The sequence below is a fragment of the Algoriphagus oliviformis genome (assembly GCF_017254915.1).
GTDB classification, from domain to species: domain Bacteria; phylum Bacteroidota; class Bacteroidia; order Cytophagales; family Cyclobacteriaceae; genus Algoriphagus; species Algoriphagus oliviformis.
In genome coordinates this window covers 115,343-173,013 of sequence record NZ_JAFKCT010000006.1, presented here as the reverse complement: position 1 = coordinate 173,013, position 57,671 = coordinate 115,343, and the positions used below count along the sequence as shown (strand labels likewise).

Sequence of the window (57,671 nt, the reverse complement as noted above, 5' to 3'; positions counted from 1 at the left end):
TCAGAATGCTTCGGAAGGGGAGTGCTGCTGCCCCCGCCGTAAAAGTCGGGCACCAGGAGGGTGAGTGTTTCCAGGATGCCGTTGGACCAGCCAAAGGCATAGTCTCTGTCCAAACCTGCCGACTCGGTCTCCAGCGTAGCCTTGCCTCGCGTGGAGTAGGGGCTGTATTCCAACGCCGTCGCGAGTCGGCCGATATTGCCGCCCACGGCCAGAAGCGCCCCGATCACCAGGAAGCCCAGCGACTTGGAGAGGCTGGGGAGCCCTTCTTTTTTCCAGTCAAAGACCAGACGTACCCCCACATAGACTACCGAGATGATCAGCGTGTAGTAGGTGATCTGGAGGTGGTTAAACTTCAGCTGGAGCAAAAGGCCCAAGGCCAGCAGCGCCGCACCGAGGATCCTTTTCCGCTCAAAGGCGAGGTGGATACCGGCCAGGATCAAGGGAATGAGGCAAACCGCCCAGATTTTGGCGTTGTGACCGGCCTCCAGGGAGAGCAGGTTGTAGGTATTGAAGGAAAAGGCTATCGCTCCGGCGACGGAGAAAATGGGCCTTACTTTGAAGCTAAGCAACAAAATATACATGCCCACCATCCCAAAAAACAGCCCGCTGATCGGGTGGGGAAGTCCCAAGGTCAAGACTTTGATCAGGCCGTTGGTCAGGTCGCCCGGAAACTCCAAACTGACGAAGTAGGAAGGCATGCCGCCAAACATGCTGTTGGTCCAGAGCGCCTGTTCGCCGGTTTGTTCGCGGTAGTCGAGGACGGCCTTGGCCGAACCCTCCCACTGGAGGATGTCGCCCTGGAAGATGATTTTGCCGTCGAAGACCATGGGCGAGAAATACAGCACGACGATGAGGTAGAAAAGCAGGACGCCCAGCAGGTGGGGCAGGAGGTCTTTCTGAAAATTGAGCTTCATGAAGCGGGTTCGAAAATTTGCCTGCAAAATAGGTATTTCGGGGGAAAGGATGGGCGGAGAGGAGGGGAAGTTTGGAGGTGGGAGGTCGGGAAGTGGGAAGTCGGGAGCCGCTCAGGGTCGAATATTGTTCAGTCGGTAAGACGTAAGTTGTAAGCAGTGAGTCGTGGGGGTATCGTCCCTACGGGACTCGGGAGAGCGTGATGGATATTGAATCTACCGAGCTGTCGCCCCGCTGGGGCTGGAGAGCGGTCGCTGGCTGGCAGCCGTGCCGCTAGGCACGAAAGCTGGGTAGAATGACGCGATGTAAGTTGCAAGGGACTGCGGTAGGCAGGGTACGATATCCAACAATCCGACCCAGAATGGGTATGTTTATAGCATCGGCAGGTGGAGGGTAGGTACGACCCCTTCGGGGTCGAATGTGCTTTGCTAGATGTTTTCTATAAATATACCATCCCCTCGGGATGAAAATTCCGCTCTTCGGAATTTGTAATTCCGAAGTCCTAGCGTAGGATCTGTGATCCGGGCAGTGAAATCGGATTGCAAATCCTGCGTTAACAACCTCGGGATTGCAAATCCCGAGGAACCACGGCTCGTCGCGACCGAAACATCCGACATCGGTCATCGGTCATCGGGCATCCCTGCCTCCAAACTTCCTGCCTCCTACGCTTCGACCCTTCGACTTCCTTCCTACCGGCAGGCAAGCGCTCAGGGTGAAACTCCTCACCTTCCCACTCCCAAACCTTCCGACTTCCAGCCTCCAAACTTCCCTGCTTTTATTTCTCTCCAAACCCCCAAAATCATTACTTTTGCAGCAAAGTAGACGCAGAGCCGAATGTTTGACAATTTAAGTTTGAAGCTGGACCGGGCTTTCAAAACCCTCAAGGGAACCGGCAAAATCACCGAAATCAACGTAGCATCCACCGTCAAGGAAATCAGACGTGCGCTGATCGATGCCGACGTCAACTATAAAGTAGCCAAGGAAGTCACCGACAAGATCAAGGACGAGGCCATGGGCCGCGACGTGTTGATCTCCGTTTCCCCCGGCCAACTCCTCGTCAAGATCACCCAAGAGGAGCTCACCAAGCTCATGGGCGGTTCCAAGGTGGACATCAAGCTTAGCGGCGATCCGGCCGTGATCCTGATCTCGGGTTTGCAGGGTTCGGGTAAGACGACCTTCACCGGTAAACTGGGTAGCTTGCTCAAGAAGCAGGGACGCCAAGTCCTGCTCGTGGCCTGCGATATCTACCGTCCGGCGGCGATTGACCAGCTGAAGGTATTGGGCGAGCAAATCGGCGTGGAGGTCTATGCCGAGCCGGAAAACAAAAACGCGCTCCAGATCGCCAACAACGCGATTGCTTATGCGAAAAAGACCGGCAAAAAGACCGTCGTGGTCGATACCGCGGGTCGCTTGGCCGTGGACGAGCAGATGATGGCCGAGATCGAGGAGCTGAAAAAAGCCCTCAATCCTTCCGAAACGCTCTTCGTGGTGGACTCCATGACCGGTCAGGATGCGGTGAACACCGCAAGGACTTTCGACGAGCGGCTGAATTTTGACGGTGTCGTCCTGACCAAGTTGGACGGTGACACCCGGGGTGGTGCTGCGATTTCTATTCGCCACGTAGTCAACAAGCCGATCAAATTCATCTCCACCGGGGAGAAGATGGAAAATCTGGACATTTTCCACCCGGATCGTATGGCTCAGCGAATCCTCGGTATGGGTGACGTCATCTCCCTCGTGGAGCGCGCCCAGCAGTCCTTTGACGAGGACGAGGCCAAGCGAATCAACGCCAAGATCCGTCAGAACAACTTCAACTTTGACGACTTTCTTTCCCAGCTGGATCAGGTCAAAAAGATGGGCAACATCAAGGATCTGATCGGTATGATCCCAGGCATGGGCAAGGCGATGAAAGGCCTGGATATCGACGACGACAGCTTCAAACCAATCGAGGCGATCATCCGAAGCATGACTCCGAAAGAGCGTCAGCAGCCGGATATCATCGACGGAAGAAGAAGAAAGCGCATTGCTGACGGATCGGGTAGATCCATCACGGAGGTGAACAATCTCATGAAGCAGTTTGACGACATGAGAAAGCTCATGAAGCAGATGAACAAGATGGGCGGTGCCAAGCAGGCGATGAGCCGAATGATGCCTCCAGGAATGGGAAAAAGATAAAAACGAAGAGCGGAAGAAATTCCGCTCTTTTTTGTTTGGGGCTGTTCTGAAAACAGCTTTCCTCGGTTAAGCTCTGCCACGCAGCATCAGGTTCCAATACATGAAGGGAAGCCCGTATTTTTTGAGTAGCCACATGCTGTATTGCTCTTTGGTAGTGTCGACAAATTTGGAGATCAGTGGGTCGCTGTCCCGCACATTGTCGTATTTAAACTCGGCGAGGAGCATTCTGCCGTATCTGGTGACGATAGGGCAGGAAGAGTAGCCCTCGTAGGATTCCTGGCCTACTTTTCCGGTTTTGATCATGGAGAGCATGTTTTCCACCAAGACCGGAGCCTGCTTGCGGATAGCCGCGCCAGTCTTGGCCGTAGGAAGGTGGGCCACATCTCCCAGGGAGAACACGTTGGGGTAGCGCTTGTGCTGCATGGTATGGATGTCCACGTCGATCCAGCCTTTTCCCGGACCATCCTGAATCGAAAGTTTGGACTCCTGGATAAACTTGGGGGCGGTCTGTGGAGGTGCCAGATGCAGCATGTCGTAGTGTACCTTGATTTCCATGGCGCCTATCAGCTCCTCACCAAGGGGATTGCCCTCCATGATGGTGCAATTGCTCTCTCCCGGCTTGGAATACCGGAAGGTGATCTCCTGCTTTTCAGCATCGATTTTTTCCGGGGCATAAAAGGGCTTGAAGAGGATATTTCGATCGTGGATGATCTTGTTCAGGGTCTTGGCAAAGTCAGGTACGCCAAAGATGATCGTGCCCGGCGTCGCATAGAGTACATTGGTTTGGTCTCGTATTCCTTTTTTTCGAAAGTAATCCTCCGCCAAATACATGATTTTCTGGGGCGCTCCCCCGCATTTGATGGGGGTGGTGGGTTGGGTGAAAACCGCGTTGCCGCCTTTGAAGTTTTGCAGTACTTTCCAAGTGTGCTCGGGATCGGTATAGTTGGAGCAGACCACTCCCTTGTCCAGCGCCTCGGGCAGACCGGGGAGGAGTTCGGGAGCCATCACCAGACCCGGCACGGGAATGAGGAAGTCGTAGGTGAAAGTGCCGGATTGGGCGGTGCTCACCTGGTTTTGCTCGGGGTCTATTCCGGTGGCTTTGTCCTGTATCCAGTACACATCTTTGGGAATGTAATCCGCTTCGTTTCTTTCCGTTTCTTTGAAGTCGTAGGTGCCTGCGCCTACGAGTGTCCAGGCTGGTTGGTAGTAGTGCTTGTCGGAGGGTTCGATCAAGCCGATGTCAAGCGAGGCATCCTTGAGCTTGAGCTGGGCGGCGAGGGTGATGCCGGCGGTTCCTCCGCCGATGATTAGGATCTGGAAATGGCTTTTCACGGTCGGGCTTGTTTAGGTTGAGCTCAAACTGCCCATTTTTCCAGACAATGGCAGTGATTTTAGTCACCTAGATCCTGTAGGGCTTCTCCAGCTTTCTCAGTCTTTGATCTCAAAATGCAGCTGTTTCAGCTCCGTTTCTTTTTCCGTGCGAACGGGGTTGAGCAGGTCGGTTTCAAAAGGGCGATTGAGGTTGTTGCCGGCGAGATCCTCCAAACGGCTTTCGATTTCCAGGAGATGGACGCCCTTTTGCCAGGGCTTTTCCGGCGTGAAGCGGATGCTTTTTTCTTCCGGTCCCAGTGTCCAATTTCCGGGGATAAGCGCTTCTTCCGGCCTTTTGATCGCAAAAACCTCCTGGAGTAGACTGTAGTCCAAGGCCTCTCGGAAGTCAATCGTCAGCGATCCCAAGGTTTCGGCTTTGGGGATATCCAAATTCCAGGTATCGGGCTTGGGAGAAGTGCTGTCCCTGGCGTTGGCCACAAAGTCCTTGACGTGGCGACGGAGGAGATTCCCGCCGTTTTTTCCCGGCCAAGCCTCGGACAAAACCAGCTGATAGGACTGTCCTTCCTGAAGCGGAGCGCCAATTTTTTGGTTGGGGATGAGATCGCGCTTGATCCGGCCTGGGTCCAGCCACAGGGTGAGGAGGGTTTGGTCTTCATTCCAGAGCTCGGGCTGCAAGTCGAGGAAGGCGCCTTTTACCGTGTCCCCTTTGCTGTCCAGGAGCGTCGCCCAGGCGCCGGATTGCCCTTCCCGCATGGGTTTGGAAAATTGGATGTAAAACTTGAGCTGGTTCTCCGGGAGCTGGCCTAGGCTTGGATAGATCGCCAAGACCTCCAGTCCGGCCTCTTCCGCCGACAGGCTCGGGACAACGACGCTGCCTATAGTCAAGCCTTGGTAACGAACCTCGTAGCGCTGTCCCCGGGTGAAGGGGATCAGCGGGGTGAAAAGGTAGCCCTCGTCGGCCAGACTCAGCTCCCCGAGAATGGCCGGACTACTCTCTGCCCCTCCCAGATGAAAGGTGAAATCCGCCATTTCCCGGTTTTCTGCCAGGTCTCCCGACAGGATCAGCCCAACGGCTTTTTCCTCCTCCCAAAGGATGGAAATCTCTGTCGGCGGGCTACCGGAACAGGAGTAGCTCAGCCAAGAGCCAAAAAAAATCAGGCTGCTTGCTAGAAGCAACCTGATCGGAACGTGCCTGAAACCCATTATCTCAACAAGTGCTGGGCTTTTTCCGTGGTCCACAGGTCGAGCGAACCGTTGGATCTGCGCTGTAGGATGACCATGGTGTCGTCGTTCATTTTGTCCAGCTGCAGGACGTTGGTCATGGGCATGGAGACGAAGTCCACGCCGTCTGTCGCAAAGTTGGCGGTGACAGGCTCGGTGAGCGATCCCTCGAAGCTCTCGATGTCGTCAAAGTTTACCCGGAAAACGGGGCGGTTGGAGTTGGACATCACAAGGTAGGACTTGCCGTCTTTTTCCATGCTGACCAAGTCCAGAGGCTGGTTGCCGCTGCCCATTTCGGCTATGGTTCTTCCTTTGACATGCGTTCCGGCTTTCAGTTCATCCAGGGGAAAAAGCACCAAGGGCGTACAGGTGTAGCTTGCGATCAGGTATTCTTTGCCGTTGACCTCGGCGGTGGTGAAGGTCTTGATGGGAGAGGTGGTCTCGTATCGGCCGTGGGCGGCATGGAAGATTTCCAGCGAGGCATAGTCCTGCTTGTCGGTGAATGGAAAAGGAATACTTCGGAAAGTCGAGCTGAATTCCTGGTTGGACAGGCCGCTCACGAGCAGTTTCCCGTCGGCGTAGCCCAAGTCGGAAATCGAAGAAACGCGGAGAGGTCTTCCTCTTCCGTCTTTGGCGTCCTCGGCCGGGGAGTTGTTGAGCACCACGATGTCAAACTCCACGTCTTTGAGGGCTACCGGTTTGATATTTTCCCCCTCCATGCAGAGCAACACCGGCGTGCCATCGCCAGACTGTGCGGCTAGGTAGATTTTCTTGGAAATGGGATTGACGGCGATGTCCAGGATGGAGAGGTTGTCCGCTGTGGTTCCCAGCATGCCGGCGAGTTTTTTGTCAATTCCCTCGATATTGACCGGTTGGATTTCCGCATTTGCCGCATCCTTGGTATTCAGGGCTATGACGGAGGCGCCTTTGGAGTCCCCGATGAACAGGATGCCGTCCGGGCCAAAGGCCAGAGAGGTGATGGACTTGATCTCCGGGGTGCCTAGTTTCAGCTTGTAGGGCGACTCTTCCGCCCGAAAGGTGAAGGCGGCGAGTGCCGCGATCAGCGCACATACTCCAAAAATTACTGCTGGCTTTTTCATGGTAGGTAGGGTTTATGTGTTATCTGGTTGTAGCTAAGGAATTTATGGGAAATAGGCCTCGATTCAAAGTGAATTTAGATAGGCGGGGTTGGAGCGGCCCTCACAAGGGGAAATTAGGCTTTGCGGCAGCGAAGAGGGAGACGGAAGGTCGGGATCCCGAGCGACTACGGTTAGCTTGTTAAGCTAGGTCAAGAAGGGATTTTTGTTTTGGTCTAATTTTTTTGAGTCGTCAAATCTTGCCTCAACCAGTGGGATTTCGCTTCAAGGTTCTTTTTGCTTACATGTTTTCTTTGTTCTTTTTTCTTGATAAAAAAGAACGAAAAAATCAAGACGCAGCAAAGCTTCCACCGCACGAGGCCTGACGCCGGCTCGCTGCTGCGTCAGCCCACCGCGCCTATCCCAACTATAGTTGTTGCTAGATGGGCCAAAGGAAGTGTGGTTTTTCACCCTTACGGTTTGCGGATTTAGATGGATCCCAGAGCTATCTTTCATCGGTAACCTGGGTGAAGGAATGAAAGCCTTACGTTTTGGTCTCGAGTATTTTCGCCAACTCCAAAGCACAGCCCCAAGCGACGGTGAATCCCGCGCCTCCGTGGCCGTAGTTGTGAAAAACGCCAGCGTACACCGGATCAAACTCGAATCGCACCGCGGATCTTCGGGGGCGTAGGCCAACGACTGTTTCCAGGATTCTTGGTTCTTCCGAGACGCCCGTGTCCTTCAATCGTGCCAAGATCAGCTCGGTGTCCGCCGGGTCAGCATTTTCATTCCAGTCGTTTTCATAGTCCGTGCCACCGATGACGCAGTCTTCGCTTCGGTTGATCACATAGCTCAGCGCGCCTTTTTTGGTGGGGTTTGCAAAAGAGGCGACGGGCAGCTTTTCGCAGCGGAGAATCTGGCCCCGCATGGGGTGCAGGTCTTCGTCTTGGCAAAGCTGTTTTGCCCCAAGTCCACTGCAATTGACCACCAGCCGATCCAGGGCGGCGAGCTCTTCCAGTGAAGCAATCTCGACAGCTTCAAAAGAGCCGCCGTTTTCGACAAACCGTTGGAAAAGGTAGGGAAGGTAATGGGTCGGCTCAGCCAAGGGAACGAGTGAAATAAAAGCGGTTTCCATTCCTCTCGGCAGTTCAGAAGGCAAAGCCTTCCGAACCGCTCCTTTTGGCAACAGCTCCGTCCAATCGGAGTTGCTCTCAGCCGTGTAGGCGGTGGTAAATGGAATAAACGAAACGCCACTGTGCGGGCTCAGATCCTGCTGGTAGCGGAGGTAGGCCAAGGATGCCCAAGCGTTTGCTTTCTCTTTGGGTTGAATCTCAAAGGGAAACCAAATCGCCCCAACTTTGGCGGAGAGGGTGTTTCCGTGCTTTTCCCTCGCCACTATTTTCACACGGAAGCCTGCCTCCTGAAGCGCGATGGCAGCGGTCAAACCCACGATGCCACATCCCACGACCGTCGCCGATTTCATTGCCTGCGCCTACTTTTTGGTGGCGGTGAAGGTGCCGTTGGGCTGGATCAAAACCAGGTTGAAGGCCGATTCAGTCTTTTCAAACCGCGCCTTGTAGCCGCTTAGGCCCTTGATGACAAACTCGTCCTCCTTGGTCGGAATCAGGGTGTATTCCGGCTGCCCAGGTACCAAAAGCATCAGCTGCTCGCTTTTGACCGACACCTTCAATTCCATCCCCGAAAGCAGGTAGCTGCCGACGTAGCCTTGGAGCGTTTCTTGGCTTACCGCGGCTTTCTCAGGACTTCTGCCGAAAAAGATAGGATCCAGCGTGGGCTCCACCTTGAGGTCGGCACCGGAGATGTCTCCGAGGTCGTTGGTTTGAAAGTTAACGTTGAAGCCGACGGCCGAGGTGGTGTCCACCTTTCCATTCGTGACCGGATAGAGCGCAAAAACATCGTAATGTGTATGGCTGAGGTAGGTTCTCTCCCGGGTAAACTGCGCCCAAAGCGAATCGTTGGCGAATTCCACTCGGAAGGTCCCGTAGCCGGGATGCTGGTATTTTCCGGTGTACTCCACTAGGCTATGGGATGGCCGGGTGTTGGGAACCTTGCTCGACTTCGCGTCCTCTTTGGACTTCTTTTGTTGCTCTTTGGCCTTTTCCAAGCGCTCTTGGTAGTAGCCCACCCAGTCTGTTTTCTCCAGGGAGAGGAGTTCGTCGGAGATGGCATTTCTCACCAAGTTTGGCAGTGCGGAGCCGTTTTGGTTGCTCAGCACGACGATGCCGAGGCTGTCGCTGGGGAAGAGCGCCACGTTTGCAGAGAAGCCGTCGATGTTGCCGCCGTGCTCCATGCGGTAGTGCCCTTTGTAGGATGAGGTAAACCAGCCATAGCCATAGCTGTTGAGGTGCTGGTCGGGGAATTTGGGATCAGCGATCCCTCCGCCCACGAGCATGAGGGGATTGGCGGCCTTGGCAACGTAGCTTTTGGGAAGTACTTGAGTTTTGCCAAGCTTGCCTTCGTTCAACCAAACCCGCACCCAGTTGCCCATCTCCTTCGCACTGCTGTTGATGCTACCGGCTGGGCTGATCGCGGCGATGTTGTAGTAGGGAGTGACTTTGCTGGTTTTGAAGTTTTCCAGGTTGTAGCCCTTGGAGATGTTTGACTGCCGCTGTAGCTCGGCGATGCTGAGGTTGGAGCGATTCATTTGCAGGGGCTGAAAAAAGCGCTCCCGGATGTTGTCCTCCCAGCTTTTGCCGCTGAGCTTTTCGGTGATCAGGCCCTGGGCGAGATACATGAAATTGTTGTAGTACCACTGTTCCCGGATACCGGTGAAGGGCTCCTGGTATTTGACCCGGGCGAGGAGGCTGTCCTTGTTTTCCGTGGGGAAAAGATACCAGGACAGGTCGTGTCGGGGCAGTCCCGTGCGGTGGCTGACCATGTCCAGGATGGTGACTTGGTCATTGAGTTCGTCGTTGTGGAATTCCAGTTCGGGCAGGTACTTTCTCGGGCTGTCGGTGAATTTTAATCCTTTCTCCTCCTCCATGATGCCCAAGAGCGCCACGGTGAAGGCCTTGGACGAAGAGCCGATGGCATAGAGCGTGTTTTCGTCGGCAGGCACCTTGTTTTCCAAGTCACTGTAGCCAAAACCCTTGGCATAAACCACCTGGTCGCCTTTGACTATCGCCACCGAAAAGCCCACGGTCTTGGTTGCCGCCTGTATGGCTGTCAGCTTTTCTTCCAGGCTTTTGGTGTCGAGTCTTTTTTGGGCGAAGGTCAGCGTGGCGCAAAGGACAAAAAGTAGGGTGAGTAGCGGTTTGTTCATGGGATGTTTCGTTGGAAAGAAGCTTGAAAAAAAGGCAATGAACCGCGTCGTCGGCATTGCTTCTCCAAAATAGGGGAAAATAGAACACGATTAGCCGCAATCTTGCCAGTAAGCGAATTTGCTTCTTCAATCGGGTCTGTGTGCTCAGGCATGTCGGAAGACCCCGACTCGTCGGGCAGGCGATGATCGATGCTTCGGCTATGCTCAGCACAGGCGACCGAAGTAGGGCAAAGCGCCAATTTTAGCGTTCTTTCGGTTTGTCTCGGCTGCCTACTGGCATAAAAGCGGATAATCATAAAATAGGACGCAGCCCTGTCCGCCGTACTTTTCTCAGTGGGGAAAAGCCAAAAAAGCCACCTGCAACTCACCCAGTTTTTTGTAGCCCTCCGCATTCATGTGGATGGGGTCGACGTAGTAGAGGTCCTTGTTGTACACATTGTAGCCGCCGAGGGTGAACTGGTCGAGGTAGGGAATGCCATGAAGCTCGCAGATTTGCTTCTGCATGTCCACGTAGCGCACCATGCCGTCAGGCACGGCAGGGTCGTAGGCTCCACGGTCGTTGAAGGCTTTGCTGGAGGTGAAAAAATAGATCTGTGCCTTGGGATTGAGCTCGTAGATTTTTTTGATGCAGTAGTTGATGCCTCCGGCTTGGGTGGTCAGCTTGCTGCTGTCGTATCCGTCAAACTCCGTGAAGTCGGTGTTGCTGCCGATTTCCCGCTTGTTGGTGTAGTCGTTGGTGGAGGCCCAGAGGATGTAGATGTCAAAGACTCCCGCTTCGTCCACTTGCTTCTGCAGGGATTTTCCCTGAAGCGAGGAGAAGCCAGCCCCAGGCACGCCATAGTTGGTGATGCTCATTCCCAGTCGCTCCTTCCACAGGATCTTGGCACTGTCGCTGGGAGGGATGACCGATACCGAACCCCCAAACACCGCCACCGACTTGCCGTAGTTGAAGGAGGTTTTTATCTCCTGCTGCGCAAAAAGGCTGCTGGAAAGAAAAAGCAGAAATAGGAGAGGGAGGTGTTTGATTGGGTTCATGGGAAATGGGTTTTATTGAAAAAGCAAGGTGCCTAAAAGAAGGCAAAAGCTGGTTTTAGACAGCGTAAATTATCAATCAAAACTCCTCAATACAGCTTTTTATCCCCTTTTTCCTTCCAGAGCTCAAAAGCTTTTTGGCTTTCCTCCCGCATCATCGAGACCATAGGGATTTGCCGATCTGCTGGGCTGACTTCGATTTCCTGATAGATAAAGTCATCGTCGAAACCAGCTTCGGCGGCGTCTTCCTTGGTGCAGGCGTAGTACACTTTGGCCGGTCTGGCCCAAAAAATCGCCCCCAGGCACATGGGGCAGGGCTCACAGGAGGTGTAGACCTCGCAGCCTTCCAATTGAAAGTGGTTGAGGTTTTTGCAGGCGTCTCGGATGGCCACGACCTCCGCGTGGGCAGTGGGGTCATTGGTTGCGAGGACGCTGTTGCAGCCTTGGCCGACGATCTGTCCGTCCTTGACGATCACGCAGCCGAAGGGGCCTCCGTTTCCGGCCAGCATTCCCTCTTTCGCCAGGGCTATGGCTGCGCGCATGTATTTCTTTTGGTCTTCGCTCATACACCAAAAATATGGAAATTGTTTGATGGGGGAGCTGCTTGGCGTTGCTACAACTATGCTCTGAGACTGCTTCGTCGTTCCTCCTCGCAGTGACGATGTTATTGGCTTCGAGACTGCGTCGTCGATCCTTCTCGCAGTGACAGGGCTTGAGGTTTCGAGACTGCTTTGTCATGCCTCCTCGCAGTGACGATACTGTCGACTGCGACTGCGAACTGCGACTGCAAACTGCCGACTGAACTCAGTTCATCCATTTAGCCAAAAACTCGAGGAATTGTTCCTTGTAGTTTTCGCCTACTGTGAGTTGGTGCTCGCCGATCTGGATGACGTTTTTGGACACGGAGTCGATCTGGTCCAGCGCCACGATGAAGGAGCGGTGTACGCGCATGAACTTGTCCGAGGGCAGGAGCTCTTCCATGTTTTTCATGCTGGTGAGGGAGAGCAGGGGGTTGGGCTTGGACCGCAGGTGGACTTTGACGTAGTCCTTGTAGGCTTCCACGTGGGTGATGTCCTTGAGCATCACCTTGACCAGCTGGTATTCGACTTTGAGGAAAATGTAGTCTTGTTGCGGTGCTGCCTCTGCCGCTTTTGCGGCCGGGGCATTGTGGACCCGCTCAAAGTACTGGTAGGCTTTGGTCGCCGCGCTGAGGAAGTCCTCGTAGCTGTAGGGCTTGAGCAGGTAGTCGAGTGCCTCGACTTTGTAGCCCTCGATGGCAAACTGGTGGTAAGCCGTGCAAAAAATAATCCGGGTCTTGTCGGAGTTTTTTTTCCCATCCAGAATCCGCGCCAGCTCCATCCCCGAGAGGTCGGGCATCTGGATGTCCATGAAGATGAGCTGGACCTCGTGGAGGTTGATGTAGCCCAGGGCCTCGATGGCGTTGGAAAACTTCGCCTCCAGCTTCAGAAAGGCCGTCTGGCTGATGAACTTGCTCAGCAGCTCCAGGGCCAGGGGCTCGTCATCGATGGCGACGCATTTGAGGATCATGAGAGGTTGATGGTCAGGTTTACCCAATACTCCTGTTTCGCCTCGTCTTTACCAAATTTGAGGCGGTGTTTTTGGGGATAGATGAGGCTGAGTCGGCGCTGGGTATTGGTCAGACCAATGCCGTTTTCGTGCGCTTCGGGACTGTCCGGGTTGACGGGGAAGATGTGGTTTCGGGTTTCGAAAAAGAGCGTGTCGCCCATGATTTCCACCTTGATCAGGATCTCGCTCTCCTGCTGGGAGCTGATGCCGTGCTTGAAGCAGTTTTCCAAAAAGGGCAGCAGCAGCATGGGGGCGATGATGAGGTCTTCCTTGGGCTCTTCTATCTGGATATTCAGTTTCACCTTGGAGGAAAGGCGCATCTTCATCAGCTCGATGTAGTCCTCGATGAAGCGGACTTCTTTGGAGAGGAGCGTTTCGTTCTTTTGGTTTTCGTAGAGGACGTAGCGCATCATCCGCGACAGCTTCAGGAGCGCTTCCTGGGCCTTGCTCACGTCGAGGTTGGTGAGTGCGTAGATGTTGTTCAGCGTGTTGAAGAAGAAATGCGGGTTGATCTGCGCCTTGAGGTACGATAGCTCGGTGTTGACACGCTGCCGGTCCAGCTCGCGGCGGCGGCTTTCGTCGTGCTGCCATTTCTGCACCAGCGCCACCGAGGTGCTCAGTCCGATGGAGATCACATAGAGCAGGACCTGGAAGACGTCTCCGGGTATCCATCGTTTTTTTGGGTCCCAAGGCCTGTCGGGGTTGAAGGTCTCGTGCATTGCCTTGCCGTACCCGATGAATTGTTCAAAGTAAACAACAAGTCCATAGAAGAACACTGCGCCAACGATGATGCCGAGAAGGTAGAGGTAGTTTTTCCCCTCCAGGAGGACTCTGGGTACCAGAAGGGAGGAATTGGAATAGAAGATCGTGATCAGGATGCCGACCAGAAAAATCTGCTTAGCCCAAAACTGGACGGGCAGCTGGACCTCTCCCATGCGCCAGGAGAGCGGAGACAGCAGGAGCAGCACCACACAGAGCATGATCCACCCGAGGAGGTGTACGATCAGCGAAAGGTTCTTTTTTGGGATGAATAAGGCCATTCCGTTGGTTTTCAGTTTCCAAACTAAGGGATTTTACTTTTCACTCTCAAATCAAATCTACAAACCCGACCATTCTGCCTATGAATCCGCTGATTGGTCGGATGAAGCCGGTTTGTCGGGGTTTTTGGGGCTTTTGTCTCCGTCTTGGGGGGATTTGTCGATAGGATGCACCTGCTGGTCTATTAGATTTTTTGGGGCGAAACTTTGCAGGCAACTTTGGGGTAACAATTGGCAGAAGCCCTCTTTTGAAAACAGACCCATGAAAAACTTACTCAATCTAGCACTTGCTTTTTTCTTGTTAGGAACAAGCTTGGCCTTTGCCCAGCAGCCACAGGCTGGGGCGACAGCAGGCCGAATCCGAGGAATCGCCAAAGACCTCAAGACTGGCGAGGCCGTAGGCTACGCTACCGCCGCATTATATAAGGCGGGTACGGAAGTGAGCACTTCCGGAGCGGTGGCAGACGGAGACGGCGTATTCTACATCACCGGATATGAGGTAGGGGAATACGAACTCCACCTGACCTTCCTTGGCTATGAGACCGCCAAGCGAACCGTCAACATCAACTCCCTGTCCTCCGAAATCAACCTCGGCGAAATCGGCATGACCGACGAAGGCGTGGCGCTGGAAGAGGTGACCGTGCAGGGACAGCGCGAACTCATCGAGGAGCGTGTGGACCGTACGATCTACAAGGCGGAAAACGACAAAACCACCGCTGGTGGTGACGGTACGGACGTGCTCAGAAGAGTGCCGATGCTTTCCGTGGACTTGGACGGAAACGTCTCCATGCGCGGTAGCTCCAATATCCTCGTTCTGATCAACAACCGACCTTCGGCTATCGCCGCTTCCTCCATATCCGATGCGCTGAAGCAGATCCCGGCCGACGAGATCAAAGCCGTGGAGGTGATCACTTCCCCATCCGCGAGATTTGACGCGGAAGGAACCTCCGGGGTCATCAACATCGTGACCAAGAAAAATACGCTGCAAGGCGCTACGCTCAACGTGAACACGGGCTTTGGCCTCAGAGGCTCCAACCTGGGCCTCCAGGGAAGTGCCAGAAAAGGCAAACTTGGATTCTCCCTCGGTGGCTTCGGCAGAGCAGGATACAACATCCTGGGTAGCTTTGACAACAAGCAGGTGACCAACAACGCGGATGGTTCCGTGTCCACCTCCCTCCAGTCGGCAGATACCGAGCGTCGCGACGTCTTTGGCCGCTATAATTTCGGAGTGGACTACGACATCAACCAGTACAACTTCCTGACCGGTGCGGTAAACTTTGGTATCAGAAACTCCAAAAACTGGCAGACTGACTTCCTTACCCAAAACTTCCTGGATGATGTCCTGACAAGGACCCAAAACAGAGAGACCTACACTTTGGACAACTCCAACTCCATCGACGTCAGCGTCAACTATACCCGGACTTTTGAGAAAAAAGGAAGAGAACTCAGCTTATTGACGCTGTACAGCGCCAACGACAGAGAAAACTCCTTCACCAACACGCTGTTTGACAACGACGATTTGGAGGATATTTTCTCCAGAACCCAGAACATCAACCCAAGCAAAAACGAGGAATTCACCGTGCAGCTGGACTACGTGACTCCGGTGGATGAAAAAGGCAACAAGATCCTGGAGTATGGCGCAAAAAATATTCTGAGAAAGGCTTATTCCGACTTTGCCTACTACCTGGCTGAAGGCGAAGACGGCGACTTCGTCGAGATAGAAGATCCCTCGCTGAGCAACGAGTTTAGCTACGACCAAAACGTGACTGCGGGCTACCTGTCCTACACCACTCCTTTGCTGAAAGACTACACGCTGAAGGCAGGTATGAGATACGAGTACACCACGATCAATGCGGATTTCAAAACCGAATTTGAAGCGGACATCCCCTCATACGGAACTTTCGTGCCTAGCTTGAACGCCAGCAGAAAGCTGAAAAACGGCAACCTGATCAAGGCGGCCTACAACAGAAGGATACAGCGTCCATCCCTGAGATACCTGAATCCAAACGTGGACATCTCCAACCCGCAGCAGATTTCCCAGGGTAATCCAGAACTGGATCCGGAAATGACCGACAACTACGAGTTGGGCTACAGTACCTTCATCAAAAGCACTACGCTGAACTTTACCGGCTTCTACCGAAACACGACTGGATCTATCCAGCCACTCAGAACCGTCCAAAACGACGGGGTGATCTTCACCACCTATGAGAACATCGGCCAGGAGCAGGCAGTCGGTGCCAACATCTTCTTCAACATCAACATCAGCAACAAGCTGTCTCTGAACGGCGGTACTGACCTCTACTACGCCATGCTGGACAACGGCTTGACCGATCCCCAGTATGCGGCCAAAAACGACGGTTTTGTCATCAGCGGTAGACTCTTTGGTAACTATACCCTTCCCAAAGATTGGCAGGTACAGGTCTTCTCCTTTGCCAGAGGACGTCAGGTACAGCTGCAGGGCAGCTCAGGAGGATTTGCGATGTACGGTCTGAATTTCAACAAGCAGTTTAACGAGAAGAGAGGCTCAATCGGCTTCGGTGCGGAAAACTTCCTGATGAAGGAGTTTAAGATCAACAACGAGATCATCACGCCTACTATCATGCAGAACAGCACCAACGCCATGCGCAACATGAACTTCAAGGTGAACTTCAGCTATCGCATCGGCAAGATGAGCATGGATCAGCGTCCTCGTCGCAGAAAGTCCATCAACAATGACGACATGAAAGAAGGCGGCGACGGCGGCCAGATGGAAGGCGGACAGACCGGAGGCGGAACGCAAGTGAGAAACAAATAGAAATAAGCGGAGCGCGAGCGGCAAGCCAATCCAGGCTGCTGCTCCGATCCTTTTTATAGAAGATTAAATAGATAGATTGGGTAACAAAAAATCCGGCTCCTTTAGGGCCGGACTTTTTTTGTCCCAAAAGTGGGTTTTCCTTCGTCGAAAGACCTGTCAGGTTTTTAATACCAGACGCATCAATCAGAGCTGGCCGTAGGACAATAAAAAACCCGGCTCAAACGAGTCGGGCTTTCCAGAGTTTCTAGGGTGAATTTAAGCTTTGTATGTTACTTTTTTGATGGCTTCCACGGTACGCTTCACATTGGGAAGGGTAGCCTCGATGTAGCTTGGGCCGTAGCTCAATGGGATATCCATGGAGTTGACGCGGATCACCGGAGAGTCCAAGAAGTCAAAGGCATAGCGCTGGAAGTGGTAAGTCAGTTCGGAGGAGATTCCCGCAATTGGGTTGGCTTCTTCCACGATCACGACGCGGTTGGTCTTTTTCACAGACTCCAGGCAGGTGGCGTAGTCGATAGGGCGGACGGTTCTCAGGTCGATGACCTCGCAGTCGACGCCTTCTTTGGCCATGACTTCCGCAGCTTCCAGAGCTACTTTCATCATCTTGCCAAAAGAAATCAACGTCACGTCTTTGCCTTTTCTCTTGATGTCAGCCACGCCGATAGGAAGTAGGTATTCGCCCTCAGGCACTTCTCCCTTGTCGGAATACATCACTTCGGACTCCATAAAGATCACCGGATCTGGGTCACGGATGGCGGCTTTCATGAGGCCTTTCGCATCATAGGGATTGGATGGTACGATCACTTTCAGGCCTGGAGTATTGGCAAACCAGTTTTCGAAGTTGGAAGAGTGGGTCGCGCCCAGCTGGCCTGCGTTGCCGGTAGGGCCGCGGAAGACGATGGGCACGGAATAAGCTCCGCCAGACATGGAGTACATCTTGGCGGCGGAGTTGATGATCTGGTCTATGGCTACCAGAGAGAAATTGAAGGTCATGAACTCGATGATCGGCTTCAGCCCGTTCATCGCGGCGCCCACGCCCAGGCCAGCAAAGCCCAACTCGGCGATAGGGGTGTCGATCACGCGCTCTGGACCGAATTCGTCGAGCATTCCTTGGGATACTTTGTAGGCACCGTTGTACTCGGCTACTTCTTCACCCATCAAAAAAACGTTCTCATCACGTCTCATTTCCTCGGACATCGCCTCTCTCAAGGCTTCCCGAAATTGTATTTCTCTCATTGGTTAAGACAAAATTTTGGCTCGTAAAAATAGAAAGGAATCGGGCAAAAGCAAAAGCTGCCCCATTCTTTATCCGGCAACGATTTCAGCCGAGATACACGGTCTTGGTGTTGACGAATTCCAGGATGCCATTGCGGCCCAATTCGCGCCCAAAGCCGGATTTTTTGATTCCGCCAAAGGGCAGCGCAGGCTGGGAGGCGACCATGGCGTTGAGAAAAACGGCTCCGCTCTCGACCCGCGCGGCAAGTTTTTCTCCTTTCTTCAAGTCCGATGTCCAAATTGACCCGCCCAAGCCAAACTCCGTCGCGTTGGCTAGGCGGATGGCTTCTTCCGCATTTTTCACTTTGAACACCATCGCCACCGGGCCGAAAAGCTCCTCCTTGAAAGCCGGGGAATCCTCGGGAATATTCGTCAAGATCGTAGGACTGAACTCCGCGCTTCCTTTCCTCGGTTCCTGTCCGCCGAGCAGGACTTTGGCGCCCATGTCCACGGATTTTTTCACTTGGGCAAAAAGCTCCGCCGCCAGATCAGGTCTGGCCATGCAGGCGAAATCCGCACTTTCGTCCAGCGGGTCGGCCATCCGGAGCAGGTTGATCCGCTCGGAAAATGCCTCCAAAAAAGGCTCAAATACCGCTTCCTCCACGATAAATCGCTTGGCTGCGATGCAGCTTTGTCCAAAGTTGACCATGCGGCCCTTGACGGCGGTCTCCGTCGCTTTTTCCAAATCCGCATCGGCGAGAATGATGAAGGGATCGCTGCCACCCAGCTCCAAGAGGGACTTTTTGATGTTTTTGCCAGCGGCTGCGGCCACTGCGGCTCCGGCCTTTTCGCTTCCGGTAAGGGAGACTGCCTTGATCTCTTCTCGGTCCAGCAGTGCCAAAGTAGCCTTGGAATCGATCAGCAAGGTCTGAAAAACGGCCTCAGGAAACCCCGCCTCCAGGAAAACCGACTCAATCGCCAGCGCGCATTGCGGGACGTTGGAGGCGTGCTTCAGCACTCCCGTGTTCCCCGCCATCAGCGTCGGCGCGGCAAAGCGGAAGACCTGCCAAAAAGGGAAATTCCAGGGCATCACGGCCAGGATAGTGCCCAAAGGCTGGTGCAGGAGCTTGGCTTTTTTGCCGTCGGGAAGCGCTAGGTCTTCCGGGGCGAGAAAACTTCCTGCATGGTCTGCGTAGTATTCGCAGGCCCAGGCACACTTCTCGATCTCGGCGCGGGATTCGCGGATGACCTTGCCCATCTCGGTGGTGATGAGGCGAGCGTACCGCTCCTGGTTTTTGCGCAGCACTTCCCCGGCCTTTCGCATCAAAGCGGCCTTTTCAGCGATGGGGACGCTTTTCCAGCTCTCAAAAGCTTGGGCGGCAGCGGCGGTTTTTTGGTCGATCTGCTCCTCGGTCAGGAGTTCGTATTCCCCGAGGAGCTCGGAAGTCCAGGGGTTGAGGGATTTGATTTTGCTCATTTTTCTGTGGGTTTTCCGGCTTCTTTCCAGGCGGTGATCCCGCCTTCCAGCATGTAGACGTGTTTGAATCCCGTTTTCTGCATCAGGTCGGCTGCCTTGCGGCTTTTCACGCCCGTCCTACAGTAGATCAGGTAAGTCGTCTTTTTGTTTAGCACCTCGATCTGCTGGGCAAAATCCTCGCCAAGGAAATTGACGTTGATGGACTGGGCCAGGTGGCCGTCGGATACTTCCTCGGGAGTCCTCACGTCGATGATCAGCGTATTTTTTTTGCTGGACTTCTTTTCAAATTGCTCCACGGAAAGCACATTAACCGAGTCTTTTTTAGCGGATTGGGCAAAAGTAGCGGTACCGATCAGCGAGAGGGCGAAGAGGAAAAGGAGTTTGGTTTTCATAGCGGGAATGTTGGCTAATTGGCGCTTGTCTGCCATATTCAACCCAAAATTTAGCCCCTTTCGTTTCAAAATGCCCAAAAAGATAGGATTGATTTCCGACTCCCACAGCTACATCGACGCCAAGACGCTGGCCCATCTCCAGGACGTGGACGAGATCTGGCATGCGGGCGATATCGGCGTGCATGCGGTGATGGAGGCGCTGCCCGGCGGCAAGCCCGTCCGGGCGGTCTTTGGCAACATTGACGACCTTGAAGCCCAACAAGCCTATCCCGAGTGGCTGGATTTTGAGCTGGAGGGAGTGCGGGTGCTGATGACCCATATCGGGGGAAAACCTCCCCGCTATGCGAAGGGCGTGAAGGAGCGGATCAAAGCTTCGCGCGCGCAGCTTTTCATCTGCGGGCACTCCCATATCTGCAAGGTGGAGTTTGACCCGGCGCTGAATTGCCTCTACATGAACCCGGGGGCGATCGGGCAGCAGGGCTTTCACCAGATGCGGACGATGCTGCTCTTCGAGTTGGAAGCCGGGAAAATCCAGAACCTTAGGGTGGTGGAGCTGGGAAAAAGGGGAGTCTGAGCGGGGCGGCTTTTCCACCAGAAAGCGCCTATTTTAGCCTTAAACCCAAATGTCGGGTAAATGTCGGGCGAAAACCGAGCCGCGTACGCCCTTTGTCAAAAGCCAAAAAGAGAACTTGCCATGGTCAATCAAAATCTATTTCACATGAAGCAACCACAACTGGGCAAGAAGATCTCTGAACTGAGAAAAGCCAAAGGACTGACGCAGGAGGAACTCGTCGAGAAATGCAATCTGAACGTGCGCACGATCCAGCGCATCGAGTCCGGGGAAGTGACCCCGAGGAGCTATACCGTCAAGGCGCTGTTTGAGGCATTGGATTATCATTGGGAGGAAGTGAAAAGCGGCTTTGCCGACGAGGGGCAGAAAGTGCCGACTTTCCTTTATCTGACCTTTGCAGCAGGCTTGTTTTATTTCTTTCTGGCTTTTTTCGAGATAGGAATGGAGTACGAGTGGATAGAGGAGGGGAAAGGCCAGAATGTGAATTCCTTCCTATTGGTGAAAATCGGGACTTTCCTTACCTATGCGGCATTCCTCTACGGCTGGATTCGACTGGAGGCTTTCCTCCCTAATAGAATCTTGAAAATCGCACTTTGGACGATGTTTGGTGCAAACGTCCTCTGGTATGCGGTCGACTGCTTCGGCTTGATCACGGGGCAATGGGAGATAGCAGACTACTACCTGGTCAAGCTAAGTTCCTTTGGACTGTGCTACGCCTTTTTGGGAGTCGGCTATCTGTGCTACAAGAGGCTTTGGTCAAACGTACCGCAGATCATCGGAGCACTGGGGCTGATTGCAGGTGTCCTGATCTTTTCGGGAATCGGTGTGATCTTCGGTTTGATACCCTTGACGCTATTTGAGATCGGCCAGCTTGGCTTGATGATCTGGGCTATAAATAACATCGGGAGAAGCACTTCTCCCGATTCTATTTTTTCTACAGAATTGCAGTCTTAGCACATCTGATTTCAGTTTTTCCCCCACAGATTTTCACGGAAAAAGACACAGATCCTCACGGAATAGTAAGGGATCATTGCAGATCTAGGGGTGTCGGCTTACCGCAACTTTTTACCTGCCGTAGGCTATGGTCAGTCGACCGTCGACGACTTCACCCTCTCCTTCACCAGTTTCAGAATTTCGGCATTCTTAGGGCTGGCCGTCTCGATTTCCAGGATTTTTGGAAAAAGGCTAGGCTCGTAGAAGTCCTTCAGCGCGATTTGGAGTTCTGCTTGATTTTTCGCCAAGCTATATCCAAAACCAAACTCCTGCGCGAGATGGGAGGCGTTGAGCTTTTGGCGGGTTTCGAAAAACTCCTCCAGCTCGGGTTGCTTGGCCGGGCCGTCGATGAGTCGGAAGATGCCGCCTGCGTGGTTGTTGAGCAGGACGATCCGCAGGTTGGGCAGGGCGTAGTTGTGCCAGAAGGCATTGCGGTCGTAGAAAAAAGCCATGTCGCCGGTGAGCAGCGTCACGGGATCTTTGGTGGTAAAGGTGCAGCCGACCGCGGTGCTGTTGGAGCCGTCGATGCCGCTGGTGCCGCGGTTGCAAATGATCTCCTGCGGCCTCATTCCGAGCAGGTTCACGTAGCGCACGGCCATGGAGTTGGCCAAGTGGAGCTTGGATTCGGCGGGGATTTTCTTCAGGAGGAAGTGCAGGGCGGGATACTCGCCAAAGTCCGAGGATTCGAGGACTGTAGGAAGCGCTGCCGCAGTTTTTTGCTCCAGATTTTTCCAGTTCTGGGAAAAATCTTGGTCCTGTTCCCGCAGGTTTTCACCCAGCCAAGCGAGAAATTCAGTCGGATTGGTAGGCAGGATTCGCGTCAAGTGCTGAAAGGTGTCCCGGGACTGCCCATCCGACTGGATGTGCCAGTGGGAGGCAGTTGACTTTCTGAGGAACTGCTTGAGGCTTTTGGAAATCACCGACTGTCCAAAGCTGATGACCATGTCCGGCGCAAGCTCGGCGTGCAGGCTTTCTCTTCCCAACCAATGGTCATGAAGCGTAATGGTGTGCTCGCTCTGGAGGTTGGAGATCGTGTCGCTGACTACGACCACATTTTGCCTGCTGGCGAGCTGGTCGAGCAGCTTTTGGATCTGGGCATTGGGGCGCTGCTGTCCGGGGACGATCAGGAGTCTTTTGACCTCAGACAGGCGGTTTTTGATGTGTTTTAGGCTTTCCTCCGTCAGCTGGCTGTGGCTGGAAACTGGGGTGAATTCGCGAGGATGCTCCGGAAACTCGAACTTTTCCCCCTCAGCGGGATAGAAAGGCTCGCGGAGCGGGATGTTGATGTGGACTGGTCCAGCTGGAAACTGCTTGGCCAGGTTGATGGCTTCGTTGGCGATGCGTCCGGCATGCCAGACTTGCTCCTCGAAGGCGAAGGTGTCGGGAAAGCGGAAGCTTTTCTTCACATGCTTGCCAAAGACATCCTCCTGATAGATCGTCTGCCCGTCCCATTGGTCGATCCACTCGGGTGGGCGATCCGCGGTGAGGATCAATAGGGGCACACGCTGAAAAAAGGCCTCGGCGATGGCCGGATAGTAGTTGAGCGCGGCGGAGCCGGAGGTGCAGACCAAGGCGACGGGCTGGCCGAGCTGCTGGGCCATGCCCAGGGCGATGAAAGCCGCGGAGCGCTCGTCGGAGATCGTCCGCGAGTGGATGTCCGGATGGCGCGCAAAGGCCAAAGTCAGCGGTGCGCAGCGCGAACCCGGTGAGAGGATCACGTTTTCGATTCCCTTTTTGGCACAAATGGCCACTAAGTCGAGTATGGGCTGGATGATCAAGCGCTTGGTTTTTGGATGAATTTACCGATGATCTGACACTTGAGCTCGGTTTCTTCCCATTCTTTTTCGGGGTCGGAGTCCTCGGTCACGCCCGCTCCCGCGTAGAGAATTGCCGTGTCGCCCTTGATAGAGGCGGTGCGGAGGTTGACGTAGATGGAGGTTTCGTCCTGTATGTTGACCGGGCCGATGAAGCCCGCGAAGAAGGAGCGGTCAAAGTCCTCGTTGGCCTGTAAAAACTCGTGGGATTCTTTCCTCGGCATGCCGCAGACGGCGGAGGTCGGGTGGAGGAGATCCAGCATTACCGAGCCCAATTGGGGGAATCCCGTGGCCTGCATGTCCACCCGGAAGTCGGTGCGGAGATGGAGCAGGTTACCTGCCATGACGGTTTTGGGACCGTGCTCCTCGTACTCACGAAGTCGGATTTTCTTAAAGCAATCCACGATATAGCGGCAGACGAGGGCCTGTTCTTCGATTTCTTTTTGCGTCCAGGCGGCGGACTTGAGCGGGTTGTCGCCCTTGGCCGGCTGGGTGCCCGCGAGAGCCATGGTGTAAAAGCGCTCGCCCTTGGTCTCGATCAGGATCTCTGGACTCGCGCCGATCCAAGTGCCGACTTGGGGGATGTGGAAAAAATTGACGAATGAGTTGGGATAGGCCTCCAGCATCTCCAGAAAGGTCTTGCCGAGGTCAAAGTCCTCCGAAATGGGGATACGCTTGGTCCGGGAGGGGACGACTTTTTCCATGACTCCCGCCTCGATGGCGGCGATACCCTGCTGGACAAGTCGGATGAAGTGTTCCTTGCGGTCAGATTCTGCCTCCGCGGCTGCAGTGAACTCAGACTGCCTAACCAGCATTTGCCGAAGCCGGGCTTTGATAGGCTGGTTGGATGGGTCGGTCTGCACTTTTACCCAATCCGGCAGTGTTTGGTTTTCTTGGCTTTGTCCCAGCTCCAGGCTGAAATATTGGCTGGACTTGATGAAAAAGGCCTTTTTGTCCTCCTGGTCGGCGAAGGGGTGAACGATGAAGCCAGCTGGAAGCTCCTCAAAAGCCAAATCGACCCGTTCGGGACTTTCGCTTTCGTCGAGGAGGAATTCCAGTTTTTGGGACTTGGGTTTTCTCCACACTGCGAAAGAGCCTCCGGACTCAAAGCCTTTGAGCAGGAGCAGATCCAGGGACTCCGCTTGGGTGGTGAGGGGGAAAGCTTCGGTGTAATTCATTTTTTCTCCAGAATAGCCATGGTGATCCGGCTGATGCAGCAGAGTTTTTCCGACCCGTCGTAGATCTTGATTTCCCAGATTTGGGTGGATTTTCCGATGTGGACGGGTTTGGCGATGCCTTTGACTTTTCCCTCCCTTACGGCGCGAACATGATTGGCGTTGATTTCCAGTCCCACGCAGGCTTGTTTGGAAAGGTCTAGGGTGAGCGATGCCGCCAGGCTGCCGAGCGTCTCGGCCAATGCTACACTAGCACCGCCATGTAACAAGCCCGTGGGCTGCTTGGTTCGCGCGTCGACGGGCATGGTGGCTTCCAGATAGTCTTCTCCTATGGCCGTAAACTCGATTCCAAGGTGCTGGATCATCGTTTCGTTTCGGCTTTGGTTCAGTTGGTCCAGGGAAGGACTGGAAAGAAAAACCATGAAAATCTGGGTTAAATGAAGTTTATTTGGGCGACGGACAAAAATAGAGAAACTTGAACCGAAAAAAAATTTACCTCGTACGACACGGACAGACGGATTTTAACCTCCAGGGAGTAGTGCAGGGCAGCGGCATCGACGCCCCGATCAACGGAACTGGCCAAGCACAGGCGAACGCATTTTTTGAGGCCTACAAGGATGTCGAGTTTGACCAGGCCTATCACACCGCCCTGATCCGTACCAAGCAGTCTATCCAGCAATTCATAGATCTAGGGATTCCCACCGGGACGCTACCAGAGCTCAACGAGATCTCCTGGGGCGACTACGAGGGCACTCCGATGACCCCGGAGGAGGGGGAGTACTATCGCCACATGCTGCACCAGTGGCAGCAGGGCAACCTCGACTACGCCATCGCAGGAGGGGAGAGCCCCAATGTAGTGGCAGAGCGGATGAGGGTAGGGATAGGAAAGATCCTCGACGGACCCGGCGAGACGATCTTGGTGTGTATGCACGGGCGTGCCATGCGTATTTTCCTCAGCCTAATCCTGGATACAGACCTGAGGGACATGGATCAATACGAACACAATAACCTGTGCCTATATCTGCTGGAGCAGCGGGAAGATGGGGGATTTGAGGTGGGGAGCTTTAATGACCAGAGGCACCTCGCTGCTCTGAGTCAGCTTTAGCGGCCTTTGCGGCTTTTTTCTTGGCTACCTGGCTTTCCTCGTAGAGGGCAAGGTACTGCTGGTGGAGCGCCTTGTTTTCCGTGAGGTCATACAGGCGAAAGGCGATCTGCTGCAGCTGCACGCGCTGGCCATTTTCCAGTTCAATTAGAAATTCCCCCAAAAAGCAGGCGTCAAAGTCGCAGGCTGGAATCTCAATCAGCAAAGCCAACTCGGAATTGCCGGTGTAGTACCTGGTGTCAAAGGCGGTAGAGAAGTGGGACTCGATAGCCCGGATGTTGGTTTTGATCTCCTTGAGCTCTTTCGTTTTGAAGAGCACCAAGAAAGTCTTGGACTCGGGGTCTTTTGCAGACACCGACTGGTAGCCAATCAGAAACAAGAGAAGAAATGCAAACCTTTTCATTGCCAGCAATATAATGTTTTTGCCATCGCCGATGCAAGCGGCATGCCGATAAAAAAACATGATTATCCGCAATCTTGCCAGTAAGCGAATTTGCTTCTTCAATCGGGCCTGTCTGCTCAGGCAGGATGGAAGACCGATGACCGAAGTAGGGCAAAGCCCCAATTTTAGCGTTCTTTCGGGTTGTCACGGCTGCCTACTTGCATAAAAGCGGATAATCATAAAAAAAAATCCCCGAAGCTGGCTTCGGGGATTTTTGCAATGAGTGGGGGATATTAAGCTTTCGCTGTTCTTTTCTTGGTTTTTGTTCCTTCCTCTTCGATCTCGTCTTCCACTCCGGCAAGGATTCTTCCGCAGTGTTCGCATACGATGAGTTTCTTCTTTTCCCGGATATCCGCCTGTCTCTGAGGAGGTACGGTGTTGAAGCATCCGCCGCAGGCGCCTCTCTTTACCATGACTACCGCAAGGCCGTTTTTGGCGTTTGCGCGGATCTTGGTGTAAGATTTGGCCAGTCGGTCTTCTACTTTCTTGATGGCTTTGTCACGCTCAGACTGAAGCTTGGACTCTTCTGACTCGCTTTCTGCCACGATGGTGTCCAATTCTTCTTTTTTCAGGTCCAGATCTTTTTGGCGATCCTTCATTGTGTTGCTCAGCTCGTCGAGATCGGCCTTCTTTTGGTCGATTTTCACGCCGGCTTCCGCGATTTTCTTTTTGGAAACCTGGATTTCAAGATCCTGAAGCTCAAGTTCCTTGGTGATGGCATCGTACTCACGGTTGTTGCGTACGTTCATCTGCTGCTCCTGGTACTTTTTGATCAGCTTTTCGGATTCCTTGATGTTGTCCTTAAACCGTTTGATGTCGTCTTCGAAAGATTCAATGTCGTTCTGGAATTTTTCGAGTCGGGTTTCGTAGCCTGCTATCTCATCTTCGAGGTCTTGGACTTCCTCAGGAAGCGCTCCTCTTACTTTTACGATGGCATCTAGTCTTGAATCTATAAGTTGAAGGTTGTAGATAGCTTCTAGTTTTTGTGCTACTGTACTTTCCATGTACTATCGGTAGGATGTGGGATTAGTAACTACTTTTGTCAAATAGAGTGCAATATTAGGGAAATTTTGTGACAAAAACTCCCCGAGTAATTCTTTTGTGAAAATTTCACTTTCATAATGCCCTATGTCACAAAGTATCAGCTGGCCCTCGGCATCGAAAAACTCATGGTATTTGACGTCAGCGGTCACAAAGGCGTCCGCACCGGCGCGTTTGGCGTCGGACAGGAGGAATATGCCCGCCCCGCCACATACGGCTACTTTGCTGATTTTTCCGCCTTTGGGAGCGGTGTGTTTGATGACGGAGAGGTTCATTTTTTCCTTCAAATAATCCAAAAACTGCAGCTCGTCCATCGGGCGTTCCAGCAGGCCGACCATGCCTGCCCCGACTTCCTGGTTTTCATTTTCCAAGGCAGAAAGGTAATAGGCGACTTCCTCGTAGGGATGCGCTTTTTTCATCGCGGCGATGATCTTGTTGCTTTGGAAAGTCGGTAAAATCACCTCGACCCGGATTTCTTTTTCGGTTTGCGGAATACCCCGCTCGCCCAAGTGTGGATTTGCGGCCTCAGATGGGGTAAAAGTCCCCATCCCCTCGAGCTGGAAGGAGCAGTCCTTGTATTCTCCGATCTGTCCGGCACCTGCGTCAAAGACCGCCTGAAGCACCCCGTCCTTGGCTGTGGGAGGGACGAAGAAGACCAGTTTGTTGAGGATTTGGCGTTTGGGCTGGAGGATCTTGGTTTGGTTGAGGCCGAGTCGGTCGCAGATGCGTTTGTTTACCCCGTTTGCCACATGGTCGAGGTTGGTGTGGATGGCATAGATGGCGATGTCGTTTTTGAGGGCTTTGATCACCGTGCGTTCCACGTAGTTGCGACCGGTGAGGCTTTTCAGGCCTTTGAAGACGATGGGATGATGGGCCACGATGAGGTTGGCTCCCAGTGCGATGGCTTCCTCTACGATGGCCTCCGTGCAGTCGAGGGTACACAAGACCCCGGTGAGGGCAGCGCCTCTTTCCCCGCAGATCAGCGTGGCATTGTCGTAGCTTTCCTGATAGGCCGGAGGGGCGAGCCGCTCCAGGCAAGAAATCACATCCTGAATCCTGTATCCCATAATTTTTCGTTTTCTTTGGTCAAAAATAGCAATTCCTGCCAATGCCCTGGTATGCCTTTCTGCTTGCTCCTTTTGCGCTGATTTTCCGTGTCGTGACTGGCATCCGCAATTGGCTGTATGACCTGGGCCTGCTCAAAAGCTTCCGCTCTCCCGTGCCCACCCTGATCGTCGGCAATCTGAGTGTAGGCGGAACTGGCAAGACTCCCATGGTCGAATTCCTGATCAAAAACCTGAGAGACGGGCTGCGAATTGCATCCCTGAGCAGGGGCTATGGGAGGAAAAGCAAAGGTTTCCTTGCCGCGAATCCGGATAGCACTGCGGAGGAGGTGGGGGACGAGCCCCTGCAGATTTTCAGAAAGTTTGGCGGTGAGGTGCCGGTCTTTGTGGGGGAGGATAGGGTCGCGGCCTTGGAGAGGATCGCCCGAGAAAAAGAACTCGACTTGGTGGTGTTGGACGACGCGTTTCAACACCGCAGACTGAGGGGCGACGCCTATATTCTTTTGACCCCGTTTTCGATGCCTTTCTCGCGGGACTTTATTTTGCCCGTGGGGAGACTGAGAGAAAGCAGGCCTGGCGCCAGACGTGCGGACCTGGTGGTGGTGACCAAATGTCCGCGAGACCTTTCGCCCGCGCAAAAACAAAAGACGGTGCAGGGACTTCGACGGTATCTTTCTCCCGATACAGCGGTGCTTTTCTCCAAAATAGACTACGGAACTCCTTATGCCCTGGGGCATGATGTGGCCTTCTCCGGATCCGTGGTTCTCCTTTCCGGCCTGGCGGATGACCGGCTATTTGTGGAGTATTGCAGGGAGGCGTTTGATGTGCTGGAGGTTTTGGCCTTTCCGGACCATCACGACTACGAGGGACCGGAGCTGGACAAAATAGCAGGCGTCTCGCAAAAACATCCCGGGAAAAGCCCCGTTCTCCTGACTACAGAAAAGGACGCCGTCAAACTTAAATCTCTGGCAAATCGGGGTTTTTTGGGGGAAATTCCGATTTTTGTCCTGCCTGTAGAGGCAAGGTTTGAACCAGAAGACAAGCAAATGCTGCTCAGCTACATCCGGGAAAAATTCAGAAAGAAGTGATCAGAAGAGGTTTAGTCTTTGGATTTTTGTTTGCGATGCTGGCGACTCAGGCTCTTTTTGCCCAGCGTCCCATTCCCCAGTCCAATACCGGGACTGGCCAAGCCAACCGGGAGCAGACTGATCCCGGGGAAGAGGAGCAGTCGGACGGGCGGCGACCCCTGCTGGACGACAGTACCCGCCAGGTGTACGGTCCGAAGACCTCGCTTTTCTACTTCGAAAAAGACCTCAAGCGAAACCGCCTCAAGCTCTACGAGCAGGATACAGCGCTCACAAACTTCCACAACTATGACCCAGTCTCCAAAGGTGGCTGGAAATACCAGGATCTCGGAAACATAGGGAGTGCGGCCAAGCCGGTTTTCTATGAAATCCCGGAGATGATCGGTCTGCGGTCTGGATATCAGGCCTACGACCTGTACTACCACGATCCGGCCAAGCGGCGCTATTTTGACACGAAGTCCCCGTTTACCGAGATGTCGGCTTTTTTCGGAGGCGGCAATAGAAACATGCTCGACATTGCCTTTGCGAGGAATATCAATCCCCGCTGGAACGTAGGGTTTGAGCTCCACACCGAGCGCATCCGCAAGACCCTCAATCCGACGGACAGGGATGACCACATGGCAGAGCAAAACGCCTACACCTTCCACACCAACTACCGCTCCGAAAACGGGAAGTATTGGCTCCTCGGGGCCTTTTCCAGAATGCGGCATGTAGTCAATGAGATCGGGGGCATCATCCCTCCCGAGGTGGACTCCACTTCCCTGTATTTTACCTACGAGGACGCGAAAGTCTGGCTGCACAATTCCCGGGCGAGAGACCTAAGGCAGGACTATCACATCTACCACGAGTACAAGCTGGGCAACGGCCTGCAGATCCACCACACCTTTGACAACCGAAACCAGAATATGGTTTTCGAGACGGATTTGACGACATCGGATTCACTGTTTTTCAATCGGGAAAGACTGAATACGCCGGACACCACCCGCAACGAAAGCGACTTCAAAGAGTGGAGAAACGAGTTTGGGGTCAAGGGATCCTACAAGGGTTTTTACTACAACGCCTTCACGCGCATCCGAAATGGACGTATGGAGAGCCTCTTTTTTCCGGAAAAAAAGGAGGCCTTCAATGAGGTCTATATCGGCGGCGAGCTCATCGGTAAGATTTCCGACAGATGGTCGCTGAGCGCGGACGGGGAGTATCTTATACCGGGAGCGTTCCGCATTCATGGGCTCTTTGTGTCGCCCTGGCTGGAGCTGGAGTATACCAAGGCGCTGTATAAGCCCACTTCCCAGCAGCAGATCTACTACGGCAACCACTACCGTTGGGAAAATGATTTTGACAACATCGGCGTGGACCAGATCAAAGGCCGCATCAAGCTGGACTTTGACAAAATCAGCCTGCGCCCCAACCTGACCATCAACCGGGTGAATAATTATGTCTTTTTCAACGAGGAAAAGATCGCCACGCAAGCCAGCGGCGAGGCCTATATGCTCATGCCGGGACTGATCGCCAATTTCCAGATCGGAAGGAAATTTCGCTGGGATGTGGAGGCGGTGTTCACGGAGATTTCGGGAGAAGGGGCGGACAATTTCCGGGTTCCCCAGCTCTATGCCAACACCCGATTCTACTTTGACAGCCCGATGTTCAACGAAAACGTCTTCGTGCAGCTGGGAGTGGACATCAGGTACAAGTCTTCGTATTATGCAGAGGCCTACAATCCATCCTTTCAGCAGTTTTACCTGCAAAATACCTTCGAGGTCTATGCCTATCCCATAGCGGACTTGTTTCTCGATTTCCGCATCAACCGTACCCGCGTGCTCTTCAAATACAATCACTTAAACGCAGGTCTGATGGACAAGGAAGGCTATTTTGTGACGCCGGACTATACCGGCTACCGCTCTTTCTTGGATTTGGGGATTACTTGGTATTTGTTTGACTAAAGGTCCGGAAGCTGGGGAGTAGGAAGTCGGGAAGTAGGATGTCAGCCTGAGCACTGGAGCTACAGAGTAGCGTATATCGAAGGCACGCAATCGCAGAGGGAAAGTCCGTAAATCGTAAATCAAAAATCCGAAATACCATGTCTTGGGAAGAAAGCACCAGAGAGAAAATGCTTCACCTGAAGCTGCCGACTGATCCACGTTGGGTCGATATCGCGGAGATGCAACTGGAGGATATTCTCGTGGACCATGCCTACTGTGAGCAAAAGGCCGCTTCCTCCTGCATCAGCCTGATCCTCCGATTCAATGACCTGGACGAGATCGTCGATACCCTGACTCCGATCGTGGCCGAGGAGTGGGGGCACTTCGAGCGGGTGCTGGAGCAGCTTCGCAAAAGAGGGATGAAGTTTGGCCCTCCCCGCAAGGACGAGTATGTCATCAAGCTGGCCGAGTTTGTGAAAAAGGGAGGAAGCCGGATGCAGCAGCTTACCGAACAGCTGCTGCTCAACGCGCTGATCGAGGCCAGGAGCTGCGAGCGATTCAAGCTTTTGTCCAAAAACATCGCGGACGAGGAGCTGCAGAAGTTTTATTATGAACTCATGATTTCAGAAGCGGGGCACTATGTGACCTTCATCGAGTTGGCGAGAAAATATCAGGACGCGGACAAGGTCAATAGGCGCTGGCAAGAGTGGCTGGAATACGAGGCGGCGGTGTTGAGGCAGCTTGGCGTGCGAGGCGACCGCATGCACTGAAGCGAAGCTGGAAGACCGGAGACGGAAGACAGGGACATCGTAAATCGTATTTAGGAAATCGTAATTGTGGGATGTCGGATGCTGTAGGAGAAGGAAGGTTGTAAAGTTGGAAGGTTGTAAAGTGGCGTGCAGTGATCGCGAGGAGGTCGTGAATCGTTTGTCGGTTGACCGATGTCGGGTGGTTTGATGGACGGAAGGACGGAGACGGAAGACAGGGACGTCGTAAATCGTACTTCGTAAATCGTAATTGTGGGATGTCGGATGCTGTAGAAGAAGGAAGGTTGTAAAGTGGCGTGCAGTGATCGCGAGGAGGCATGTCGGAGAAGCCGGCCCTCGACGATTCTTTTCCCTGATCATAAAAAATGTCAATCATCCGCCCAATTTTTCGGTATTTGTGTATTATTAATCTGATTTCCTGAGGGATTTTTAAAAAGCTGTTCCAAAACGAACAATCCATGAATTTGATCGAAAATGTCCGCGAGGCACTCAACTCTGTAAAGGTCCATCTGCTCCGTACCGTACTCACCGGGGCCATCATCGCCATCGGCATTTCCTCCCTGGTGGGCATGCTGACGGCCATAGACGGGATCAAAGCGCAGATAGCGGAGAGCTTTGCCGGCCTGGGCGCCAATTCCTTCGATATCAGAAACAAGGGCTTCAACGGGGGCAGGGTGGTGCAAGACGGGAAGACCGAAAAGACCTACCCGTCGATCACCTTTAGGGAAGCGAGAAAGTTCAAGGAGGAATATGCCTCCATCGGCATTTCGACGGTCTTCAACTCGGTGACGGGTATAGCGGAGGTGAAGCGTGGCTCCAAAAAGACCAACCCAAACACGCGCGTCCGCGGAGGAGACGAAAACTACCTCTCCATCAAGGCGATGAAGCTCGCCAAGGGGCGTAACTTCAGCAACATGGAGGTGCGCTATGGCAACTCCGTGGCCCTGATCGGCAAGGAAATAGAGGAGACGCTCTTCAATCCAGGAGAGGATCCCATCAACCAGAAAATCACCCTTTTGGGCCGACCCTACACCGTGGTGGGGGTGCTGGACAAGCAGGGAGGCGTGGGCCAGGACCAAGGCGCTGACCGGCAGATCCTCATTCCTATAGAAAACGCCGCCAGACTTGACAAAAACGGAACCTTCAACTATAGGATCACCGGTGTGGCTTCCGATCCGGGAAAAATCGACTACGAAATGGGGCAGGCCATCGGAATCATGCGCAAGATACGCCAAGACCGGGTGGCGCAGGAGGATTCCTTCGAGCTTACCAAAAGCCAGTCGGTAGCCGAAAGCTTGGAAGAGGTGGCTGGCTATCTCCGGATCGGCGGCTTCGGAATTGGTTTTATCACACTTTTAGGGGCATCAATAGGCTTGATGAACATCATGCTGGTGTCCGTGACAGAGAGAACCCGGGAAATCGGAATCCGCAAGGCCTTGGGTGCCACGCCGCTGAGAATCCGCCAACAGTTTCTCATCGAGGCCATCGTGATCTGTATCCTTGGGGGCATCTTCGGCATGCTGCTGGGGCTGGGCATAGGCAATGTGATCGCCAATTTTATCGGGCCAGGTGGATTTTTAGTGCCTTGGGTCTGGATGTTTATCTCTTTCGTGATCTGTATCGTTGTGGGCCTGATCGCGGGCTATATACCGGCATTCAAGGCCAGCAAGCTGGATCCCATCGAGTCGCTGAGATACGAGTAGATTTTTGTGGGATGGCCGGCAGTCTGTCTAAACTGAGGTCAGTAGGGCTTGGTTCTGGTATGAGAATGCAAAAACGGGATTTTTCAGGTTTAATTAGAGCAATATCTATTTCGCTGTTTTTTTAGCTATCGGAAGTTGCGATGAGAGCCTTAGGCGCAGTTTTCTGGGTATGTGGTCATTCCATTTCCTGATCTGTATGTGAGTCGGAAAAGAAATCTGTAGTAATCAACTTGTAAAGGCTGATTTTTTGTAATTTTGTATCCAATTGAATACAGTCTTGTGAATGTACTTTATTGAAAAGACCAGTGAATTTGACAAGTGGTTTAGGAGGCTGGACGACTTGAGGGCAAAGGCGAAAATTTTGTTCCGAATTCAGAAATTGGAAAATGATGGGCATTTCGGAGAGTGTAAATCTGTTGGGAATGGAATAAGTGAATTGAAGATCAACTATGCGAAAGGCTATCGGATTTATTTCAAAGAGGTCGATGGGAGAATTATCATTCTCTTGATTGGTGGAGACAAATCAAGTCAGCGGAGAGATGTTCAGAAGGCACTAGAAATTTGGGATAAATTGAAAAGGTAAAAAAATGGAGACGTCAAAATTTGATATAGCAGACTATTTGGACAGCAATGAAATGATTGCTGAATATCTAAACGCTGTCTTGGAAGATGGGAATGATACAGAAATAATCACTGCAATTGGATATGTTGCCAAAGCTATCGGCATGACTAAGATTGCCGAGGAAACAGGAATGAGTAGGCCGAGTTTGTACAAAGCACTGTCCGAGGGCGCTAAACCCCAATTCTCAACCATAATGAAAGTGTTAAAGGCCGTTGGCGGCCAAATAAAAATAGATCCCCTTCCTGCATAATAAGACGGGCGCAAGATGCGCCTTTTCGAAACGACGAATAAGTGTTTCGTTGATGTTTTTGTACGGTTCATCTTTGGTCCTTAGATTGAACTTTAGTAATAAGCCACCCGTCTGCGAAGGGCCTGAATTCTTTGCCCACCACCATCTTTTTCCCTACCTTCGGCTTTCATCTAAGGGGTGCCCAAAAAATGCAGGGCTGAGATCATACCCATCGGCAGCGCGCTGCCGTGCACCTGATCCGGGTAATGCCGGCGTAGGGATCGATAATCAAGCTTACCCTTATTTGAATAATGGCTAAAAATTATTCAAATGGAATTTTCATTCGACGCGGGTTTGCTCCTCGAGCAAATCCAAAACACCCGCCTGCTGGAGTGGATCGCCGTAGCATTTGGCGTTTCCGAAGTGCTTTTGGCTCGTAAAAACAGCATCTGGCTCTATCCCACCGGGATCATCGGCATCCTCTGCGGCACCTACCTGCTGCTGGACTCCAAACTCTATGCGGAGACGCTGCTTCATGGCTACTACCTCGTGATGAGCATCTACGGCTGGGCAAATTGGAAAAACCGATCCAAGTCTGGTGCTTCCCAAATCTCAAGAAGTGATTCACGGGACTTTGCGGTCACCCTCGGAATAGCCGGAATAGGCTGGGTTTTCCTCTACTTTATGCTCACCACTTTCACCGACTCCGACGTGCCGGTGATCGACGCCTTCGTGTCCTCAACGGCTTGGGCGGGAATGTGGCTTTTGGCCAAGCGCAAGTTGGAAAACTGGATTTGGCTCAACATTTCCAACCTGGTAGCCATCCCCCTGCTGTACTCCAAGCAGCTGTACATGATGTCCTTTTTGACCCTTTTCCTCTTCGTCGTCGCCATCTTTGGTTACCTGGAATGGAGAAAAGAACTGACCCAACGCGATGAAGCACTCCAAACTGTTTGACTCCGCCCATGCAGCAGCCTCCGAAGCGCTGGGCCGACTTTCTGATGAATGGCTGGAAGTCGTTTATGCCGAAAAATGGTTTAAGCTCTTCGTGCCCAAAGACTTGGGTGGACTCGGGCTGAATCTGGCCGAAGGACTGCGGGTGGAGGAGAAGCTCTCCCGCTTGGACGGAAGTCTGGGTTGGACGGTCACTCTCTGTGCAGGTGCGGCTTGGTTTGTGGGCTTTTTAGAAAAAGAACTTGCGCAGGAGGTCTTTTCAGACCCAAGGGTTTGCTTGGCGGGAAGTGGTTTTGTGGGAGGAAAGGCCGACTGGGTGGATGGGCGATGGCTCGTCTCCGGCAGTTGGACCTATGCTTCCGGAGCTTTGCACGGCACACACTTCACCGCCAACTGTGAGATCCTGGAGCGGGGAGAACCGCTTTTGGACAAAAAGGGCAATCCCGTAGTCAAGGCTTTTATCCTCAAAAGGGACGAAATCGAGATCCTCGACGGCTGGAACTACATGGGCATGATCGCCACGGGAAGCCATGCTTTCAAGGCCGAAGGTGTCTCCGTTCCCGGAAATCGGGTTTTCGAGATCCTGCCGGAAAAGGCGACGCTACCGGATCCCGTTTTTCGCTATCCTTTTTTGCAGCTGGCCGAGGCAACGCTCGCGGTGAACATCCTCGGGATCAGCCAGCACTTGATCGCCCTGATCGAGGCCTCTTTTTGGAAAAGGCACGAGTACCGCAACTACGACAGGAAGCATCAGAAGTATTTCCAAAAGCTTCTGGAGAAGCAGTCCAGAAAGCTGGAAAGGCTTCGAACGAAGTTTTACGGGTTGATCGAGGAATCCTGCCAGGAGTTGGAGCAAAAGGGCAAGATTTCAAAATCTCTGCTGAAAGAGATAAGCAAAATCAGCCGAAAGCTCACCCAAGCCTGTCGAGAAAGCAATGGGAAGCTTTATCCTTTCGCAGGTTTGGAGGCTGCGAAAACCCACACCGAGCTCAATCGCGTTTGGCGGGATTTCAACACGGTGAGCCAGCACGCGCTGTTGATTTTTCCCTTTTGAAGTTTTTTTCACCACAGAGGCCACGGAGGGAGAGGAGATTTTCTTCGTGTGGAGATTACCTAGCTTAGCGCCTCTGCGTCTTAGCGAGAGAAAATATCTCGCTGAGACGGAAAGCCGCAAAGAAGTGGGAAATGTCCAGCTTATGGAGAAAAATATCCTCTGCGAAACCTTCGTGTTCTCAGAATCTTTGCGGTGTAGCAAGCGCGAAGCGCAAAAAACAGGATTCAATCCCCCATTGGTTTTGGCGAAGCCTGATGGGTACCATTGACCTTTTGTCGGCCAAAACTTCCGAAATAGCATTAAACACGGTAACCTAGGGTTAAAACTAGGCTATGCATGTGCCGCCCCGATGGGGCTCATGTTTTTCCACCACAGAGATCACGGAGAAAAGAGGGAGAGACTTTAGCGTCTTGCCGCTTTAGCGAGCCATTTCCCTCTCGAAAAGGTGCGAAGCTATTCTCTCACCCCTCCGTGCGCTCCGTGGTCAAAAACTTTACGTCTGCGCACAGAGAGCCAGCCTTTGGAGATGAAGTCTACCAATTTTTCGATAGGTTATCCGCCACTACTTACCACTTACTTCCCTTACAACTTACTCTCGATCATCACTGCTTCCAGACAATTCCCGTCTCATACTTTCGATTTTCGAATGAAGGCTCTATACTAAGAGGAGCAGTTTTGACAATCTGATTGACATGGAAGGGGAGTATTTCAAAGGACGGGGAGCGCAGATCCAGTCGGGCAACCGATTCCTGGAGCGGCGTGTCGTGACAGAGCACATCGAGGGATTGGACGAGGAGCTTTTGCTTTCGCCCAAGACCGAGGTTCGAGTCGAGCACGCCAAATCCATCGTCAATGCCGTCAAAAGTCCGGATCTCGGACTGATGTTTTCCCTCAATCCCTACCAGGGCTGCGAGCACGGCTGCATCTATTGCTACGCCCGCAACTCCCACGAATACTACGGCTACACCGCTGGCTTGGACTTTGAGACCAAGCTGATGGTAAAGCCAGACGCGCCCAAGCTGCTCGAAAAACAAATTCTGAATCCGAAATGGAAGGTGGCTCCGATCTCCGTTTCTGGGAATACGGACTGCTATCAGCCCTTGGAGCGGGAAAAGGGTGTCACGCGGGAGCTGCTGAAGGTGTTTGCCCGCTATCGCCATCCGGTGGGTATGATTACCAAAAACAGCCTGATCCTGCGCGATCTGGATCTGCTGCAGGACTTGGCGCAGGATAGGCTGGTGCAGGTGTACATCTCGATCACGACGCTGAATGAAGACCTGCGCAGAAAAATGGAACCCCGGACGGCCAGCGCGGCCAAGCGACTGAAGACCATCGAGGCCCTTGCCAAGGCCGGAGTTCCTGTCGCGGTGATGAGTGCGCCGATCATCCCGGGGCTGAACAACCAGGAAATACCCGCCATCCTCAAGGCCGCGGCCGATCATGGTGCGCTCAGTGCGGGCATGACCGTCGTCCGGCTCAACGGCAAGCTGGAGGAGATTTTTTCGGATTGGCTGGAAAAGAACTTTCCAGACCGCTACCAAAAGATCATGCACCAAATCGCCGAGGTGCATGGCGGACAGGTGAACGACAGCGAGTTTGGAAGGCGGATGAAAGGTGCCGGCGTGCTGGCGGAGAGCATACAAAACCTCTTTCGCTTTGCGCGCAAGACCTATTTTGCGGAAAGGACTATGCCGCCCTTTGACCTGAGCAAATTCCGCCGGGGAGGCAATCTGAGCCTGGACTTTTAAGCTTGGGCTTTTGCCTCGAATTCCTGCTTTTTGTACAAGTCGTCAAAGATCTCGGCAACCTGCTCGGCTGCGAGCTTGGGCAGGAGGGAGGTGTCGGAGATGCCCGACACTACCCGTGTGATATCGTGGTCCACGCCGCCCTTTTTGCCCCAAAGCGAGACCGGCGCGGCCGTGATGTAGGCGGAGAAGGCATGGTGCCCCGAGCCGGGACGCTCGCCGATGATATGGATGATGCCTTTTTTCTGCTTCGAATCCGGGAGATTTCCGAAAAGCTCCTCGCCCGCAGCATAGCCCGCCCTTACCCGCCCGTGGGTAAATACCAGATTTTGCGTCGCAAGGCGATAGCCTTTTGCCTTGAGCTGGGCACTTAGGTTTTCCAGAAAAGGGAAAAGATGGTTGTCATCCGTCAGGGAAAGGGCATTCAGTCCGTCGGAGATCACGAGCTGGATATCCGGCGTATCGCTCGCCCAGCTGCCTTGCATGGATCGAAGCTGTTGCGCCGTTTTTTCGCTGAGCTTTTCGCCGGTTTCCGGATGATAGACGTAGTCCTTGCGGTCTTTGCTCTGGGTGATCAGGGGGAGAGAAGCCGGGATCGCTTGGACAAAGGAATCCGGCATTTCGGCCCAGAGGCTGACTTTGGCATCCTCGTAGATCTCGTGGATTTTTTTGTCGAGACCAGGCTCCAGATCCCATACATTTTCCCCAAAACCCTGCGCAATGGGAACGCCCCGCGCCTCGACTTCGGCGATGGTCTTGCGGCCTTCGGCCAAAATCTCCTCCTTGGTCCGCAGGTCTTTTTTGGCCAGTCGGTATTGATAGTAGACCCAGGTGGGGTCGCCAAAGTGCTCTGTAGGACGGTTGTCGTCGCCGATGATTTCGATCTTTTTGAAAAAGTCCCACATCGCGTCGTTGATCTTGTAGCCAAACTGCTCGCGAATCTTCACGTGGTTGTAAAAGCCCGTGGTGAGGTAGCTCAGCATCGGATCATTTTTGGTCGGTAGGGCCATCAGGTAGGCTGGATTTGCCGGCATGATCTGGGCGATACACCAGTCCAAGTCGTCGAGGGAGACGTCCATGTGCAGGGTGGAGCACACGTCCAGTCCGATGGTCAGTCCGTGCAGCTTTCCCATCACGGTGTCTTCCAGACAGCAGCGGACAAGCTGTTCTTTGGTCTTGAAGACCTCTGGGCCGATGAAGCCCGCGACGTCGTTCACATGTACCCAAGGCGTTTCTTCCGGGCTTTTTCCTTCGGAAAGTTGGCTTTGCAGGGCGCGGACGAAACCGTATTTCCTGGCCTCGTGCACGAGCATGTCGAATCCTTCCCCGTGCCCGTTGGTGAAGTCAGCGCCCTGTCCTGTCTCCGCATAGAGGCCAAACTGCCCGCTGCGGCTTTCCATATGGGACTGCATCTTGGCGATGGAGACGTCAAAAGTCTGGTTGGCCTTCACCGTCCCGGCAATGCTTTGGAACCAAATCCCAGTAGTCCCTGGATGGATCTTTTCAGCTTCGGCCTGCACGTCGATGTGGGAAAGGACGCAGTTGGAGATGGTTTTTTCCAAGCCAAAGGTCACAATCAGGTCATAGAGCGCTCTCTCGATTTCCGCGACGGAGTTGGGGTCGCTGGAGACCGGATTGGTACCCAGCACCAGGTCGCCCACACCATAGGACCAGGCGTCGAAGACTTGCCAAATGATATCTGTAGGATGGTCAGTCGGTGAGTTGGGCTGAACGCGGGCACTGAGGTAGCCTTTGCTGCCTATCTGCGTGCCGGGGATGGGATTGAAAACTTTCTGGCCGACTTGGATCAGTTCCTCGTTGCTCATCAGCTTCACCAGGCAGGCGATCACGTCGCTGCTCAGCGCGGGCATGATGGCTTTGATCTCCGCCTCGGGCTGGCTGAGGATAAAAGCTTTCAACTCACCCAGCGTCCAGCTGTCCAGGTCGGCGTTTTCGGCGCTGTTTTTTGCGATCAGCTCATAGAGCTCGTCCGCGAAGAGGCTGTGGGCCTTCAGATCGCCGATGCGCGTATTTGCCAAAAGTGCCCTGGCATTTGCCCGCGATTGCTCGGACTCGGCGGCGATGCCGAGCGTGAGGTCGCCCTCCTTGAACTCGTTGGCTGCACCGACGATCTGCCGGTAGAGCGTCAGGTCATGCTTCCCACTGCTTCGGCGGATGTAGTCGAAAATATCCTCTTCGCCTTGGGGAGCGGAGATGATCGGGCTGATGCCCGCGCTGGTTTTGTCGGCGGACTGAAAGTCACAAGCCTGAAACAGGAAGGCGGAGGTGCCCAACAGGCCCATTTTGGTCAAAAATTCTTTTCGGCTGATCTTGTGAAGCATGGTGATTTCTGAGGCTTGATTTTCTGAAATCTTGGGTTTATTGCCGAGTGTCCGGTTTCAATCGCTTCAAGTTACAGGAATTTTTCCGTGATTTTCTGAAAAGTAGATCAATGAAGTGACTCCCAAAGCGTGTTTTTCTAGCGCTTCGGTACCGGATAGGGGACAAATTCCTCCTCGTCGCCCGGTACCTTTTCAAATTCCCCCGCGATCCACTTTTCCTTGGCGGCTGCGATGAGTTCCTTGCTGGAGGACACAAAGTTCCAGTCGATAAAGCGCTCCTCGGGAAAGGGCTCTCCTCCAAAGATGTAAACTGTGCTATTTGCCAGAATGGTGAATTCGCAGAGCGTGGCGTCCTTGGCGACTAGGATTTGCTTAGAGCCAAATGTGTTGCCTTCGCTTTCTATCCCTCCCTCGAGGATGTAGAGGCCACTTTCCCCAAAAAGCTGCGAACCGATGCTCAGTGTCTGCTTTTCGCTGCTTTTGATCTCCAGCATGTAGAGCGGGCTATAGACCGGAACGGGGGAGCGACGACCTAGGGCCTCGCCCGCCACCAGCTTGAATTCCACCCCGCCCTCAGTCCAAGAGGGAAGTTTGTCGGCTTCGACATGGAAAAACTCGGGCTCCATCTGCTCCAGGTTTTTGGGCAAAGCCACCCAGATCTGCAGGCCATGCATGAGCTTGTCCTCGTGCCGTAGATGGTCGGGAGTCCGCTCGGAGTGGACGATTCCCCTGCCGGCAGTCATCCAGTTGACCGCGCCGGGGTTGATCTGGACTTCATTTCCCAGCGTGTCGCGGTGCATGATGCTCCCTTCGAAGAGAAAAGTCAGGGTAGAAAGCCCGATATGCGGATGGGGTCTAATGTCCATCTGTTCCCGCTCGTTGAGCTTGACGGGGCCCATGTGGTCGAGGTAGATGAAAGGGCCGATCATGCGCTTTTGGCGAAAGGGCAGGAGGCGGCCGACGAGAAACTTGCCGATGTCGGCGGCGCGCTCTTCGATGATGAGGTTGATGTTTGACATGGTAGCGTGTTGGCTTGAAATCCAATGGGAATTTAAGCGTTATTTCCGGGATCAAAGGTCGAGCTAGGGCCTGCTCTGCCAAGGTCGCCCTATTCGCTTTCGCCCCAGGTCGAGTCTCCATCTCCAAAGTTGAAGCTTTCGAAGGTCTTGGGCTCTTTCAGCAACCTCGTCTCGGAAAAGCCGACTTCCACGAAGTCGCGGCCCTCGGGGCAATAGGTCCTGCTCACAAGAAATCCCTGCAGGGATTCCCGCTTGCCCTTGACGCAAGTCCATGAGCGGTCAGGATTTAGTCGGTACCAAAGCTCCACCAGGTACTCGATGTGCTTTTCGCTGTTGGTGACGCAGTCGCCCTTCCAGACGGGATCGTACACCTGGTCCCAGCAGCGTTCGTTGTAGGTGACTTTGTACAGGCCTTCTACCGGATCAAAGCCTGTGCTCACCCCCGCCTGATAGACCATCCTGCCAAACTCGGCGTCGGTCAGATTTTCCTCAGGCAGAGTGAGATTGTCCTGGATTCCATTCATGGTATTTTGGGTTAAAGAGTGGTTCTCTTTAAGTTAATGGATATCAGTGGCTTTTGGAAGACGAAAGTCTGTTTTGACCGTCTCAGAGGGGAATGACGTAGGACGTGATCCGCTTGACGGTCTTGGAGCCCGCACTGCTGAATTCATAGAAATCGGCGAAGCCGTAGCGCTTGCCGTCGGCCATGGCCATTTCCCCATGCACAGCGGCTTCCTTGCCATGGGAGAGGATTTGGTGGATGAGGAGCTCTGCGGCCTTGTTGGAGCTCATTTCCTCCAGTGCCTCCAGAAACTGCCGCTTGCCGGAAATAGGGCTGTCTCCGACCAAGGTCCAGACGATGTCCTCGGCCAGCTGGGACGCGACCCGCTCCAGGTCATAGGAAGCAAAGGCTTGGGTCAGTTCCAGCACCAGCTGCATTTTGGGAGAGTTGCCGCAGTCGGCAGGGGAGATGGTTTTCATGGCTTTGTGGGTTGAAAATGTGATATATGGAACCGTCGTTTTTCTTTTTGCAGGAGTACTTGATCGAAAATCAACTGGAGCTCGCTTTTCTATGAAACTTGCGTCGCCGCCTTTTTCTGGCGGTATTTTCTTTTTGTCTTCAAAAACCTGAACCGCAAGTCATCGAAAATAAGGCTTAAAAATAGGATGGCTGCGCCAACAATCAACGTGTTGATGCCGAAGGAGAGTCTTGAGAACAGGAATCCTCCCGCCAAACCGCCCAAGAAAAAGAACGAAATGATGAAAAGGCGGAGTTGGATGTTGGCTCTGATTTTTTTTTGCTGGGGATGGGTTTTTGGAAAGAATAGCTGGGACAGCTCGATTCCCAAATCCGTGAAGAGTCCGGTGAGGTGAGTGGTCCTGACCACGGCGCTTGAGATTTTGGTCACGAAGGAATTTTGGAGCCCCATGGCAAAAAGTAGGGAACAGACCAAAGCGTCCGGATTGGGGACTGGACTGAGAGCACTGAAAAACGGGATGGAAAGCAGGATCCCGCACTCGATGGCCGTGGGCAGCACAAACACGTTCAGTTTCTTGTTTTCCCTGAATTTTTCGATCAGAAACCCAGAGCAGAAGGAGCCGAGTAGGAAAAAGAAGATGTAGGCAAAGTAAACCAAGCCTCTCCAGCCTTCAAATTGGGCGACGTCGTTGATGAAAAGGGCGAAATGCCCGGTGACGTTGGTCGTCAGTTGTCGATAGGCGAGAAATCCGGTGACGTTGACCAGTCCGGCCACAAAGGAGAGGATGGTGGCGATCTGGATGTTTTGTCTCAGTGTCCTGTTTTTACCTTGATGTCGAAACATACACGGCTAGGGGCTAGGCTTGCCAAAAGTAACTGATTTTCCCGTCGAAAAGGGCGGTGTAGGGCTCCAGCTGACACAAATCACATTTTTCTGTCAAGCTGGCTGGGAATTCATTTTTTCTCCACCGAAAACAATTCCACCGCCTCGTCTTTTCCCCGTAGGTCGTTGAAGCCTTTGGAAGTCACTTTGAATTCCCCGCCCAGCTCGAGCAATTGGAGCAAGTCCGCGGAAACGAGCAGATCGGTCCCGTACGAGTTGCAGAGCCCCTGGATGCGCGCGCAGGTATTGAGCACGTCTCCGGTGAAAAGGATCTCCTTTTTGATGACGCCGATCTCTCCGGCGGTGACTTTGCCGCAATGCATCCCGGCTTTGAAGGCCGGAGCTTCTCCATAGCGCTTTTGATAGAAACTCCGCTTCCCTTCCAGGGCTTCCTTCATCCCAAAGAAGCAACGCAGGCAGGTTTGGTCTTTCAGCCCTTTTTTCAAAGGCCAGGACACGATCACCTCGTCCCCGGCATATTGGTACACTTCCCCGGCGCTGCGCAAAATGGGGGCAGAGAGGTCCTCGTAGTACTTTCGAAGCATGGCAAAATAGCGCCTATGACCCAGCCGCTCCGCGATACTCGTGGAGGAGCGCATGTCCAGAAACATGAACACCCGCTCTTCCTCTACCGGCTGGTGGTACTTGCCGGTCAGGAAATGGCTCAGGGCTTTGGGGCCGATGTAGTCGCTGATTTCGAAGTAAAACAGGGATAGCAGCAGGGAAAAAGAAAGCTGGACCATCGTGCTCAAATGCGTGATGCTGAGCAGGTAGGTAGCAAATTTTCCCCAAACCTCTGAGCTGAAAATCGGTTGCCCCAACTCCATGGACGCCGCGATGGGAAAGCTGATCAGGATGATGAGGTGAAAGACAAGGCCGTAGGCCAGCAGCTTGTAAATGATCCTCTGCACGAAGCGCTGGCTGCGAAACAGGCGGCTGAGAAATCGGATCTCCACCCAGCCGGTGAGCAGGCCAAAGACAAACACGGCGACACTGGCCATGATGAAAACCGGGAAGGTCACCTGGATGGCGGTGTCGGGTTGGTTTTCAAAGTTGTCGGTGACGGCAGCCTCCGAGAGCAAAAACACCCAGCCTGTGACCAGCCAGATCAGGCCAAAAGGGAGCATGTGGCTCCAGGTTCTTTTGCCGTCGGGGGAGAGCATCTAGGGGAGCGTTGGGAGGGGAGATCTGCGGAAAAGACGGGGAGACGCTTGATTTGGCTTGCGCTGCATGGAGAGGAAAAAGGCCGTTCTTTTCCCAACTTAGCCATCCTCGGCGAAAAAATGAAGGAATGGCGGGGTAAATGGGCCGAGGCTCGCGGCAGGGAGACCTGTTCGGCAACAGGTTTGGGCTGGCCCTGTCTTCCGCTGAAAAGCCTAGAGGGATGTTGAATCTCGGCTAACGCCCTGTCGAAGGATTGGGGCCGTGGACAGGCATTATCAACTTGGAGCTGGTTTCAGGTCTTGTCAGTTTTCGCCAGCGTATGGATCATGCCGCTGAAAATAAGGCCGTGAAAAGGCAGGACGGCATACCAGTACAACCTACCCCAAAGCCCTCGGGGCCTGAAGGTAGCCGTCTGCTCAAGCCGTTTGTCCTTTAGCTTAAACTCCAGCCATGCCTCCCCGGGCAGCTTCATTTCCGCAAAGAGCAGCAGCCGGCCTTCCTTCCTGTCTGCATACAGCACCCGCCAAAAGTCCACACTGTCCCCGGTGTTGATCGAGTTGACGTTGGTCCGGCCTCTGCGCAGCCCCACGCCCCCAGCCATCTTGTCCAGGAATCCCCTCAGTTTCCAAAGCCGATTTGCGTAGTACCAGCCCGTACTTCCCCCGATGCTCCAGATTTTGTCCAGGGTCATTTCGACGTCGTCCACTTGCCTTTCCCTTTTGTCCACGAAACAGCCAAAGGTCGGCACTTCGATAAAATCCGAGATGTTGAACCTGATCCCGCTGCTGGAGTAGGCGTCTTTCCAGCTGGAGAGGATCGAGTTGCTTTCGATTCTCTGGAAGGCTTTGCCCAGCGCTTCCATATAGCCCACGGGTTCGATTCCCAACAGCCGATTCAGGTCGTTGTTTCGGCAGACGACTTCCACCTTCATGCTGTTGACCAGCGAGACGGCAAGGCGGTAGGAGGTGGAGGTGACGAAGTACAGCCAGTAGGAGGATAGCCGGGGCGACATCACCGGGATGACCCAGATCACCCGCTTCAGGCCCCGTTTCTCGGCGAAACCGAGCAGCATTTGCTTGTAGGTCAGGATGTCCGGGCCGCCGATGTCAAAGCTTTGGTCGTAGGTTTTTGGATTGAGCAGGGATTTGGAAAGAAAGGAAAGCACGTCGGACACGCCGATGGGCTGGCATCTGGTTTTGAGCCACTTGGGAGTGATCATGAGGGGCAACTTTTCTACCAGATCCCGGATGATTTCAAAGGAAGCGCTTCCCGATCCGATGATGATGCCCGCACGCAGGGTGGTCAGGCTGAAGCTGCCCTCGCTGAGCTCGTTTTCCACGGCCTTCCTGGAGCTGAGATGCTTGGATAGGTTGGACTCGTTGACGATGCCGGAGAGGTAGATGACTTGCTGCACGCGCGTTGTGGCCAGCGCATTTCTGAAGTTGATGGCAGACCTTTTTTCGAGCTCTTGGTAGTCATCCGAGGCGGACATGGAGTGGACGAGGTAGTAGGCGGCGTCGATGTCCTTTGGGATCGCTGCCAGGGAGGCTTCGTCCAGCAGGTCTATCTCGATCACGGAGACTTGGTGCCTGATCGAGGAGGGAAGGGAGAATCTCCGCCGGTCGCGTACGCAGCACACTACCTTATGTCCCGCATCGACCAGGACAGGCAAGAGTCGTTTCCCGATATATCCGGTGGCACCGGTGAGCAGTAGTTTCATTCCCTGTGAAGTCAACTGTCCCGGCTAGTCATTTGTTTAGGTGGCTTGGGTTGTTTGGGCTAGGGTAGGGGCGTACGTGCGGTGGCGTGAGACTTGTGCGCTGCGGCGTAGGCGCACCTCGCTGACTTAACGGTTGGCGAGGCCGTCTACTCGATTACCTTGTTGTTCTTTCTGTCGTCACTTTATTCGAAGCCTTAAATAGTAAAAGTCATTTTTGTTTGGCTGTCCATTTTCATTCATAAACTTGTCAACTGAAGCAACTTTTAAAATCAATGAATTATCCGATTCCCAAACAAAGTTGTCTGGCACCCAAATTTGTTGGTCAAGTTCTAAATGTTTTACTAATGAAATTGGCTCAACTTGGTTGTTTTCTTGTCTGTCAATACGCCAAATTTGAAGTCCATTTGGTATTCCTTCAAGTCCGTAAGCCATAGATAAATTTGCTATGAACTTGTCATCAGGTGAAATTGTCGGTGTATTCCAAATTGTTGTTTGTCTTCCTGTTCGCTTGTCAACTAGATAGCATTCATAATGCTCCCAAAAACTGCCAACGACAATGTAAAAGCCAATTTTATCAAACTGTCCCAAGTATTGATATTCTCTAAAATCCGTTTCGTCAGTGTTTAATAATGTGTCTGTAAATGTTACAAATGGCTTCCATTTTCTGTCAACCGGTAATTTAATCTCTCCATTTACCTTTTTAAAAGTTGTCGTGTCATAAAGGATTTTGTCCCTCGATTTGGACTTAGCGGTATAGAAGTCATCAGCGGTTGCATTGGTTATTGAAAAAGTCTGTAAACTGTCAATAGTAACTTCTCTGCTGTTTGATAAAATATTGTCAGCCGATTGCGATTTTTGTCCGAAAGCAGTAATTAAAATTATCAGGGGAACTAATAGTTTTCGTGTCACTTTATAATAAGGAATAGCTTGTTTATTGTTGCATATTTCTAGTGACCAGCTGCCCATATCGGAAGACCATGTACACCTTGGTCAGCATTTATTGAGCAGGGACTAGGTCTTTTTTTTCGGGTCTTCCCGAAATTCTCTTTTGAAGACTGTCCTAGAGATATCATTTCAGCTGAAAACGAAAGGATGTTTTTTTGAGCTCCTTGGAATTTATCCCCTCCCTTTCCTTCCTCCCCAGCCTCGGGTCAGCGTGACACCTCCATACGTCCAACTTCCCGACTTCCTACTCCCTAACTTCCCAGCCTCCCAGCGCTCACTGAGCTCGTCGAAGTGCAATCACCACTCGATTGGGCACATAGAGATGGACTTGCTGATCTGCATCGGTAGGGTAGTCGGTGGTCTTGTCCAGACGCTCGAAGCCCCCGAATTCCTTCTCATCGGAATGGAGCAGAATGCGATAGGTGCCCGCTTCGGCCATGCGGATCGGAAAGCCGAAAAAGGACTCCGTGGCATGGAAGGAAAACACCAAGACCAGGTCTCCCCGCTGGTAGGCCAGGATCTTTTTGTCCGGGTCGAGGTAGAGCTGCTGGGCCGGGCCTGCACTGAGCAGTTCGTGTTCCTTGACGAGCCCGATCATCGCCTGGTCCCAAGCGCCAAGCTGTTGGTAGCGCAGGAGCGGGTCGTCGGCGAGAGACCATTGGCGACGGGCGTATTGATAGCTCCAGTCGTTGCCGAGGCGCGGGAAGTCTACCCACTCGGGGTGGCCAAATTCATTGCCGATAAAGTTCAGATAGCCTTCGCCCCCCAGGCTCAGCGTAATCATGCGGATCAGCTTGTGCAGGGCGATGCCGCGATCTACGACCAGATTTTGCTCCAGCACGGTCATGGAGTAGTACATCTCCTTGTCCATCAGCCAAAAGGCTATGCTTTTGTCCCCGACCAGGGCCTGGTCATGGCTCTCCGCATAGGCGATGGACTTTTCCCGCAGGGGGCGGTTGGTCAGCTCATGCCAGAGCTCAAACATGTCCCACTGCTCGTCCTGCTTGTGCTTGAGTGTTTTGATCCAAAAGTCCGGAATCCCCATGGCCAGTCGGAAGTCGAATCCTATGCCTCCGTCGCTGACCTTTCTGCCCAGTCCCGGCATGCCGCTGACTTCCTCCGCGATCGAGATGGCACTGGGTTTAAACTCGTGGATGAGCGTATTGGCCAGCTGGAAGTAGAGCAGGGCCTCGTCGTCTACACCCGAGTCGAAGTACTTTTCAGCCGAGTCAAAGTCGGTGTGCCCATGGTGGTGGTACAGCATGGAGGTGGCTCCATCGAATCGGAATCCGTCGAAGTGAAACTCCTCCAGCCAGTAGCGGATATTGGAGAGGAGAAACTGCTGCACCTCCCACTTGCCGTAGTTGAAGAGCTTGGAGTCCCAGCCCTCGTGGTAGCCCCGATCGCCGGCATGGAAGTATTGGTCTTCCGTCCCGTCAAACTCGTTGAGGCCTTCGTTCACATTTTTGACCGCGTGGGAATGTACGATGTCCATGATCACGGCGATTCCCATTTCGTGGGCCTTGTTGATCAGGGACTTGAGCTCCTCGGGCGTACCAAAGCGGGACGAGGCCGCGAAGAAGTTGGAGACGTGGTAGCCGAAAGAACCGTAATAAGGATGCTCCATCACCGCCATCATCTGGATGGCGTTGTAGCCTCCGGCTTGGATGCGTGGGAGTATGTTTTCTTCAAATTCTTTGTAGGTGCCGACTCCGAGTTTTTCCTGGGCCATGCCCACATGGCATTCGTAGATCAGGGGCATTTCTGCGGTTTTTTCCAGGGAAAATCCGCCGTCTGTCCAGGCAAAGCTTTCCTCCGGAAACCAGAGCTGCCCGGCAAAATCGTGGGTTTCCTCGTCCTGCACCACCCGGCGGATGTAGGCTGGGATGCGGTCCAGGTCGCTGTCGTTGGCTCCGATGACGCGCACCTTGATGCGGCTCCCATGGATGAAGGTGTGCCGATACTCGGCCTCGGGAAGGAAAATCTCCCAATCTCCCCGATGGTTGCGGCGCAGGGGGTGGGACTGGCGGTCCCACCAGTTGAAGTCGCCGGTGAGGAAGAGCTGCTTGGCTCCTGGGGCCCACTCGCGGTAGATCCAGCCGTTTCTGAACTTGTCGAAGTGAACTCCGTAGTATTCATGGCTTCGGGCAAACTCAAGGATGCTTCCCGAAAAGTCGTTGATCGCTCGGATCGCCGACTGGTAGCGCTCGTGGCGCTGGAGGATGACCGGAGCGAAAGGCTCCAGCCAGGTTTCGTCGGCGAGGATGGGTAGGCTTGTTTGGCTCACAAAAAGTAGGTTTTGGACGCGATTAAATTAGGGATTTTGGGGATTATTGAAGTTGGAAATTTCGCGACTCAATCAAAAAAGTGATTTTTCTCTAACTTTAAGAAAAAACATCCATGAGAAATTCCAACATCAAAGAAGAGCTTCACGCAATGATTGAAAAAGCAGACTCTGAAGTTTTAGAGTTGGTTTATTCCATCTTAAATCCTGCAGGTGAGGATCCGGCTGCGTTGAATGGAGATCAAGTAGCTGAATTGGAAAGAAGGTATGCTGCTCATTTGGAAAAACCTGAGGAGGGATCTACTTGGGAGGAGGTAAAGGGCCGGATTTCAAAAAAAAATAGGTGAGCTACTCACTGATTATTAAACCCGATGCGGAGAACGACATTCGGGAGATTTTTGAGTGGTATGAATCAAAAGCCCTAGGATTGGGGGAACATTTTTTAAATGATCTGGAAAGCAAGCTGGAAAAAATGACATCCGAGCCTGAGGTTTACCAGTTTCATCACATGGATTTTAGGTTTGCTTTCCTAGACAAGTTTCCCGTCTCTGTTCATTTCAAACTGGAGAATAAGACCATTTATGTCTTTGGCGTATTTCCAACTTCCCGTAATCCGAAATCTTGGCGAAAAGGCTAAAGTGATAAAGGGTAGCTAATTAGTGCTTCTCATACACCAGCTCGGGCTCCAAGACTTCCACATTTCCAGCTTCGTTGATGCGGTCGAGCTGTACGGTCTTCAGCTCGTTGACCAGCATGGGGTCGTACTTGGCAGCCACACGGATGTAGTTTTCGGTGAATCCATGCATCTTGCCGTCTTCGATGTCCTCTTCAAAAAGTACCGTGAAGGTCTTGCCCAGGTTTTCTTCGTAAAACTTCCTTCTCTTTTTCTCCGAAAGAATCCGCAGCATCTTCGAGCGCTCGTTGCGCTTTTTCATCGGTACCACGCCGTCCATCTCCGTGGCGCGGGTGTTGGCCCGCTCGGAATAGGTGAAGACGTGGAGGTAGGAGATGTCGAGTTCGTTCAGGAAGTTGTAGGTCTCCAGGAAGAGCTCGTCCGTCTCGCCGGGGAAGCCCACGATCACGTCCACACCGATGCAGGCATGGGGCATCAGCGTTTTGATCTTGGAGACACGGTCTTCGTACAGCTCCCGCAGGTAGCGGCGGCCCATCCTCCTGAGGATGGTGTTGGAGCCGGACTGGAGCGGGATATGGAAGTGGGGCACGAAACGCTCGGATCGCGACGCAAACTCGATGATCTCGTTGGTCAGCAGGTTGGGCTCGATGGAGGAGATGCGGAAGCGGTCTATGCCTTCCACCTCGTCCAGGGCGAAGACCAGATCGGCGAAGCGCTCGTTCCGCTTGCCGTCCACGATGCCAAAGTCGCCGATATTCACACCGGTGAGCACGATTTCCTTCACGTCCGTCGCGGCGATTTCCCGGGCCGAGTCCAATACCGACTCGATGGTATTGCTTCTGCTTTTGCCTCGGGCCAAAGGGATGGTGCAAAAAGCACAGCCATAGTTGCAGCCGTCTTGGACTTTGAGGAAAGTCCGGGTGCGGTCGTTGATAGAGTAGGCGTTGTTGAAGGACTTGGCTTCGGTGATCTCGCTAGCCAGGACTTTGGTTTCCTGTACCTTGGCAAAATCGTCGAGGAGCTCGATGAGTCGGAATTTCTCCGCGGCGCCGAGTACGGCATCCACGCCTTCGATTTCGGAGATTTCCTGGGGCTTCAGCTGCGCATAGCAGCCGATGATGGCCACGTAGGAGTCCGGGGATATCTTTTTGGCCTCCTTGACGATCTTTTTACACTTTTTGTCGGCGTTTTCGGTCACCGAGCAGGTGTTGATGATGAAGATGTCGGGGTTTTCCTGAAAATCTACTTTCAGATACCCTTTTTCCTCGAATTGTCTGCCGATAGTGGACGTTTCTGAGAAATTCAGCTTGCAACCGAGCGTGTAGAAGGCAACTTTTTTCATGGGACTAGAGTGTATTTTATTGGCCATATGGAATCTCGCATGGTCAATAGCATACCTGAAATTGATTTCGAAACCTGCCCGATTTCAAAATTCTCCGGATTTCGAGGGTTTTGCAAAGGTAAGTATTCCCCAGCTTTTTTCAATTTTCCAATTTTCGGGATGAAAACACACTTTTTTCGGGCTTTTGCCTTCAAAAAGGCCATGTTTTTTTGAAAAAAGTGGAAATATTTTCAAAAATGATGTCAAAAACAGGTCTATCTCTTTTTCGAGTGCATATTTTTCTATTTTTGTGGGTGTAATATTAAACCACTTATTGTAGAAATGGCAACACTTAGACAACAAGCCCTGGGAATGGTTCAGGCGAGACCGCGGGTGACAGTTACCCCACCGTCTTCTAAAATTTCGGATTATTTTGGCACCAACGTCTTTGGTTTGGCCCAAATGAAATCTTCTATCGCACCATCCGCCTACAAGCGAGTGATGGAGGCTATCGACAAAGGAACCAAAATCGACACCGCTACCGCCGAAGAGGTGGCAACCGCCGTGAAGACCTGGGCGCTTTCTAAGGGAGTAACCCACTTTACACACTGGTTTCAGCCTTTGACTGGCTCCACTGCCGAGAAGCACGACTCATTCTACGATATGTATGCGGGAATGGAGAAGTTCAAAGCCTCCGCGCTGGTACAGCAGGAGCCTGACGCTTCCTCTTTCCCTAACGGTGGCATCCGCTCCACTTTTGAAGCGCGCGGCTATACCGCTTGGGATCCATCCTCTCCGATTTTTATCCTGGAGAAGACCCTCTGCATCCCTACCATCTTCGTGTCCTACACCGGCGAGGCGCTGGACTACAAGACCCCATTGCTGAAGTCTATGGAAGCGGTAAACGACGCTGCCGTGGAAATCTGCCAGCTTTTTGACCGCAACGTGAGAAAAGTAAGCCCTTCACTGGGTGTGGAGCAGGAATATTTTGTGATCGACAAGGCGCTTTTCGCTGCCCGTCCTGACTTGGTGATGGCTGGTCGTTCCGTATTCGGCCACAGCCCCGCTAGAGGCCAGCAGCTGGAGGACCACTACTTTGGCTCTATCCCTACCCGCGTGAAGGATTTCATGATGGACTTTGAGATCGAGGCGCACAAGCTGGGCATTCCATTGTCCACCCGTCACAACGAAGTGGCTCCAGGCCAGTTTGAAGTGGCTCCTATTTACGAAGAGATCAACAAGGCAATCGACCACAACCAGCTTTTGATGGATGTGATGGACAAGGTGGCTGAGAAGCACGGCCTGAAAGTGCTCTTCCACGAGAAGCCTTTCGCCTTCGTAAACGGCTCCGGTAAGCACAACAACTGGTCCCTGATCACCGATACTGGGGTAAACCTGTTCCAGCCAAGCAACTCTGCCCGTGAAAACCTGCAGTTCCTGACCTTCCTGGTAGCTACCGTGAAGGCGGTATACGATCATGCAGACCTCCTGAGAGCCAGCATCGCTTCGGCAAGCAACGACTTCCGTCTGGGTGCCAACGAGGCTCCTCCGGCGATCATGTCCGTATTCTTGGGCGGTACCTTGACCGACGTATTGGATGAGCTGGAGAAAAACGGCAACATCAAGATCGAGAAGGGCGACAACATGTACATGAAGCTAGGCATCTCCAAGATCCCAGAAATCATCCTGGACAACACCGACAGAAACAGAACTTCTCCATTCGCCTTCACCGGAAACAAGTTTGAGTTCCGTGCGGTAGGTTCTTCTGCAAACTGCGGTCTGCCGATGACTACCCTCAACGTGATCGTAGCCGAAGTACTGAGAGGTATGTACAAGGACATCGAGAAGGAAATGAACGCTGGCAAAGAGAAGAAAATCGCCATCGTCAACGTCCTGAGAAAATACATCAAGGATTCCAAAAAAGTAAGATTCGAAGGTGATGGCTACTCTGAAGAGTGGGCAAAAGAGGCCGAAAAAAGAGGTCTTTCCAACCTGAAGTCTACTCCCGAGGCACTCGACGTGTACGAGAAAAAAGCCACCAAGGAGCTCTACGAGAGACACAATGTCCTCAACCACGTGGAAGTACATGCCCGCCATGAAATCATGCTGGAAGACTTCATCAAGAAGGTGCAGATCGAAAGCCGCGTGATGGGTGACTTGGCGCTGAACCACATCATCCCAACCGCAATCCTGTATCAGAACAAGCTGATCCAAAACGCAAACGGCTTGAAAGGCCTGGGTCTGGATCACGCTGCGGCAGTGGAAACTATCAAGGACGTGGCAAGACACATCGAGTCTGTGAAGGCCAACGTGACTGCGATGGTGGAAGCCCGCAAGAGGCTGAACAAGGAAGACGATATCGTGAAGCGTGCCAAAGGCTACCAGAAGGAAGTCAAAGAAGCCTACTTCGACAAGATCCGCTACTCCGTGGACAAGCTCGAACTGCTGGTGGACGACGAAAGCTGGCCGCTTGTGAAATACCGCGAAATGCTTTTTATCCGCTAGTACTCAGCGAGTACAGTATTCAAAAAACCATCTGAAAAGATGGTTTTTTTGTTTTTCAGCCCTGCTGCTCTTTTCCAAACTTGACATAAATGCAAACTTTGCCTAACGCCCAGTTCACATGGGACTGGCAACTTGCCGGTTATGATCAAGTTCCTTGCATTTTTACCAGCCTTGTTGCTTTTCCAGTCCGGGCTCGACTGGGACGACTGCGAAAGAATGGCCCTGAAAAATCCCCAGCGGGCCTTTGAACTCCTCACCGAGAGGATAGAGTCCGAGCGCGGCGAAGACGACCTCGAGCGGGCGAGAATCCAATCCCTTAGGGGAAAGCTGTTGCTGGATTTTGGGCTATATCAGGAGGCCAGCGTGACACTCTACGAGGCTGAGGAAGTCTTTGCGCAGGAGGATTGTGCGCCCTGTCTTGCCAAAAACCACAACTACCTGGGAGAGCTCTACTACAAGATCAAGGGTGTGCAGGCGGCCTTGGATAGGCATTTTCAGGCTTTGGCTGTTTTCGAGAAAGTCGGAGATCGCGAGGAGCTTGCCAAAACCCAGGGCTTCATCGGGACGATGTACGAGAAGCTGGAAGACTACCCGGAGGCTATCCGCTATCAGAAGCTGGCACTCGCTACGCTAAAGGACAGCCCCCAAAGTCTCGCCGGGGCTTTCGTGCTTGAAAACCTCGGGAGTATCTACGAGGACCTGGAGAGGTACGATTCCTCGAGCATGTATTTTTCCAAGGCCCTGGCGCTAAACCTAGAGCTGGGGGATAGCACCCATCTGCCCGGCAACCTGAACAATCTGGCGGATATCGAGCGCAAGACAGGCAACTACGAGCTGGCCATGCAGCTGAGCGAAAAAGCCAAAGCCGCCAGCGAGGCGTTGGGAAATCTTTACCAGCAAAAGAGCGCCCTCGTGGATATCTCCAAGACCTTCTCCCTGATGGGCAACTACGACCTGGCCTACCAGCGCCTGGAAGAGGCCAGACGCCTGGATGAAGAGATATTTTCGGCGGAGACGGCCCGGCAGCTTTCCATCCAGGAGACCCAATACCGTCTCCAGCAGCAGATTGCGCAGATCCGCCAGCTGGAGCAGGAGTCGGACTTTGAGGATAAGTTTCGCGCCTTGCTGGTGTTTTTGCTATTGCTGCTCGTTGGGATCGGACTTTTGATTTTTAACAGGCAAAAGCTGAAAATCCGAAGTGGCAAAGCCCTGCTGGAGCAGCAGGAGAAGATGCTCCAGATCAAGGAGCGGCTCATCGCCACCGAAAAGGAAAACATCAACCTGCTGGAGGCTCGCATGTCGGTGGAAGTGGAGTCCCAGTCCAAGGCCTTGACCGCCCAGACGGTACATCTCCTCGAGAAAAACCAGATGCTCGAGGGGATCCGCCAAAAACTGAAAAACTCCCTCGACGTCGAGCCCAAAGACCAAAAGAAGCGGATCCGGCACCTCATCAAGCAGATTGACTACAACTTTTCCCAAGATGCGGACTGGGAGGATTTCAAAAACAACTTCGAAAAAGTCCACCAGGATTTTTTCAAGTCCATCTCCAAGGACAGGCTCGAATTGACCCCTGCCGAGATGAAGCTCGCCAGCCTGATCCGGATGAACCTAAGCTCCAAGGAAATCGCCGCGACCCTGGGAATATCCCCCGAAAGCCTGCGCATCGCACGCTATCGCCTGAGGAAAAAGCTCGGGCTGCAAAAAGGCGAAAGCCTCCAGAATTACATCCTCTGTATATGAGTCACAATTTGTTAACTCCATTTTAACATCGATTAATGTGTTGATATATAGCTTGATGTGTGATGTTTTTGATTTTTTGTTTTCGTTTTGTTAACGCTTCTTTTTTCGCTTGTTGCCCAATTGCTAACGCACTTTGCTGGCCTTTCGGCGGCCTCTCTTCTAACATTGCCGAAGCAAAAAACGAGAAGCTATGCATCGAAGAATTACACTGTTTTTAGGAGGGGCTGGTCTCATGACCGGCTTTGCCTGCACGGCTCCCCAAGAGCAGGGCGTGCAGGAAAGTGCCACGCTGGAGGAGACCATCAAGCCGCTCTATGTGACCGGTACCCTGGACCACGACTCGGATGATCCCGCGATTTGGGTCAATCCCCTGGATCCGGCCAAGAGCCTGATCGTGGGTACGGACAAGGACTCGCTCGGTGCGCTCTATGTCTTTGATCTCCAAGGAAACATCATCGACTCCCTGGTGCGCAGAGGCATACAGCGTCCCAACAACGTGGACATCGGGTATGGACTGGAAGTGGGGGGCAAAAAGGTGGACTTTGCCGTGACTGGAGAGCGCTTGACCTCCAAGTTGCGCTTTTTCTCCCTGCCCGACATGACCGAGCTCCACCCCGGAGGTATCGAAGTGTATGTCGGCGAGACTGGCCCAGAATACAAGGATCTGATGGGGGTGGCAGTCTATCAAAGCCCCGAGTCTGGCAAGACCTACGTGATCGCCGGACGCAAGAATGGCCCAACCGACGGAAGCTACCTCTGGCAATACGAAGTGAAGGAAAGCGGGGGACAGCTGGCGCTGGAGCTGGTGAGGAAGTTTGGCAACTACTCCGGCACCAAGGAGATCGAGGCCATCGCGGTCGATGCCGAGCTCGGCTACATCTACTATTCCGATGAGGGAGTGGGGGTGAGAAAGTACTTCGCCGAACCCGAAAAGGGAAATGAAGAGTTGGCGCTTTTTGCCACCGAAGGCTTTGCCGAGGACCACGAAGGCATTTCCATTTACAAGTCCGACGCCACCACGGGATACATTTTGGTGTCCGACCAGGGAGCCAATCTTTTTCATGTTTTCCCAAGGGAAGGAAGCGCGGCCAACCCACACGAGCATAGTCTGATCAAAAAACTGGCCCTGAGCACCGTCTCTAGCGATGGCTCGGAAGTGAGCAGCAAGTCCCTTGGGCCGGACTTCCCGCAGGGGCTTTTTGTAGCCATGTCCGACGACCGGACTTTCCAGATCTACCGCTGGGCAGACCTCGCCCAGTCAATCAAACACCAACAGCCAACACAATAACTCATGAAACGAATTTTGCCATTAATCTTAGCTTTTTGGGCGGTTTCGGCCGTCGGATTTGCGCAGGGTATCCTCAAAGGGAAGGTGGTGGACAGCCAAAACCTCTCCCTGCCCGGAGCCAACGTGCTACTCAAGGGTACCACCAAAGGTACGGTGACCGACCAAAACGGGGAGTTTTCCCTTCTGAACCTGGGCACAGGAGAATACGAGGTGCTGGTCACCTATCTTGGCTACCAAAGTGCCGAAAAGGGTATTTCCATCAGTGATGGCCAAACGAGCGTTCTCAACTTCAGCCTGCAAGAGGGTGCCATACAGGGAGTAGAAGTGATCGTCTTTGGGGACAGGCTGAAAGGTCAAGCCAAAGCGCTCAACCAGCAAAAGACCAACGCCAACATCACCAACATCGTCTCTGCTGACCAGATCGGCAGGTTTCCCGACGCCAACGTGGGCGACGCGCTCAAGCGTATCCCCGGCATCACCATGCAAAACGACCAAGGCGAAGCGCGAAACATCGTGATCCGCGGCATGGCTCCCCAGCTCAATTCCGTCACGTTGAACGGAGAAAGAATCCCTTCCGCAGAAGGTGATAACCGAAACGTACAGATGGATCTCATTCCCTCGGACATGATCCAAACCATCGAAGTGAACAAGGCCGTGCTGCCCAACATGGATGCAGATGCCATCGGCGGATCCGTGAACCTGGTCACCCGCCAAGCTCCGAATGGCCTCCGGGTATCAGGCACTGCCGCCTCCGGCATCAACCTGCTTTCCGACCAGCCCATCTGGACAGGCGCTCTGGTGATCGGCAACCGGTTTTTGGACAACAAGCTCGGAATGATCTTTTCCGGCTCGTACAACAATCACAACTTTGGCTCCGACAACATCGAAGCCGTGTGGTACGAGTCGGATAACGGCGTCGTGCTCGAGGAGTTTGACATCCGCGAGTACCGCGTGCAGCGGGTGAGACGCTCAGCGACTTTGGCTTTGGACTACGAGTTTAGCCCTAACCACAAACTCTTTGTCTCCGGGATGTA

49 protein-coding genes (2 of these 49 running past the window's edge) are annotated in these 57,671 nt (G+C 53.2%); 20 read left to right on the top strand and 29 right to left on the bottom strand.

Annotated features, from left to right (window positions below; translation table 11 throughout):
• Nucleotides 1-914, bottom strand: the 5' portion of a protein-coding gene (locus J0A68_RS14895; RefSeq protein ID WP_206579013.1) for a YfhO family protein. Its footprint begins 1,501 nt before the window's first position; the window shows 914 of its 2,415 coding nt (coding positions 1-914); the start codon lies at nt 912-914; the stop codon falls past the left edge of the window.
• Nucleotides 915-1,746: 832 nt separating this feature from the next.
• On the opposite strand from J0A68_RS14895, the gene ffh reads away from it, so the two are divergent.
• Nucleotides 1,747-3,087, top strand: a complete 1,341-nt coding sequence (gene ffh / locus J0A68_RS14890) for a signal recognition particle protein (protein WP_206579012.1) — start codon at nt 1,747-1,749, stop codon at nt 3,085-3,087.
• Between the two features lie 66 nt (nt 3,088-3,153).
• On the opposite strand, the gene J0A68_RS14885 is transcribed toward ffh, so the two are convergent.
• The 9 genes from J0A68_RS14885 to J0A68_RS14845 form a co-directional block, all read right to left on the bottom strand.
• Complete coding sequence (locus J0A68_RS14885) at nt 3,154-4,419, bottom strand: NAD(P)/FAD-dependent oxidoreductase (protein ID WP_206579011.1); 1,266 nt, start codon at nt 4,417-4,419, stop codon at nt 3,154-3,156.
• A gap of 96 nt (nt 4,420-4,515) precedes the next feature.
• On the bottom strand, nt 4,516-5,595 hold the full coding sequence (locus tag J0A68_RS14880; protein WP_206579010.1) for an Ig-like domain-containing domain: 1,080 nt from the start codon (nt 5,593-5,595) through the stop codon (nt 4,516-4,518).
• Nucleotides 5,596-5,621: 26 nt separating this feature from the next.
• On the bottom strand, nt 5,622-6,740 hold the full coding sequence (locus J0A68_RS14875; RefSeq protein WP_206579009.1) for a hypothetical protein: 1,119 nt from the start codon (nt 6,738-6,740) through the stop codon (nt 5,622-5,624).
• A 520-nt stretch (nt 6,741-7,260) separates the two neighbouring features.
• Complete coding sequence (locus J0A68_RS14870; protein ID WP_206579008.1) at nt 7,261-8,199, bottom strand: FAD-dependent oxidoreductase; 939 nt, start codon at nt 8,197-8,199, stop codon at nt 7,261-7,263.
• A 9-nt stretch (nt 8,200-8,208) separates the two neighbouring features.
• Nucleotides 8,209-9,999 carry a serine hydrolase gene (locus tag J0A68_RS14865; RefSeq protein WP_206579007.1) on the bottom strand — a complete coding sequence of 597 codons (1,791 nt, stop codon included), beginning with the start codon at nt 9,997-9,999 and terminating at the stop codon, nt 8,209-8,211.
• Between the two features lie 330 nt (nt 10,000-10,329).
• Complete coding sequence (locus J0A68_RS14860) at nt 10,330-11,034, bottom strand: SGNH/GDSL hydrolase family protein (RefSeq protein ID WP_206579006.1); 705 nt, start codon at nt 11,032-11,034, stop codon at nt 10,330-10,332.
• Nucleotides 11,035-11,120: 86 nt separating this feature from the next.
• Complete coding sequence (locus tag J0A68_RS14855) at nt 11,121-11,597, bottom strand: nucleoside deaminase (RefSeq protein ID WP_206579005.1); 477 nt, start codon at nt 11,595-11,597, stop codon at nt 11,121-11,123.
• A 238-nt stretch (nt 11,598-11,835) separates the two neighbouring features.
• Nucleotides 11,836-12,579, bottom strand: a complete 744-nt coding sequence (locus J0A68_RS14850) for a LytR/AlgR family response regulator transcription factor (protein WP_206579004.1) — start codon at nt 12,577-12,579, stop codon at nt 11,836-11,838.
• Nucleotides 12,576-13,658, bottom strand: coding sequence for a sensor histidine kinase (locus tag J0A68_RS14845; protein WP_236025607.1), 1,083 nt, complete (start codon nt 13,656-13,658; stop codon nt 12,576-12,578). The genes J0A68_RS14850 and J0A68_RS14845 overlap by 4 nt, the downstream gene beginning before the upstream one ends.
• Nucleotides 13,659-13,917: 259 nt before the next feature.
• Here J0A68_RS14845 and J0A68_RS14840 point away from each other — a divergent pair, with 259 nt between their 5' ends.
• A complete protein-coding gene (locus J0A68_RS14840; protein WP_206579003.1) occupies nt 13,918-16,449 on the top strand; it encodes a TonB-dependent receptor domain-containing protein in 2,532 nt (843 codons plus the stop codon).
• Between the two features lie 255 nt (nt 16,450-16,704).
• Here J0A68_RS14840 and J0A68_RS14835 read toward each other — a convergent pair whose 3' ends face one another.
• The 3 genes from J0A68_RS14835 to J0A68_RS14825 all read right to left on the bottom strand — a co-directional run bounded on the left by J0A68_RS14835 (nt 16,705) and on the right by J0A68_RS14825 (nt 19,533).
• Nucleotides 16,705-17,685 (bottom strand): pyruvate dehydrogenase complex E1 component subunit beta, encoded by a 981-nt coding sequence (locus J0A68_RS14835; RefSeq protein ID WP_206579002.1) that lies wholly within the window; start codon nt 17,683-17,685, stop codon nt 16,705-16,707.
• Between the two features lie 85 nt (nt 17,686-17,770).
• Complete coding sequence (locus J0A68_RS14830; RefSeq protein ID WP_206579001.1) at nt 17,771-19,141, bottom strand: NAD-dependent succinate-semialdehyde dehydrogenase; 1,371 nt, start codon at nt 19,139-19,141, stop codon at nt 17,771-17,773.
• Entirely contained in the window at nt 19,138-19,533 is a 396-nt protein-coding gene (locus J0A68_RS14825; protein ID WP_206579000.1) for a rhodanese-like domain-containing protein, read from the bottom strand. The genes J0A68_RS14830 and J0A68_RS14825 overlap by 4 nt, the downstream gene beginning before the upstream one ends.
• Nucleotides 19,534-19,603: 70 nt before the next feature.
• Here J0A68_RS14825 and J0A68_RS14820 point away from each other — a divergent pair, with 70 nt between their 5' ends.
• Together J0A68_RS14820 and J0A68_RS14815 are read left to right on the top strand one after the other, a co-directional pair.
• Nucleotides 19,604-20,107 (top strand): metallophosphoesterase family protein, encoded by a 504-nt coding sequence (locus J0A68_RS14820; RefSeq protein WP_206578999.1) that lies wholly within the window; start codon nt 19,604-19,606, stop codon nt 20,105-20,107.
• A 144-nt stretch (nt 20,108-20,251) separates the two neighbouring features.
• Nucleotides 20,252-21,058: a helix-turn-helix domain-containing protein gene (locus tag J0A68_RS14815; protein WP_206578998.1), complete on the top strand. Its 807-nt coding sequence runs from the start codon at nt 20,252-20,254 to the stop codon at nt 21,056-21,058.
• 131 nt (nt 21,059-21,189) lie between these two features.
• On the opposite strand, the gene menD is transcribed toward J0A68_RS14815, so the two are convergent.
• Genes menD through J0A68_RS14800 form a run of 3 tightly spaced genes read right to left on the bottom strand, consistent with a single transcriptional unit; the run spans nt 21,190 to nt 24,508 of the window.
• Nucleotides 21,190-22,875, bottom strand: coding sequence for a 2-succinyl-5-enolpyruvyl-6-hydroxy-3-cyclohexene-1-carboxylic-acid synthase (gene menD, locus J0A68_RS14810; protein ID WP_206578997.1), 1,686 nt, complete (start codon nt 22,873-22,875; stop codon nt 21,190-21,192).
• Nucleotides 22,872-24,089, bottom strand: a complete 1,218-nt coding sequence (locus J0A68_RS14805; protein WP_206578996.1) for a chorismate-binding protein — start codon at nt 24,087-24,089, stop codon at nt 22,872-22,874. Before J0A68_RS14805 ends, menD begins: the two co-directional genes overlap by 4 nt.
• The gene (locus tag J0A68_RS14800) at nt 24,086-24,508 is read right to left on the bottom strand and encodes a hotdog fold thioesterase (RefSeq protein WP_206578995.1); all 423 of its coding nucleotides are present in this window, start codon (nt 24,506-24,508) and stop codon (nt 24,086-24,088) included. The genes J0A68_RS14805 and J0A68_RS14800 overlap by 4 nt, the downstream gene beginning before the upstream one ends.
• Nucleotides 24,509-24,561: 53 nt before the next feature.
• Here J0A68_RS14800 and J0A68_RS14795 point away from each other — a divergent pair, with 53 nt between their 5' ends.
• Nucleotides 24,562-25,191 (top strand): histidine phosphatase family protein, encoded by a 630-nt coding sequence (locus tag J0A68_RS14795; RefSeq protein WP_206578994.1) that lies wholly within the window; start codon nt 24,562-24,564, stop codon nt 25,189-25,191.
• On the opposite strand, the gene J0A68_RS14790 is transcribed toward J0A68_RS14795, so the two are convergent.
• The 3 genes from J0A68_RS14790 to J0A68_RS14780 all read right to left on the bottom strand — a co-directional run bounded on the left by J0A68_RS14790 (nt 25,151) and on the right by J0A68_RS14780 (nt 27,738).
• A complete protein-coding gene (locus tag J0A68_RS14790; RefSeq protein ID WP_206578993.1) occupies nt 25,151-25,591 on the bottom strand; it encodes a hypothetical protein in 441 nt (146 codons plus the stop codon). The genes J0A68_RS14795 and J0A68_RS14790 overlap by 41 nt on opposite strands.
• Nucleotides 25,592-25,863: 272 nt before the next feature.
• Nucleotides 25,864-26,634 carry a zinc ribbon domain-containing protein gene (locus J0A68_RS14785; protein WP_206578992.1) on the bottom strand — a complete coding sequence of 257 codons (771 nt, stop codon included), beginning with the start codon at nt 26,632-26,634 and terminating at the stop codon, nt 25,864-25,866.
• A gap of 3 nt (nt 26,635-26,637) precedes the next feature.
• On the bottom strand, nt 26,638-27,738 hold the full coding sequence (locus J0A68_RS14780) for a Nif3-like dinuclear metal center hexameric protein (RefSeq protein WP_206578991.1): 1,101 nt from the start codon (nt 27,736-27,738) through the stop codon (nt 26,638-26,640).
• A gap of 41 nt (nt 27,739-27,779) precedes the next feature.
• Here J0A68_RS14780 and lpxK point away from each other — a divergent pair, with 41 nt between their 5' ends.
• From lpxK to J0A68_RS14735, 9 genes are all read left to right on the top strand, one after another.
• Nucleotides 27,780-28,823, top strand: a complete 1,044-nt coding sequence (gene lpxK, locus J0A68_RS14775; RefSeq protein ID WP_206578990.1) for a tetraacyldisaccharide 4'-kinase — start codon at nt 27,780-27,782, stop codon at nt 28,821-28,823.
• A complete protein-coding gene (locus J0A68_RS14770; RefSeq protein WP_317195123.1) occupies nt 28,820-30,760 on the top strand; it encodes a putative porin in 1,941 nt (646 codons plus the stop codon). Before lpxK ends, J0A68_RS14770 begins: the two co-directional genes overlap by 4 nt.
• Nucleotides 30,761-30,897: 137 nt before the next feature.
• Nucleotides 30,898-31,509, top strand: coding sequence for a MiaE family protein (locus tag J0A68_RS14765; RefSeq protein ID WP_206578989.1), 612 nt, complete (start codon nt 30,898-30,900; stop codon nt 31,507-31,509).
• Nucleotides 31,510-31,964: 455 nt separating this feature from the next.
• Nucleotides 31,965-33,209 (top strand): ABC transporter permease, encoded by a 1,245-nt coding sequence (locus J0A68_RS14760; protein WP_206578988.1) that lies wholly within the window; start codon nt 31,965-31,967, stop codon nt 33,207-33,209.
• Between the two features lie 283 nt (nt 33,210-33,492).
• Nucleotides 33,493-33,792, top strand: coding sequence for a type II toxin-antitoxin system RelE/ParE family toxin (locus tag J0A68_RS14755; RefSeq protein WP_206578987.1), 300 nt, complete (start codon nt 33,493-33,495; stop codon nt 33,790-33,792).
• A 4-nt stretch (nt 33,793-33,796) separates the two neighbouring features.
• Nucleotides 33,797-34,081: an addiction module antidote protein gene (locus J0A68_RS14750; RefSeq protein WP_206578986.1), complete on the top strand. Its 285-nt coding sequence runs from the start codon at nt 33,797-33,799 to the stop codon at nt 34,079-34,081.
• 309 nt (nt 34,082-34,390) lie between these two features.
• Complete coding sequence (gene pnuC, locus J0A68_RS14745; protein ID WP_206578985.1) at nt 34,391-35,017, top strand: nicotinamide riboside transporter PnuC; 627 nt, start codon at nt 34,391-34,393, stop codon at nt 35,015-35,017.
• Nucleotides 34,995-36,068, top strand: coding sequence for an acyl-CoA dehydrogenase family protein (locus J0A68_RS14740; RefSeq protein WP_206578984.1), 1,074 nt, complete (start codon nt 34,995-34,997; stop codon nt 36,066-36,068). Before pnuC ends, J0A68_RS14740 begins: the two co-directional genes overlap by 23 nt.
• A 692-nt stretch (nt 36,069-36,760) precedes the next feature.
• Nucleotides 36,761-37,816, top strand: coding sequence for a PA0069 family radical SAM protein (locus J0A68_RS14735; RefSeq protein ID WP_206578983.1), 1,056 nt, complete (start codon nt 36,761-36,763; stop codon nt 37,814-37,816).
• On the opposite strand, the gene eutB is transcribed toward J0A68_RS14735, so the two are convergent.
• From eutB to J0A68_RS14690, 9 genes are all read right to left on the bottom strand, one after another.
• Complete coding sequence (eutB, locus tag J0A68_RS14730) at nt 37,813-40,155, bottom strand: ethanolamine ammonia-lyase subunit EutB (protein WP_236025606.1); 2,343 nt, start codon at nt 40,153-40,155, stop codon at nt 37,813-37,815. The two genes, J0A68_RS14735 and eutB, sit on opposite strands and share 4 nt — an antisense overlap.
• A gap of 137 nt (nt 40,156-40,292) precedes the next feature.
• Nucleotides 40,293-41,174, bottom strand: a complete 882-nt coding sequence (locus J0A68_RS14725; protein ID WP_206578982.1) for a pirin family protein — start codon at nt 41,172-41,174, stop codon at nt 40,293-40,295.
• An 89-nt stretch (nt 41,175-41,263) separates the two neighbouring features.
• On the bottom strand, nt 41,264-41,698 hold the full coding sequence (locus J0A68_RS14720) for a hypothetical protein (protein WP_206578981.1): 435 nt from the start codon (nt 41,696-41,698) through the stop codon (nt 41,264-41,266).
• Nucleotides 41,699-41,780: 82 nt separating this feature from the next.
• A complete protein-coding gene (locus J0A68_RS14715) occupies nt 41,781-42,155 on the bottom strand; it encodes a nuclear transport factor 2 family protein (RefSeq protein ID WP_206578980.1) in 375 nt (124 codons plus the stop codon).
• 89 nt (nt 42,156-42,244) lie between these two features.
• Entirely contained in the window at nt 42,245-42,997 is a 753-nt protein-coding gene (locus J0A68_RS14710; protein WP_206578979.1) for a YoaK family protein, read from the bottom strand.
• Between the two features lie 110 nt (nt 42,998-43,107).
• Nucleotides 43,108-44,199, bottom strand: a complete 1,092-nt coding sequence (locus J0A68_RS14705; RefSeq protein WP_206578978.1) for an adenylate/guanylate cyclase domain-containing protein — start codon at nt 44,197-44,199, stop codon at nt 43,108-43,110.
• Nucleotides 44,200-44,492: 293 nt separating this feature from the next.
• Nucleotides 44,493-45,920, bottom strand: a complete 1,428-nt coding sequence (locus J0A68_RS14700) for an SDR family oxidoreductase (RefSeq protein WP_206578977.1) — start codon at nt 45,918-45,920, stop codon at nt 44,493-44,495.
• A gap of 177 nt (nt 45,921-46,097) precedes the next feature.
• Nucleotides 46,098-46,886, bottom strand: a complete 789-nt coding sequence (locus tag J0A68_RS14695) for a hypothetical protein (protein ID WP_206578976.1) — start codon at nt 46,884-46,886, stop codon at nt 46,098-46,100.
• A 253-nt stretch (nt 46,887-47,139) separates the two neighbouring features.
• The gene (locus J0A68_RS14690; RefSeq protein WP_317195122.1) at nt 47,140-49,152 is read right to left on the bottom strand and encodes an alpha-amylase family glycosyl hydrolase; all 2,013 of its coding nucleotides are present in this window, start codon (nt 49,150-49,152) and stop codon (nt 47,140-47,142) included.
• A gap of 113 nt (nt 49,153-49,265) precedes the next feature.
• Between J0A68_RS14690 and J0A68_RS14685 the strand changes: the two genes are divergently transcribed.
• Nucleotides 49,266-49,496 carry an addiction module protein gene (locus J0A68_RS14685; protein WP_206578975.1) on the top strand — a complete coding sequence of 77 codons (231 nt, stop codon included), beginning with the start codon at nt 49,266-49,268 and terminating at the stop codon, nt 49,494-49,496.
• Complete coding sequence (locus tag J0A68_RS14680; RefSeq protein ID WP_206578974.1) at nt 49,493-49,786, top strand: type II toxin-antitoxin system RelE/ParE family toxin; 294 nt, start codon at nt 49,493-49,495, stop codon at nt 49,784-49,786. The genes J0A68_RS14685 and J0A68_RS14680 overlap by 4 nt, the downstream gene beginning before the upstream one ends.
• 19 nt (nt 49,787-49,805) lie before the next feature.
• Here J0A68_RS14680 and mtaB read toward each other — a convergent pair whose 3' ends face one another.
• Nucleotides 49,806-51,125 (bottom strand): tRNA (N(6)-L-threonylcarbamoyladenosine(37)-C(2))-methylthiotransferase MtaB, encoded by a 1,320-nt coding sequence (gene mtaB, locus J0A68_RS14675; protein WP_206578973.1) that lies wholly within the window; start codon nt 51,123-51,125, stop codon nt 49,806-49,808.
• 321 nt (nt 51,126-51,446) lie between these two features.
• On the opposite strand from mtaB, the gene J0A68_RS14670 reads away from it, so the two are divergent.
• From J0A68_RS14670 to J0A68_RS14655, 4 genes are all read left to right on the top strand, one after another.
• Nucleotides 51,447-53,609: a glutamine synthetase III family protein gene (locus J0A68_RS14670; protein WP_206578972.1), complete on the top strand. Its 2,163-nt coding sequence runs from the start codon at nt 51,447-51,449 to the stop codon at nt 53,607-53,609.
• A 141-nt stretch (nt 53,610-53,750) separates the two neighbouring features.
• Nucleotides 53,751-55,349 carry a tetratricopeptide repeat protein gene (locus tag J0A68_RS14665; protein WP_206578971.1) on the top strand — a complete coding sequence of 533 codons (1,599 nt, stop codon included), beginning with the start codon at nt 53,751-53,753 and terminating at the stop codon, nt 55,347-55,349.
• 190 nt (nt 55,350-55,539) lie between these two features.
• Nucleotides 55,540-56,637 carry a phytase gene (locus J0A68_RS14660; RefSeq protein WP_206578970.1) on the top strand — a complete coding sequence of 366 codons (1,098 nt, stop codon included), beginning with the start codon at nt 55,540-55,542 and terminating at the stop codon, nt 56,635-56,637.
• Nucleotides 56,638-56,640: 3 nt separating this feature from the next.
• Nucleotides 56,641-57,671 carry the start of a TonB-dependent receptor gene (locus tag J0A68_RS14655; protein ID WP_206578969.1) on the top strand. Its footprint extends 1,729 nt past the window's final position, so 1,031 of the gene's 2,760 nt are visible here — the first part of the coding sequence; the start codon lies at nt 56,641-56,643; its stop codon lies beyond the right edge, outside the window.

Excerpts from the sequence above, each read along its gene's own strand:
- J0A68_RS14755 (WP_206578987.1), top strand. The coding sequence starts at position 33,493 with ATGTACTTTATTGAAAAGACCAGTGAATTTGACAAGTGGTTTAGGAGG.
- J0A68_RS14845 (WP_236025607.1), bottom strand. The coding sequence starts at position 13,658 with ATGGCCTTATTCATCCCAAAAAAGAACCTTTCGCTGATCGTACACCTC.
- J0A68_RS14785 (WP_206578992.1), bottom strand. The coding sequence starts at position 26,634 with ATGGAAAGTACAGTAGCACAAAAACTAGAAGCTATCTACAACCTTCAA.
- J0A68_RS14715 (WP_206578980.1), bottom strand. The coding sequence starts at position 42,155 with ATGAAAACCATCTCCCCTGCCGACTGCGGCAACTCTCCCAAAATGCAG.
- J0A68_RS14740 (WP_206578984.1), top strand. The coding sequence starts at position 34,995 with ATGAAGCACTCCAAACTGTTTGACTCCGCCCATGCAGCAGCCTCCGAA.
- J0A68_RS14790 (WP_206578993.1), bottom strand. The coding sequence starts at position 25,591 with ATGAAAAGGTTTGCATTTCTTCTCTTGTTTCTGATTGGCTACCAGTCG.
- J0A68_RS14660 (WP_206578970.1), top strand. The coding sequence starts at position 55,540 with ATGCATCGAAGAATTACACTGTTTTTAGGAGGGGCTGGTCTCATGACC.
- J0A68_RS14830 (WP_206579001.1), bottom strand. The coding sequence starts at position 19,141 with ATGAGCAAAATCAAATCCCTCAACCCCTGGACTTCCGAGCTCCTCGGG.
- ffh (WP_206579012.1), top strand. The coding sequence starts at position 1,747 with ATGTTTGACAATTTAAGTTTGAAGCTGGACCGGGCTTTCAAAACCCTC.
- J0A68_RS14850 (WP_206579004.1), bottom strand. The coding sequence starts at position 12,579 with ATGATCCTCAAATGCGTCGCCATCGATGACGAGCCCCTGGCCCTGGAG.
- lpxK (WP_206578990.1), top strand. The coding sequence starts at position 27,780 with ATGCCCTGGTATGCCTTTCTGCTTGCTCCTTTTGCGCTGATTTTCCGT.
- J0A68_RS14705 (WP_206578978.1), bottom strand. The coding sequence starts at position 44,199 with ATGCTCTCCCCCGACGGCAAAAGAACCTGGAGCCACATGCTCCCTTTT.
- J0A68_RS14855 (WP_206579005.1), bottom strand. The coding sequence starts at position 11,597 with ATGAGCGAAGACCAAAAGAAATACATGCGCGCAGCCATAGCCCTGGCG.
- J0A68_RS14820 (WP_206578999.1), top strand. The coding sequence starts at position 19,604 with ATGCCCAAAAAGATAGGATTGATTTCCGACTCCCACAGCTACATCGAC.
- pnuC (WP_206578985.1), top strand. The coding sequence starts at position 34,391 with ATGGAATTTTCATTCGACGCGGGTTTGCTCCTCGAGCAAATCCAAAAC.
- J0A68_RS14665 (WP_206578971.1), top strand. The coding sequence starts at position 53,751 with ATGATCAAGTTCCTTGCATTTTTACCAGCCTTGTTGCTTTTCCAGTCC.
- J0A68_RS14840 (WP_206579003.1), top strand. The coding sequence starts at position 13,918 with ATGAAAAACTTACTCAATCTAGCACTTGCTTTTTTCTTGTTAGGAACA.
- J0A68_RS14805 (WP_206578996.1), bottom strand. The coding sequence starts at position 24,089 with ATGAATTACACCGAAGCTTTCCCCCTCACCACCCAAGCGGAGTCCCTG.
- J0A68_RS14815 (WP_206578998.1), top strand. The coding sequence starts at position 20,252 with ATGAAGCAACCACAACTGGGCAAGAAGATCTCTGAACTGAGAAAAGCC.
- J0A68_RS14860 (WP_206579006.1), bottom strand. The coding sequence starts at position 11,034 with ATGAACCCAATCAAACACCTCCCTCTCCTATTTCTGCTTTTTCTTTCC.
- J0A68_RS14835 (WP_206579002.1), bottom strand. The coding sequence starts at position 17,685 with ATGAGAGAAATACAATTTCGGGAAGCCTTGAGAGAGGCGATGTCCGAG.
- eutB (WP_236025606.1), bottom strand. The coding sequence starts at position 40,155 with ATGCTTCACAAGATCAGCCGAAAAGAATTTTTGACCAAAATGGGCCTG.
- mtaB (WP_206578973.1), bottom strand. The coding sequence starts at position 51,125 with ATGAAAAAAGTTGCCTTCTACACGCTCGGTTGCAAGCTGAATTTCTCA.
- J0A68_RS14725 (WP_206578982.1), bottom strand. The coding sequence starts at position 41,174 with ATGTCAAACATCAACCTCATCATCGAAGAGCGCGCCGCCGACATCGGC.
- J0A68_RS14685 (WP_206578975.1), top strand. The coding sequence starts at position 49,266 with ATGAGAAATTCCAACATCAAAGAAGAGCTTCACGCAATGATTGAAAAA.
- J0A68_RS14870 (WP_206579008.1), bottom strand. The coding sequence starts at position 8,199 with ATGAAATCGGCGACGGTCGTGGGATGTGGCATCGTGGGTTTGACCGCT.
- J0A68_RS14695 (WP_206578976.1), bottom strand. The coding sequence starts at position 46,886 with ATGGGCAGCTGGTCACTAGAAATATGCAACAATAAACAAGCTATTCCT.
- J0A68_RS14735 (WP_206578983.1), top strand. The coding sequence starts at position 36,761 with ATGGAAGGGGAGTATTTCAAAGGACGGGGAGCGCAGATCCAGTCGGGC.
- J0A68_RS14765 (WP_206578989.1), top strand. The coding sequence starts at position 30,898 with ATGTCTTGGGAAGAAAGCACCAGAGAGAAAATGCTTCACCTGAAGCTG.
- J0A68_RS14865 (WP_206579007.1), bottom strand. The coding sequence starts at position 9,999 with ATGAACAAACCGCTACTCACCCTACTTTTTGTCCTTTGCGCCACGCTG.
- J0A68_RS14720 (WP_206578981.1), bottom strand. The coding sequence starts at position 41,698 with ATGAATGGAATCCAGGACAATCTCACTCTGCCTGAGGAAAATCTGACC.
- J0A68_RS14710 (WP_206578979.1), bottom strand. The coding sequence starts at position 42,997 with ATGTTTCGACATCAAGGTAAAAACAGGACACTGAGACAAAACATCCAG.
- J0A68_RS14780 (WP_206578991.1), bottom strand. The coding sequence starts at position 27,738 with ATGGGATACAGGATTCAGGATGTGATTTCTTGCCTGGAGCGGCTCGCC.
- J0A68_RS14670 (WP_206578972.1), top strand. The coding sequence starts at position 51,447 with ATGGCAACACTTAGACAACAAGCCCTGGGAATGGTTCAGGCGAGACCG.
- J0A68_RS14875 (WP_206579009.1), bottom strand. The coding sequence starts at position 6,740 with ATGAAAAAGCCAGCAGTAATTTTTGGAGTATGTGCGCTGATCGCGGCA.
- J0A68_RS14825 (WP_206579000.1), bottom strand. The coding sequence starts at position 19,533 with ATGAAAACCAAACTCCTTTTCCTCTTCGCCCTCTCGCTGATCGGTACC.
- J0A68_RS14800 (WP_206578995.1), bottom strand. The coding sequence starts at position 24,508 with ATGGTTTTTCTTTCCAGTCCTTCCCTGGACCAACTGAACCAAAGCCGA.
- J0A68_RS14760 (WP_206578988.1), top strand. The coding sequence starts at position 31,965 with ATGAATTTGATCGAAAATGTCCGCGAGGCACTCAACTCTGTAAAGGTC.
- J0A68_RS14750 (WP_206578986.1), top strand. The coding sequence starts at position 33,797 with ATGGAGACGTCAAAATTTGATATAGCAGACTATTTGGACAGCAATGAA.
- J0A68_RS14700 (WP_206578977.1), bottom strand. The coding sequence starts at position 45,920 with ATGAAACTACTGCTCACCGGTGCCACCGGATATATCGGGAAACGACTC.